Below are 57,671 nucleotides of genomic sequence, written 5' to 3'. Positions count from 1 at the left end.
CTAAGCGCCTCTGCATCAATTGAGTTTTAAGGCATTAACTGGTACTTCATCCCAAGAATCAACTGTGCGTAATGTTGCTATCCAACCATCTGCTTTTTGTTGCTCGGTTAGATTTTGTTTAAATGACTCATGACAATCTTTGGCTTGAGACTCGTTACAACAAGCAATGCACGCATATATCATCCCAGACGGATCAATTTGCTCATTTACCCAAATAGTCATGAACTATTCCCTCGAAAGCTATACACCAATCAGATATTTGGTCATTTTAGCTTGATCTGTGATTTATCTATAGGAATCCGGTTTGGTTTGATTACTGAAATTAATTGTATGGGGAGGGAACAGGCAACAGGGAACAGGAAAGAAGGAATAAAGGGATACTGAGTTTTTTTCTCCAAATCAAATATGAGTCCTATATATGAGGGTTGATGGGTGACTGTTAATGAGCATAGTTGTTTGGAGAATTTGAGCGATCGCAAAAACTGAAGATTTACGGGACAAAATATCATATCAAAAACTTTCAGAAAATACATCTAAAGGTTTTAAGTCTGGTTCTACCCAATGGTTACGAGCTTCCCAGGACATTAAGACATCTTGGCGATAATAATTTTTAGGTAAATTTTTATCTTGCAACTTATGGATGAGTTTGTTTGTTAATTCCACTATGGGAATCTTTCTATCTACAACAGCTAAATAATTACGTACTGTGTAAATCCAAAACAGTGTCAGTGTTTCATGATAGCCACTGTTGGGTGTAGTCTGGATATTCATTGCTTTGTTGTAGCGCTGAATACTTTGACGGATTAAATTGATTGCTTGTTGTTCTTCATACTGAGTCAGATACCATATTGCAACTGTTAAGTGTGCCAAATGATTCCATTCAAAATGTGCTAGAGTGCATTGATTGAATCTTGTAATCAAGGTTTCAATCTCGTCAATTGTTTGATATTCGCGGTTTTGATGATTCATTGGGTATTATTGGTAAATTTTTCGTTGAAAAAATAAAATTAGATTACCAAACTCATGGATTAATGCAATTATGTACAATCACAAATTTAAATTTAGAGTTTCTGAAGCAAAAATATTTATAGACTACATTTATACTACTGAGAACAATATTGAATAAATTTAGGTAGAAATTGTACTAAATATTCTCAGAATGGCTGCCAAATACTAAGGATGGTGGTTAATTTTTTGTAGCTTATTCATAGCGATCGCTGACAGTATGACCAAGCAAGTATACCTATGAGTTTGTATCCTTAACTCGCTTAGCAATAGCAAAAATATAGCCCATAATCTAAATTAGATTTTTTTATATCAAATTATGATAAAGTTTTGCCAAAAAATTATGTAATTTTGCGTATAATCGAAAAGTACTGCTAAACCAATAAAAATCAAATTTTTTTCTGTTAACACTCTACTTTAGAAAATTAAAAAAAATTTAATTCTCAATCCGCTCCATCCTATCCCTTGTGGGATGGTTCGTCTGCACTCTGAAAAAAGACGATAAATCCCCATTGATTTTTCTGGAGAAAAGATGTATCTAGCACATTCATTTATCAGTGATGGAAAGCAGCATAACTCTCAGCAGCCTTTGATTTTGGCCGTGGAAGATAATGATGATAATCTCTTGCTGATTAGTTATGCCCTTGAGTCGCTAGGCTGTCAATTCATTTGTCAATCAGATAGTGCTTCTACGTTCTTGGTAGCTAAAGAATATCAGCCAGACTTGATAATGTTAGATATTTTGTTACCTAGTCTCAGTGGAATTGAAGTTGTGCATTATCTAAAGCAAGATCCACTAACTTATAAAATTCCTGTACTAGCAGTAACGGCTTTAGCTACTAGAGAAGACAAAGAACGCATTCTCAAGGCAGGATTTAATGATTACATCAGTAAACCATTCTTAATTGAAGATTTAGAGACGGTTGTTCGCCGTCTACTAGGAGGAAAACTAGAACCTCATTCAACTTATGAACTTTGCCAAGATTGATCAGAGGCTAGGGACTAGTACTTTTACGCAGCACTTTGCTATATATCTCTATTCGCCACTCCCTACAAGCTTTTTGGTAGTCGCACTGTAAATACACTGCCTTTACCAACTTCAGAGGCAAGGGTAATATTACCACCGTGAGCTTCAGCAATTCTGTAGGAGAGATGCAGTCCTAAGCCGCTACCAGAACGTTTATTTCTACCTTGACGAAATCGCTCAAATATGGTTGCTTGGTCTTCTGGGGCGATGCCATAACCTGTGTCTTCGACGGCGATGATTACCCAAGTTTTACCCTGGCTATTGTCTGATTCTTCCGAAAACCGAATTGTAATCCCACCTGTATCAGTAAATTTGATGGCATTACCCAAGAGGTTGTTGAATACACGGCGCAGTTCTAGTGCGTCGCCCATAACTACACCAGGATCTGTTTGATTTTGCTCTAAACCGCTGGTGTCTACTTTTACGTATAAATTTTTCTCGCTAGTCAGTGGTGATAATTCGCTAACAACTTCTTGTACTATCTCTGGTAAGTTGCAAACTTCATCATTGAAGGTCTTTTTCCCTGCTTCTAAACGATAAACTTCTAGCAACGTATTAACCATTTGCATTAAGTTTTGGTTGCTGCGAATCATGACTGCGATCGCTTGTTTCATTTCTGGCGAGATTTTGCAGAATGTTTCTTCGAGAAACAAACCCAGCATTCGATCAGCAGCTACTAGGGGAGTACGCAAATCATGGGTAAGACGAGATACAAAGTCTTCCCGTTGGCGTGCCATTTTTTGTTGTTCGTCTAAACTGTGCTTGAGTCGGAGGAGCGATCGCACTCTGGCTAATAGTTCATCTGTATCAAATGGTTTGCGAATAAAATCATCAGCGCCAGCATCCAATCCTTCTACCACACTAGATTCATGAAAGGCTGTGATCAGCAAAATGGGAATATAGCTTTTGATTTCAGGGTTCTGACGAATGCGGCGGGTAACTTCATAACCGTCCATTCCTGGCATCATCACATCGAGCAGAATCAAATCAGGCGGAGATTGTTCAACGTATTGTAAAGCTGATTTACCGTCTGACATTAAATCAATCTCATAGCCTTCACTTTCTAAAATAGTTTGAACCAAAATGAGATTATCTTTCGTGTCATCAACGGCAAGAATACGATCAACTTTGGGCTTTTCCACTACAGACATGATGATTCTACTTTTGTGCTAGGGATTTATAGTTTTAAGTTAGGATGCCTCATCGAGGAGCGGCGGGATTGGGGAGAAGCTTGATGAGGGTTATGAGCTAAGAAAAAAATATTTTCCCCATCAATACTTAAAGCCGGGTTTTTTCCGGCTCCATCTGGGGATAATATTTGTCGGGGTAGTTCAACTTTGAACATCGAACCAACGCCTAATTCGCTCTCGATCAAGATTTTGCCTCTCATCATCCGCACCAAAGAATCCACAATTGCCAAACCTAATCCTGTACCAGGATATTTCCGAGTCAGGCTTTGATCAACTTGGCGAAAGGCTTCAAAAATATGTTGAAAATCTTTGGGTGCTATGCCAATACCTGTATCCCGAACTGCGATCGCTATACGATTTTCATGCAGTTCTGTAACTTCTACCCAAATATTACCTGTTTCTGTGAACTTAATTGCATTCGATAGCAGATTCAATAAAATTTGGCGCACACGCACTGAATCATTAAATACCCAAGGATTTTCTAAATTTATCTGTGTTTGTAAAAATAACTTTTTTGCTTCTGCTAGAGATTGCATTTCAGCGACAGCCGTATTCACTACTGTCGTTAAATCAAATAATTCTGTTTTTAATTCTAGCTTTCCTGCTTCCAATTTAGAAAAGTCGAGAACTTCATTTAATAACATCAATAAATGTTTGCCATTATTGAGGATTCGCTCGACCATATCGGTTTGTTGATGCGTTAATTGACCGAATTTTGGACGCAATAATATTTGGGAGAAACCAATAATAGCATTCATTGGTGTTCTTAATTCGTGAGACATCGTAGCCAAAAATTGAGTTTTTAGCCTTGATGCTTCGATTAACTTTAAGTTTTGCAGTTGAATTTGTTGGCGTTGTTTTTCGAGTTCTTGATTTTTGCGCATGAGTTGCTCGTGACTTTCTCTTAGCTGTTGCAGTGCTAAGTTTGCTTGCATTTCAGCACGATACACTCGTAGAGCATTGCGTAAAACTTGTGCCAAAGTTTCTGAGGATACGCGAGATTTAGAAAGATAGTCTGTAGCACCAGCTTTCATCAATTCGACAGCAATTTGTTCATCTCCTTGAGCGGTAAGAACTACTAAAGGAACTTTGATTTCCGACGCATGTACCCTGTGAATTAGTGTCAAACCATCTTGATCAGGTAAGCGATAATCGAGGAAAACACAGTCATAGACGGCATTTTTCAAAGCTAATAGCGCTTCATAGCCATTACCAGCCTCTGACAGTTCCATTTTGATACCTGCTTGTATCAAAGCACGGCGTACTGCCATCCTGTCTACTTCATCGTCGTCTACAACCAAAATTCTCAGCGTTTCTTCCATTTGCTTTTATTTTCGCTGTCCAATGCGAGTTGATGTATATCATTTTTATTTTCAGGCTATCCAAATAAAAATTTTGAGATTTGAGTTATGAGTTTGGATATAGGAATTAAAAAAATCATCTTTGAGAGAAATTAGCCTATTGATTAATAAAATAATATCCCGATTTGGGAATGATCTTAGCTATTAGCATTTTTAATGCTCAATTATTTTGGCTTACTTTAATCTGTATCGCTTCATTCTTTGCACTTATCTCCCATAAATTTTTAGTAGATTAAGGGATTTCACATAATATCCAGTATTTGTTCAAAGTGGCCATCGTCTCCACAAATTTATTGAAGGTGAGCGGTTTCAGGATATAACCAGCAACATTTAAGTTGTAGGCTTGTACCCTATCTTGATCTTGATTTGAGGTTGTCATTACCACTACAGGAGTTTTGCATAAATTGGGATCAGCACGCAATTCTTGCAAGAATTCAATGCCGCTCATTTTTGGCATATTCAAATCTAGTAAAACTAAGCGACGCTCAGTTGGTAAATTTGGATATTGATCATGATTACTGCGCAACATTGCTAGGGCTTCTAAACCATTACTGGCTCGATAAAGTGGATTAGTAATATTAACTTTCTTGAATGCACGCTTGACATTCATGACATCAACTTCATCATCCTCCACTAGTAATATGTTAATCACTCTTTCCTGCATGGTTTTCGGAAACAACTCCACTTTTTGTTTTTGTCAAATAAATTACTGATTAAAATAGAGTTGATTATTAATAATTAATTACTTATGATATTTTTAGTGTTAGTAATTAATAACTTAATAATCATAAAGGAAAAAGGCTTTATTAAGCTCACTTTTATTGTAAATGAGCATGTTAATGCCTGTCCTCAGCCATTAGTGAGAGTTAATTACAAACATTTTGCACCTGAAGCTTGAGCAGTTTTACGCTCCAGATTGTTTCATCCAAGTCAAGTAAAAACTGCTGCCAATACCTGAGTTGGAATCTAAACTGATCTTCTCTCCTTCAGGTTCAACAATTTTTTTGATGATTGCCAACCCAATGCTTGTATCTTAGTAGCGATCGCCCACACCGCAGTGTGGAAGATTGTCAAAACCTTCTGCGGATATTGTGGGTTAGTACTAGGCCAGTCATCGGCAACGGTAAATTTGTAGTAATTATCTTGGTCTTGCACAGAAATTTTTACCTGATTATTAAGGTCTTCTTCTAGCCATTGTGAGAGATTAGCGATCGCTCTGAGTGGTGCGTTTTGGCAAAATATCCAAACAAAATTGTCTGGAGAATGTCGCAAACGCTACTTATACCTAAAGGCTTGTAAATCTGGTACACTTTGCCGCCATACCTGCTCAACAACCGCCAAGTCATCGGGATGGATAGCACTACACCAACTTTGACTACGAGACAATCTAGCAGAACGATTAGCTAGTTTACACCAGCGATCACTATATGAATCTGGTTTAATTTGGGAATTTACTTATGTAGTCAGGGAGTAGGGAATGGGGAGGAGCCACTGCGTTGCTTTGGTTCCCAAAGTTGTAGCAAGTGGTTTTATTTGGAAGTTCCTTAATTAATTTCTAAGAGGTTACCATCTAGTTGTATTAAGCTGATAAATTTGATAGTCTGATGCCAAATAAGTTTGATAACTTCAAAGATTTCACTATTTTCTAAGGTAAATTCATTTTTTCTCATTTATTTATTTTTTTGTTTTTTAGCCATAAATTATTATTAAATATTGTAATAATTTATAACTTGGAAAATAAAGTTTCAAGGTTGAGATAGGTGAGAAATTGCCATAAATATTTCATATTTTGTTATATAATATCCATATATCTCAGGCTAGATATTTACATCTGTCTTTTTTAAAAACTTGGAAATTCCTACTTCTATCGGTGGATGCAAGACCTTTGCAATATCATCTATCTTTGGGTTGGGAAAATTTAGATAACGTAGCTTACAAAAGCAGTACTTTAGCAGACGCAATCAAAGAAGAGTGAGTTTAGCAATGAACGAAATCAGCATTGTTTTAATTGAGGATCACGATCTAACCAGAATGGGGCTGAAGGCTGCATTGCAGTCGCACAGCGGTTTGAAAGTAATTGGAGAAGCGGCAAATGCCACCCAAGGCATGAAACTTTTAGAAACAGCGAAGCCAGATGTTGCAGTGGTAGACATTGGCTTACCTGACATGGATGGGATTGAACTCACCCGCAAATTTAGACGTTACCAAGCAGAATCTGGACAAACAGCTACCAAGATCCTCATCTTGACAATGGATCATACAGAGGATGCAGTATTGGCAGCGTTTGCAGCAGGTGCAGATTCTTATTACATGAAAGAAACCAGCATCAGCAAGTTAACAGAAGCTATTCAAGCAACTTTTGGTGGTAACTCCTGGATTGATCCTGCGATCGCTAATGTGGTATTACGCAAGATGCGCCAAGGCATTCCTGGTGAAGCCCAAAACGGTGACAAACCCAAGACCGTGAAAATCGAAGCATTAGCAACCGAATACGAACAAGTTCTAGAAACCTATCCCCTCACCCAACGAGAATTAGAAATTTTAGAATTAATCGTCGCTGGGTGCAGCAACGGTCAAATCGCCGAAAAACTCTACATCACCGTTGGTACAGTCAAAACCCACGTCCGCAACATCTTAAATAAACTCTGCGCCGATGACCGTACCCAAGCCGCTGTGCGTGCCTTACGTTCTGGGTTAGTAGCATAAGTATGAAGATTGAAGGCTGAAGTCAGAAATTGATATTTCATACTTCATACTTCATACTTCATCCTTTCGCGTAAACAATCAGCAATTCGTCGTGCCGCACCTGGTTGACCCATTCGCCGCCACCCATTTTCAGCGATGACTTGTAAGCTGTCAGGATTTTGCAGCAGCGATCGCATCACCTTCGCTGCTTGGTTTGGCTGCTCAATTAAAATCAAAGAAGATCCTAAAAGACGGCTTTGAGCTTCTGCAAAAGCGGGATTGTATTGCGGCCCCTGACCGGGAATTGCGATCGCGGGTTTGCCTAAACCAACAAATTGTTCTGTAGCTGTACCTGCCATTGCGATCGCCACATCTCCTAAGTGTAAGCAATCGTTATAAGCTTGTTGGGAGATGAGTAAATAAGCATTGCGTTGCTTCAAGATTAAAGCATTGGCATCAGGTAGAGAAATTGGAGATTCTGTATGGGGTCGCCAACCTTGAACGTGTAAGCTAGGAGTTAATTGGTTAATATCTAGTCCAGGAGCGATCGCAGCTAAAAACACCACACTACCAGAAGTATGCGCTATGGAATCTCGCTCCTGAAAACTAGCTATTAAAGCAGATACAGCCTCCAGAATCACTTGCCAATTGTGATAAGCTTCCGGTGGGCGAGAACCAGGGAGAAGTGTTATCACTAATGGCCGCGCAAGTTCTGTTTGTTGAGCATCAGTAGTATAAAATCTTTGCAGCCCAAAGCTGGGTTCTAAATTATCCATCATCGGGTTTCCCACATCAACAGCCGGAATCGGCCATTGTTTGAGTATTTCCGTAGTCAAAGCATCTCTGGGAAACACCGCCAGACAACGGCGACGACTCATTAACCAACGTTCCCAAGGATGGTAAATTGAACCAGAAAAATTTTCCCAACGTGCCGATTTTGATTTGCGTGGGATCAATCCTGTTTCATCCCGCACATAGTACTCAGATTTCGCCGTGCCGACAAACGCATAATTCGTCCCACTAAAATACGCAAATAACAGCGGTACAATATCCCCCACAGCTAAAATAGCTGTTTGTTTACCAGATTTTTTTTGCGAACTTACCCAACGCCGCATTGCTTGAATTTGGCTGATAGTTAGCTGTACTAAACCGCCGCGTACATCCCGCATAAGTTGACGGTTATCCATATATATAAAACCACCAGAAGGCATCGTCCGCACTGAACCAATCAAGGGAATACCCAACTGTTGATAAGCGTGTCCTTCACCCACCAACGGCAAAGCAAAAATCTCTGGTGAATTTGATTGTTGCTGGAAGGCTTGCAAAATGCGGACTGCAATTATATCTTCGCCATGACCGTTACTTAATACTAGTAAGCGTAACCGCGAATTTGTAGATGGTGAACTAGAGGATTGACTCATAAGAAACAAAAAATTAATATTAACGGTCAACATAATTTGTAATTGATAATTCGTAATTAACCCATAGCTAAGGGTTTAAAGCTTATTATTTCCATCAATAAATTGAGGAAACCACTGCTTTTGTAAGCGAGTGGCGTAGGCTTGCATCCTTTAATTACGAATTACGAATTAACGTGGTGTGCAACTTTCTCTCAAACCTAACCCCCAACCCCTTCCCTACCAGGGAAGGGGAGCAAGAATCAAAGCCTCTCTCCTTATAGGGGAGAGGTTTGGAGAGGGGTTTTCAGAATAAGTCGCACATCCCATAATTAGTAATTATTTTGTTATGCAAATTTCTAAAACAGCAATTTTAACTTTAGCTACTTTAGCGGCTAGTAATGTCACTCAACAAGCACTAGCTGCACCAACTACTTCAGCAAACGAGACGAAAAAAGACGTAGTAGTTCCTGTGATTGAAGAAACGCCCACAAGAATAGAAGCAATTTCATCACCGGAAACCGACGTTACGCCCCAGTTTTCGCCAAAACCCACAGTCATTAATCAAAATTCTCCCGTAGTACTTGCTCCAGTTAATCAGAGTAATACTAGCGTTAAACTTTCTGCATCCCCAACAACAGACAATAACTTAGTCGTCACAGCGACAGATGTCCAGATAGTAGGTGCAACTCCTGAATTGCAAGAAATTGTCCGCCGAGTCATCAAAACCCAAACTGGGGGAGACACCAGCCAAAACCAGTTACAAAAAGATGTAGCAGCGATTTTAGAGACTGGTTTATTTACCAATGCCAACGTCAACAGCCGCAGCACAGCCGCAGGGTTGAGTGTAACGTATCAAGTGCAACCAGTAATAGTGCGATCGCTACAACTTTCCGGTGCAAAGGTACTAACTTATCAAGTAGTTCTGGAACGGTTTCAGCCGCAAATTGGTAGCGCCATCAGTCCAGCCGGACTGCAAAAAGCTGTAGAACAGGTAAACAAATGGTACGCCGACAATGGTTATAACTTGGCGCGGGTGTTATCAATTAAACCTAGCAATGAGGGAATTCTTAATATCAACGTTGCCGAAGGTTTGGTAGCTGATATTAAATTTCGCTTTGTCAATGATGATGGTCAAACCGTTGATAGCAAAGGTAATCCTGTTAGCGGACGTACCAAACCAGAGTTTCTCCGCCAGCAAATTCAACTGAAACCAGGGCAAATCTTTCAAGAAAAATTAGTCCAGCAAGACATCCAACAACTATATCGTACAGGCTTATTTTCTAGTGTGAATGTTGCTTTAGAAGGTGATGCAACCAAATTAGATTTAGTTTATGAACTGAAAGAAAATGGAGCGCGAGCGATTAACTTAGGTGGGAGTTATAACGCCGACCAAGGAATAATTGGCACTGTCAATTATCAAGACCAAAACGTTGCTGGTAAGAACAATATTTTAAATCTGAATGTTGGTATAAGTAGCCGTGACTTGCAATTTGATGGGAAATTAATTAATCCTTATCGCCCTAATAATCCTGATAGCTTAGGTTACACCATTAATGGCTTTCGTCGCCAAGAACTTTCCGAAACCTTTGACGACACCATCAAATTAGCCAACGGCGATAAAGTCCGGGAAGGACAAATTGGTGGTAGTGTGAGCTTGCAAAGACCGATTGACGGCTGGGATGCTTCTTTAGGATTGAATTATACAAGAACTACAATTCGCGATCGCCAAGGTAATATTAACTCAACCGATGCCCTAGGCAATCCCTTATCTGCCAGTGGTACAGGTATTGATGACTTGACTACCGTATCTTTCAGCGCTGCCAAAGATAATAGAGATAACCCTCTCAACCCGACTCAAGGTTCCTTACTGAAATTGAGTACAGAACAATCAATTCCCATTGGTCAAGGAAATATTTCCCTCAACCGCGTTACAGCGAATTATAGCCAATACGTGCCAGTCAAGGTATTCGACAGTAACCAACCACAAGTATTTGCTTTAAATGTCCAAGCTGGTACTGTAATTGGAGATTTGCCGCCTTACGAAGCCTTTAACTTAGGTGGTTCCAACTCTGTGCGCGGTTACGATGCAGGCAAAGTTGGGAGTGGACGCAGTTACGTTTTAGCTTCCGCAGAATACCGCTTTCCTATCCTACCCATAGTTGGCGGTGTTTTATTTGCCGACTTCGGCACAGACTTAGGTTCTGGTAGCACTGTTTTAGGAGATCCTGCTGGTGCGCGTGATAAACCCGGTTACGGCTTTGGTTATGGTGCTGGTGTGCGCTTAGATTCACCATTGGGGTTAATTCGGGCTGACTACGGCATTAACGACCAAGGAGAAAGCAAAGTGCATTTGGGCATAGGACAGCGGTTTTAACAGTGTTTACTCTTGACTCTGGTTGGATATGACGGTATTTAAATGCTTAACACCCTGTCATAACTCCAACCATGTCTACCGAACAAACCAAAGCCGTTGCTCTAGAATTCTACCAAGCCTTTGACAATAGCAATGTTGAACAAGCAAAAAAAGTCATAGCAGCAAATTTTACTGCACATACAACAGGTGCATCAGAACCTCTCGATTTAGATGGCTTTATAGAGTACGGACTGATGATGCGTTCTGCCTTTCCTGATGGGAAGCATACATTTGAAGATGTGATTGTTGAAGGAGATAAAGTCGTTACTCGTGGTACATTCAGCGGTACTCATCAGGGAGAATTACTAGGTTTTCCGCCCACAGGTGAGCAAGTTAAATTTGCAGTCATGCACATAGACCATATAATTGATGGCAAAGTCGCCGAACACTGGGGACAGGCTGACATCATGGCATTGATGCAACAACTTGGTATTCTTCCACCATCAATGTAAGTAACTGAAAACTATCTGAGAAAAACTCAGCGCTACTCTGCGTTTGACAAATTCTTCCGTTTTTAAATTGTATACACAATAACTTTAATTAAAGCTAACAGTGAAAGTTTTGGAGAAATATTTAAACTTCCCCAAAACTCTTTCTTATTGAAAAAAAAGGCTTTTGATCCTGGCAACAGGGAACAGTTTTTTCCTTTTACTTGTTCCCTCAGACGCGACAGACGGGATTAATCACGATTATTTATAGGCTTAGTTCCAAAAGACATAGAGTAAAACTTAAAGGGAACAGTTTTTTTCTGTTGCCTGTTCTCTGCACGGCGACAGGCGGGAGTGATAATAAGTATTTATGGGCTTGGTTCCAACTTTTATGTTTAAACTACTTAAATATGTGAGTATTTTTCTGATTATTGCCTGTTTGCTATTGGCTTGTCATGCTTGGAAACCAACTGAATTCAAAAGCTCTCCCTTGAAAGTGCAATTTGCATCTTTTGTTGGAGAGTATCCAGGCATCATTGCGCAAGAAAAAGGGTTTTTTAAAGCCCAAGGCGTAGATGTGGAACTAATTTATAAACGATACACCCAATTGGAAAGAGCAAATTTTAGCGCAGGTAAGTATGACGGCATTACAGCGTCTTTGGGAAGTTTTATCATCTTAAGTGCCACAAATCCCGATATACAAAGTGTGCTTGTTATAGATGAATCAATAGGAGCAGATGTGGTAGTCGCCCAATCAAAAATTAGAACCATCGCTGACTTGAAAGGGAAAAAAATAGGTACAAATCTCGGCGGTTTTAGCGAAGTTTTCGTGACTGAGATGTTAAAAAGTGCAAACTTAACCAGTGATGATGTGAACTTAGTGAAATTAGAGGCTTTAGAAATTCCTCAATTCCTGAAAAATAATGCTATTCAAGCCGGACACACTTGGGAACCATACCTTTCTGAAGCTATTAAATCAGGAGGAAAAATCCTATTTACCAGCAAACAAACCCCTGGCTTGATTTTAGATCTAATGATCTTTCGTGGTGATACAATTCGCGATCGCCCAGAAGACATTCGTGCATTTGTGCGAGGATGGCTACAAGCCTCAGCCTACTGGAAAGCCAATGTTCAGGAAGGCAACGCTATCATCAGCAAAGCATTAAAAATTCCTAGCAATACACTTTCTCTAGAGGGCGTAAACCTCACTGATTTAGGTGAAAATAAAAAATTATTTGAATCTAGCAACCCTCACTCCATCTATAAAACTGCCAAAATATATGCAGACTTTTTTATTCGCTCTGGAAACATGACGCGTATTCCTGAGCTAAAAAGTTTGTTTAATTCTTCCTTCTTGCACCCTGCCTCCTAGTTTAAAGCTATGCAGCATACTTTTTTGGGGAGCATCCGAACGAAGTTAATTACTTCGTTTCTTATTGTTGCTTTGATTCCATTGCTGTTATTGACATTTATCAACAAACAGACAACTGAAAAAGCATTAACTGACAACGCTCGACAAGCCCTATCTGCGGCGGCTAACGAAACTGCTAACAGAATAGATGCTTTTATTGATGGAAATCTCAATGCTGTACGTGTAGAGGCAATTTTACCAGGGTTGGCACGCTACCTTAGCCTAATTCCAAGCCAGCGAGATGACAGCCCCGAAATGCAATTGGCGACAGAAACATTAATGCGTCTCAGTCGCAAAGATATGCTTAATATTCTCTCTTATGCTTTGCTCGACTTAAACGGGAAAAATGTATTGGATACACATACATCAAATATTGGCAAAGATGAATCAGTTCAAAATTATTTTAAAAAACCATTGGAAACTGGCTTATCATTTGTTTCTGGCATGAAGCGATCGCTGATAATTCCTGACCTTGTTAGCCTGTGTTTTAGTAGTCCGGTTCGCAATGCCAAGGGAGATATATTAGGTGTATTGCGTGTTTCATACAATGCTACTGTTGTTCAACAGTTAGTAACTCGGCAAACTGAACGGGCTGGGGCAGAATCCTTTGCTATTCTTTTAGATGAAAATAATATTTATTTAGCACATAGCACCGCACCAAAATTACTTTTTAAATCAATTGTGCCTCTACCTTTGAATGTTGTAAATCAACTACAAAGTCAAGGACGTTTGCTTAATTCGCCTGGTCAAGAATTAGCAACTAATGAGTTAAAGCTGAAGCAAGCATTAGATAATAAACAGTCATATTTAATTTCACCTTTGTCAGCAACAGGTAATCAAGTTAATTTAATTGCGATCGCTCATTTACAATATAAACCTTGGTCTGTGTTGTTTGCACAGCCCCTTGCTGTTGCTCTAGCACCAGTAGAACAGCAAATTCGTCACGCAATGCTTCTATTGGCAATTATCGCTTCAGTAGTGACAATCATCGCTTTTGCTATTGGGCAACTACTAACAAAGCCAATAATTTACCTTACCAATATAGTTTTTCAGTTTACCGCAGGTAACTTAGATATCCGCGCCAAAATTAACTCAAAAGATGAAATCGGTCAACTGGCGAAATCGTTTAACAATATGGTACTTCAGTTACAAACATCTTTTGAAACTTTGGAACAAAGAGTACAACAGAGAACAGCAGAGTTATTAATTGCTAAAGAAAAAGCCGAAGCTGCAAATCAGAAACTCGAACAACTGGTAAATCTAGATGGTTTGACTCAACTGGCTAACCGTCGCTGCTTAAATGAACGACTGCAAGGAGAATGGCAACGCCTTGCACGAGAACAACAGCCCCTATCACTGATTTTATTAGATGTTGATCAATTCAAACTTTACAACGATTACTATGGTCATCTTACAGGCGATGATTGTCTCATTAGAATAGGGCAAACAGTACAACAGACAGTTCATCGTTCTACTGACTTAGTGGCGCGTTACGGTGGAGAAGAATTTTTGGTAATACTACCCAATACTGACTTAGCAGGAGCGATCAAGATAGCGCAAGATATTCAGCAAGCAATTCATGCGCTGGCTATTCCTCATGTACATTCTGATGTTAAAGATATAGTTACTGTTAGTTTAGGTATCACTTCTGCTATACCCACTTGGGACATCAACCCAGATACACTCATCGCTTCAGCCGATGAAGCACTGTACAATGCTAAACGCAAGGGGCGCGATCGCTATTGTACTCATTTAGATATATACAGCAAGGAACAGGGTTGAAAGGTTACATTAACCCTGCTGATTCATACAACCGTTGCACCATAGCTGTAATCTTCGCTCCATAGTCTAAATCTGCTGACCAACGACCGGAAAGCTGGCTAATCAAAGGCGCAATTCCGCGAGTGACAAAGCGAAACCTAGGGTCAACCACTTCATTGACCAAAGGTTCTAAACTGGCATAAGCTTTTAAATGTTGAATATGCGCCCTGACTCCAATTCTGGAATTTTCAAAGGAAGCTGCATCTACACCACCACCAATACTACCAAGTCCGGCAAAGTTATTTTGTTCCGGCCTAATATCCCCACCAAAGCGTAAAAATCCGGTTTCTACGCACATTTGGCAAAAAGCGATATCGTAATTTACACCTTCGGTTGTGGCTTCTTCTCGATACAGTTTTGGTAAGTCAGGAAACTTGACTAAAGCATTTTCATTATTATTTCTCAGAAATAGTTGTAGCTGTACTTCTGAAGTATTGCCACGAGAAATAATTTGATCAATTTGACCAGGACAAATCACTAAAATCGAACGTAAATTAACAGTGCGCGTTCCACTATCCCAACTGACGGAAATATTGAAATCCCGCAATTCCACTGCTTTAACATATACTACTCTGCGGTAAGTAATACGGTTGACATTTGGTGCTTTTGTTAACTCAATTCGCAAGCGGTCTACTAAATCAACCGGAATATAAGCATTACCATTGACTAATATTCCTTGCTCTGCGTATTTCTGCCCGTTAATGTTGATATTAATAGATGGATAAGTTGTTTCAGTGGGTGTTCCTGGTGCGGGGTCAATAACACGACTCCAAGATGCTAGTCCGTCAGCAATACCTAAGGCAAAATCACGGCGACGGTTTTGCAGCAATGCGCGGTCATCGGGGCTGCTGAGAAATCCGATTTGCATTAATAATGAAGGCAGTGTAGTTTGGCGACAGAATGCTAAACGTCCCAAGCCACTATCTGTATCTGGCTTAACGCCGCGATTTGGTAACTGCGGAACACGGCGTAACAATCCTACTAACAACAGTTCAGCATTACTTTTGCGCTCATTATTATTAGCAATGTAAAACACACTAGACCCACGCACAGTCGGACTGCTGGCGGAATCTGCATGAATTTCGAGAGCGACATCACCCCGACGACCACGAGAATTGATCCAAGCGATGGTGTCTGCGGCGCTTAAATCGTCTGGAACTGCCAAAACTTCAAAAGTCCGCGCCCGCAATTCTGTGACAATTAAATCCCGCAGCAAAATCATTTCTCTAGCTTCGGTGGTTCCACCTGCGATCGCACCTGGATCGATTCCTCCAGCTTCTTTGCCACCGTGAGCCGCCGAAATAAATATACGCCCCATCTTCAGTATTTCCTCTTAAAATATTCAGCGTAAGCAATTCTATACATGATTCTTCGTCTAGCAACAAGAATATAATAGTTATGAGAAGTCAATGGTCATTAGTCAAGAGTCCATAGTCTATTGTATTGACCATTGACCATTGACCCTTGACCATTGACTAGAATGCAAATTCCCCGCTTGCACCCAGACACAATTGAGGAAATTAAACAACGTGCGGATATTGTGGATGTTATCTCAGAACACGTAGTTTTACGCAAGCGTGGTAAAGATTTTGTCGGTTTGTGTCCGTTCCATAATGAGAAAAGTCCTAGCTTTACAGTCAGCCAAAGTAAGCAAATGTATTATTGCTTTGGCTGTCAAGCTGGCGGAAATGCGATTAAGTTTTTGATGGATTTGGGGAAACAGTCGTTCACAGAAGTAGTGCTAGATTTGGCGCGGCGTTACCAAGTGAGTGTGCAAACCCTAGAACCTGAGCAAAGACAAGAATTACAGCGTCAATTATCGTTGCGTGAACAATTATACGAAGTTCTCGCGGCGACAGCACATTTTTATCAACACGCTTTGCGGCAAACTCAGGCGCAAAAGGCGTTGCAGTATTTGCTCACCAATCGCAAACTCAAGGAAGAAACAATTGGTCAGTTTGGGTTGGGTTACGCTCCCCCAGGTTGGGAAACTTTGTACCGCTATTTGGTGGAAAATAAACATTACCCAGTGCAATTGGTAGAAAAAGCCGGATTGATTAAGCCGCGTAAAGAAGGCGGTGGTTATTATGATGTATTTCGCGATCGCCTGATGATTCCCATCCGCGATATTCAAGGACGAGTTATCGCATTTGGTGGTAGAACTTTAACAGACGAACAGCCAAAATATCTCAATTCACCAGAAACAGAACTATTTAATAAAGGTAAAACTTTATTTGCAATCGACTTAGCTAAAAATGGGATTGCTCAACTTGACCAAGCTGTGGTAGTAGAAGGATATTTTGATGCGATCGCACTTCATGCTGCGGGTATCAACAACGCTGTTGCTTCTCTGGGTACAGCCCTCAGCTTAGAACAAGTCAAATTAGTACTACGTTACACCGACTCTAAACAGTTAGTTCTCAACTTTGATGCCGATAAAGCTGGTACTAATGCAGCGGAACGAGCAATTGGCGAAATTGCTGATTTAGCCTACAAAGGCGAAGTCCAACTCAAAATTCTCAATATCCCCGATGGTAAAGATGCTGACGAATACTTGCACACTCATACCACAGAAGATTATCAAAGCTTATTAGTAAATGCTCCACTGTGGCTAGACTGGCAAATTCAGCAAATTACTAAAGATCGTGATTTAAAACAAGCAACTGATTTTCAGCAGGTAACTCAGCAGATAGTCAAGTTACTGAAAAATATAGTTAATAATGATACTCGCAACTATTACGTTTCGCGCTGTGCCGAAATTCTCAGCTTGGGAGACGCTAGATTAATACCTTTACGAGTGGAAAACTTACTGACTCAAATTGCTCCGGCTGTAGCTACATTTTCTAAGCCGACACCAACAAAAAGAGAATCGGGAAATACAAAAAAATCTTCCATCCCCCAAACAGACCGCAGTCTTTTAGAACAAGCCGAAGCTTTATTAATAAGAATATACCTACACTGTCCCGAACAGCGACAAGCAATTATTAACGAACTTGAGGAACGAAATTTAGATTTTAGTCTGTCTCATCATCGGTTTTTGTGGGGACAAATTTTAGAATTAACAACCGAGCAAGTTAATCTAATCTCCAGTTTGCAAGATAGATACTTAGAATTAGCGGAAGAAATAGAATTAATCTCACATTTGTTTCATTTGAATGAGACAGGCAAAAAAGAAATACTACGCACTCCCCAAGTTGTGCAAGCTGCAACCGCTTGCATGGAGAGAGTTTTGCGAGAAAAACGCTATCGTCACTTTTTAGAACTTTGGCAAGAAACTGATCCAGAAACAGAACCAGAAAGATGGCGATCGTATTATGAGGCATTCTACGCTGAAAAAATTAAACTTCAAGAACTCGATCGCCAGCGACAATTTTCACTCACTGATTTGCTTTAACGTGAGTTAGATAAACCTCTCCCTGCTGGCCTCCTTCTCCTCAAAGGCTACGGTGTCCACAAAAGTCAAAAATTTTCATGTTGAAGCCATTCCCGCCTAGAACTAAAGTTCCTCTCTCATAGCCAAAGTCCACTTAAGTAGACTGAATTTTTCTTTGAGTCCTCTTGAGAGGACTTGCACTATGAGACTCGGAATTTATCCCGAGGCGGGACTATTGAAACTGAATAGTTTATTTCTAAAAGTTAACTATTAACTATTGACTCTTGACCATTGACCATTGACTATTGACTTTTGAGACAACAATGGTTGCGCTGATCGCAACACTGCTTCTAATAAACCAGGAAATAACACTTCTAAATCTTCCTGGCGCAATCTATTAATGTGCTGGGTTCCTTCTTTGTGAGTCAAGACTACTCCCGATTCTCGCAGTATCTTGAAGTGGTTGGACATGGTAGACTTGGCGATCGCAAAATCAAAATCGGCACAGCATTGCTCCCCTTTACTCGCTAACAACCGCACAATCTCTAGCCTCACTGGGTCGCCTAATGCGTACAATACCGCAGGTAACGATATATCTTTTCTGTCTGGGTGATATAAAAATCTCATACTTGTATTATCTCTCAAACTAGCGTATATTTTAATTATTCGATAAAATCGAATAAACGAATTAAATCAGGAAGGCAACCATGTCATCCGTTACAAATGTCACAGAATCCACGTTCAAGCCAGAAGTTCTAGATAGTGACGTTCCAGTTTTAGTAGATTTTTGGGCCCCTTGGTGTGGCCCTTGTCGGATGGTAGCGCCAGTTGTTGATGAAGTTGCCAATGAATACGAAGGCCAGATCAAAGTGGTGAAGGTGAACACGGATCAAAATCCCACTGTTGCCAGCCATTACGGAATTCGTACCATACCCACACTCATGATATTTAAGGGTGGGCGGCAAGTAGATACGGTTGTCGGTGCAGTGCCAAAATCTACATTAACTAAGACTTTAGCACAGCATATTTCACAGCAATAATTGAGTGCTGAGTACTGGGTGCTGAGTGCTAAGTGAATCAATTTTGGATTTTGGATTGGGACAATCTTTCAATCTAAAATCTAAAATTATTCTGCCTCTTGCCTTCTCCTAACGATAAATATTTACTCCTAATAGCCAAATATTTATCAATAGTTAAATCTGCTAGTCAGCAGGTAACCGAATATATAATGCCTGTAACCTTCCTACCTTTCAGGGGAAAATCTCATGAATCCGACCACTCAGACGAAAGCTTTGGATGTACCAACTGCTATTCTTCAGCGTCGTTCTATCAAAACTTTTAAAACAGACCCCATTGCCCCAGAATTACTCAAGCAACTGGTAGAGTTAACTGTAGCTGCACCCAGTAGTTTTAATATTCAAGACTGGCGGATTATTCTGGTGCAAGATGAAGCACAAAAACAAGCTTTAGCCGCCGCTTCCTGGAATCAAAAACAAGTTATCGAAGCACCTGTAACTTTTGTGTTCGCAGCTGATACCACCGCTGGCGAACAAGATTTGACTCCAATTTTAGAGCAGGGATTGCAAACTGGGGCTTGGAATGAAGGTACAGTTAACTACTTTAGAAATTCAATCCCCCAATTCCAAGCTGGGTTAGGAGACAAGCGGCGGGAATATGCCATCAAAGATGCAATCATTGCTTCCACTCATTTAGTATTAGCTGCCGAAAGCTTGGGGTTATCCACCTGCTTTATGAATGGCTGGATTGAAGAAAAAGTAAAAGAAGTGATTGGTGCAGCAGATGATCCAAATTTAGCGATCGCTGTTATTGTTCCTGTAGGTTATGCCGCAGAACCTCGCTTAAATCCAGGCCGCTTACCATTTTCTTACAACGTATTTGTAGATAGAGTCGGTAATCCATATCAAGGTTAGAAAATAGGGGTGCAAGGGTGCAAGGGTGTGAGGGATTTAATACTCAGCACTCAGCACTCAGCACTCAGCACTCAAATGGAGAATCAAATCATGATTGAACTTTACTATTGGACAACACCCAACGGTCATAAAATCACGATGTTTCTGGAAGAAGCTGAACTACCCTACAAAATTGTGCCGATAAATATTGGCGCTGGGGAGCAATTTCAACCAGATTTTCTCAAGATTTCTCCTAATAATCGTATCCCGGCGATCGTTGACCACGAACCAACAGATGGCGGTGCGCCAATCTCAGTTTTTGAATCTGGGGCAATTTTGCTGTATTTGGCAGAAAAAACCGGGAAATTAATTCCTTCAGATACCAGAAAACGAGTAGAAGTACTTCAGTGGTTGTTTTGGCAAATGGCAGGTTTAGGGCCAATGGCGGGACAAAATCACCACTTTAGCAACTATGCACCCGAAAAAATTGAATATGCAATCAATCGCTATGTCAACGAAACAGGACGCTTATATGCAGTGCTAAATAAGCAACTGGCAGATAAAGAATTCATTGCTGGCGATTATTCCATTGCAGATATTGCTGCTTATCCTTGGATTGTGCCTCACACAAGTCAAAGTCAAAAACTAGAAGATTTTCCCAACATCCAGCGCTGGTTTGAAACAATTAAAGCTCGTCCCGCAACAATTCGCGCCTACGAGAAAGCCGAAGCGTTCAAAAATCAGGCATTAGATATCGAAAAATCACGCAATTTGTTGTTTAATCAATCAGCCAAAACAGTCGCAAATTAAATATCTTTGACATTGCTGAGTATAGTTTTGACTACAAAGTTAACTTGAGTCTGACGGACTGAAAAACCCCTCTCCAAACCTCTCCCCGAAGCGGGGAAAGGTTTTGAAACCAATAATTTTGTCTTCAAAACTAGAAAGATTTTTGCCCCTCTCCGCCTCGGAGAGGGGTTGGGGAGAGGTTCATCGAACTCAGCACTCAGCACTTTTTAATCAGGAGAACTAAGTGGGTAGGTTAGCAATAGGGCAAACAGGTAAAACACCTGTCTCTTTAGGACTGTTGGGTGCTGCTGCTTTTATGGTAATTGCCGATGTCCGGGTGATAGATCCGCTGCTGCATATTATTGCCAACGAATTTAATGTTGGTGTTGGTAGCGCGGCGGTGATTGTCTCAGCCTATACAATTCCCTACGGGTTGTTTCAGTTATTTTACGGGCCGTTGGGCGATCGCATCGGTAAATTACGAGTCATCACAGCAGCCTTGACAGCGTTTGCTGTGGGTACAGCGCTTTGTGCTTTTGTATCGAATATTGCTTTACTTACCTTACTGCGGTTTCTCACAGGGATGTTTGCCGCAGGTATCATTCCCGTCACCTTAGCCTACATCGGTGATAATTTTCCATATACAGAACGCCAAGCTGCTATTGGTAAATATTTGAGTGCGCTGGTACTTGGGCAAATTCTTGGCGGTAGTTTAGGCGGGATATTTGGGGAATATATTAGCTGGCGGGATATTTTTTTAGTATTCGGGATTGTTTCTTTAGCGATCGCTGGTTTACTATGGCGGGGAACGCGTCATTTTAAAGATGGAAATCGTTCCACAGAAAAATTCAGTTGGGCAACATTCAAGCCATATTACCAACTTCTGGCTCAACCAACTGCCCGAACTGTGATTGTGGCGGTATTTATTGAAGGCTTTTGCTTGATGGGAGCATTTGCTTACATTGGTGCATTTCTCCGCGATAGATACGGCTTACCCTATGTAACTATTGGGTTTATGTTGAGCAGTTTTGGCTTGGGTGGACTGATTTATAGCCGCAGCGTCAATTGGTTAGTGCAACGGTTAGGTGAAATTGGACTGATGGGTGCTGGCGGTTGGTTAATGTGCGTTGGCTTTTTAGCGATCGCATTATTGCACAATTGGGTATTGTTCATTCCTTTTAGCACCCTGATGGGGTTGGCTTTTTATATGATGCACAGTACCTTGCAAACCCAAGCCACAGAACTTGCACCAGAAGCACGAGGTACAGCAGTCTCGTTATTTGCCTTCAGCTTATTTATTGGTCAAGGAATTGGTGCAGCAGCCTTTGGTAGGATTGTAGATAATTTCGGCTATGTGCCTTGTTTTATGATTGCTGGAATTGCGATCGCCTTACTCGCAACCTGGTTAGTTAAAAAAGGCAACGCTGCAAAGAACTAATCACAAATGACAAATGCCAAAGGTTCAAGTTAACGGAATTGAATTATTTTACGAAATCAAAGGTACTGGTGAACCTTTGTTATTAATTGCTGGGTTTATGTGCGATCGCTCTTATTGGTCGCTATTACTTCCATACCTCGTTTCACAATATCAAGTTATTCGTTTTGATAACCGAGGCGTAGGACAAAGTTCTGCTCCCGATAGCCCTTATAGTATTCAGCAAATGGCCAATGATGCTGCTGCATTGCTGGAGATTATCGGCATTAATCCAGTACACGTCATAGGTCATTCAATGGGTGGTAAAATCGCCCAAGAAATAGCTTTATTATATCCTGAAAAAGTTAAAAGTTTAATTTTATTGGCTTCTTCTGCTAAAGGCGATGAGCGATTTAAAAGTATAATTGAAACTTGGGGTGATGTTGCCACAAAAGTAGATTTAAAGCTATACGAAAAACTTGTATTACCTTGGATATTTACCGAGAGTTTTTACTCTATTCCTGATATGGTAGATCAACTAATTGAGTGGGTAGTCAACTATCCTTTTGCACCTACATCACAGGGAATTTATCATCAAAGCCGAGCAATTATTAACCATGATACGTCAGATAGAATTCAAAACATTCATTGTCCAACTTTAGTGATGGTTGGCAAACAAGATATTCTCACTCCCTTAAAATGTTCTGAGCAACTTGCTCAAGGTATTCCTCAGTCTGAACTAGTAGTTGTTGAACATGGCGGTCATGGTTTTTTAATTGAATCAACAGAAGTAGTTGCGCAAGCCATACTTAAATTTTTAGCAAAGTGTCGGCAATTAATTTAATTAATAAAAAAGAATTCAGAACTATGGAAAACTTCAAACAAACAATAGCCAGCTTCTCTAATACAGACCTGGAAGTGCGAAAAAATTGGTATTCTTCAGCAGCAGAAGCTTATAACAAATCAAGACCCCGCTATCCTCAAAATTTAATTGATCAAGTTGTAGAAATTGCGCAACTCTCCCCAGAATCAAAAATTTTAGAAGTAGGATGTGGCCCAGCAACAGCAACCATATCATTCGCTCAATTAGGTTATTCAATGATTTGTTTAGAACCAAATCCAGATTTTTTTGAGTTAGCAAAACAAAATTGCCAACCTTATCAAAATGTAGAGATTCAAAATACATCTTTTGAGGAATGGAAGCTAGAGACAGATAAGTTTGATGCTGTTTTGGCAGCCAGTTCTTTTCACTGGATACCGCCAGAAGTAGGCTATCCAAAAGCAGCAAATGCTCTAAAAGAAAATGGTTATTTAATTTTATTGTGGAATAAAGAATTACAACCTAGTTATGAAGTTTACCAAAGCTTATCTCAAGTTTACCAAAAACACGCCCCATCTCTTGACCGTTATGAAACTTGGGAAACTCAACAAGAAGTATTCAAAGGATTCGAGAGTATAGTTAGTGATTCAGGACTATTTCAAGATATACGATTTGGGCAAGTTGTATGTGACGTAGTGTATAGTACCGACGAATATTTAACGCTGCTAAATACATACTCTCCATATCTGAAATTAGAGCCTGATAGCAAAAAAGCGTTATTTGCAGAATTAAGTGAACGAATAAACAATGACTTTGGTGGTAGTTTGCAACTTTCATATATCTCAGCTTTTCATGTTGGGCGAAAAGTTTAAAAGTGTTGCTGAATTGAGCTATGAATATTAAAAGTTTATTCTCTTCCATCAGACAGAAGGAGAATTGCGATCGCTTAACAATTTTTCTAATTCGGCAATTCGCGCTTGTAAAGGAGCCATCATTCCTTCAACCTCAGCCACAGAATAGCGGATAGGAATGTGTTGGGGACAATTCTCACTCACTGCTTCGACATGAAACAAAATCGCTCGTTCAATTTCTGCTGGATAGTCAGGGATTCGGAGTTGCTCAATTAAAGCTGCATCACCTTCAATATATTCGGCTTTTCCCCAAATTTTAATGCGTTTGCGGTGGCGATAATCCATTAAAAACAGAAATGCTTTGGCTTCTCCTGATAAGTTACCAACTGTGATGTACTGCACATTTCCGGAAAAGTCGGCAAAACCCAAGGTTTTGTCATTCAGGACTTTAAGAAAACCAGGCGCTCCACCGCGAAACTGGATATAAGGATAGCCATTAGAACTGACTGTTCCCAAATAAAACCCATCCAGACGAGCAATAAATTCGGCAATTTGTGGGGTAATTGCATCGTTAGCAGGGCCGTTAGCAATATAGCGTTCGTAAGTTTGCCGCGAACCCCGTTGTAACTGTGCGGCTTGAACTTCAGGCGTAAAAGCAATTTCTCCAAATTTGCGTGGCATAATGCGCTCCTAAACTGTAGCTGGTTCTTCAATGCCAATCATGCCGCTACCTATGCGGTGCATCTGTATGCTGTCATAATCGTTTTGCAGACTGGTAAGACAAAAGTAAACAAGCATGAGTGGCAAATTAATTGTATTTGAAGGGGTAGAAGGTTGTGGTAAAACAACACAAATGCAGCTTTGTTGTCAGTGGTTGGAAAGCTTAGGTGTGGGAGTGGTTGTCACTCGTGAACCAGGGGGAACAGAGTTAGGTTTGCATTTGCGGCGTTTATTGCTGGAGAAATCTGAAGATAAACCAGTTGCAGATGTTACCGAATTGTTATTATATGCGGCTGACCGCGCCCAACACGTTGAACAAGAACTCAAGCCCAATTTAGCCGCAGGTAAATATATATTATGCGATCGCTACACAGATTCTACCGTTGCTTACCAAGGTTACGGTCGGGGTTTGAATATGAGTTTAATTGAACAACTCAACCACATCGCTACTGGTGGCTTAACAAGTGACTTAACTATTTGGTTAGATGTTGATGTTGAGGTGGGATTCAACCGCAAACGTGAAGATGAAGCAGGTTTAGACCGTATTGAACAAGAAACCATTGCTTTTCATCGCCGTGTTCAGCAAGGATATAGCCAATTAGCCGCAGCGCACCCATCCCGAATTGTGCGGGTAGATGGCACATTAAGTAAAGAAACTGTACATGGTGTTATTCAAGGCATTTTGCGCGAGCGTCTGCAAGTTTACAGGTAATATCTGCAATTCTCTCAATAGAAAAAATCACAAAGCATTAAAAAATCTATACTTGTACCAAAGTAATGGTAGATTGGCTAGTATTTTCCGCAATCTACCAGTTACTTGCTAGATTTTATGAGTCAAGCATCTACAAACGAACCACTTTGGATACAAGATAGAGATAATGTGATCGCTGCGGGGGCTAATACTGTTGAGTGGCGATATCAAGAACCGCCTGATTATTCTCGTACTAATGAAACTCTACGGCGCGAAAGCCAATACAATCATTTAGAAGGTTCTTTAGAAGCGATCGTGCAGAATCTAGTTAGAACTTTCGAGATGGAAGCATCTTACAAAAGCAATCCTCAGCAGTGGATATCAATTGTTACTGATAAATTCCGGATGATTACTAACGGAGGCCCTGCCTATACGGCTGAGGATGTAGTACAAGCGGGAACCTATAACTTATTTCTCGGTGATTCCGATAAATATAAATCTTCTGAAGAAGACTTTGAATCATCAGCACAAATCTTTCATAAAGCATTTCCTGACGGGTTTTTGTGGGAACTAGTCGAAGTTTTAGCAGGGCCGCCCAATGTTACATTTAAGTGGCGACACTGGGGAACTTTTAGCGGCCCATATAAAGAACACGCACCCACAGGCGAAAGAGTGGAAATCTTCGGTGTAAGTGTTGCGCGTGTGAATGATGATTTAAAAATTGAGTCAATAGAACATTTCTTTGACAACAGTTCATTTTTAAATAAATTGGCAACGGGTTGTCCTTTCCATTCTTAAAAGGGAACAGGTGACACTTCAACAAGCTTAGTGCATTGCAGGTAATAGGGAACAGTGAAAAAGCTTTGTTCCCTATTACCAACCTAAAAAGCTTAGTCAATCTACAATTGACTAATGACTACTAATCCATTTGCACAACTTGTTGGACAACAGCAAGCCATAGAATTACTCACTGAGGCTGTTCGGCAAAATCGCATTGCACCAGCTTATTTATTTGCAGGTATAGATGGTGTAGGACGAAGTTTAGCAGCGCGGTGTTTTGTAGAATTACTATTTTCTAGTATTGTCGAGACGCATTTTGTTGCATCTGTGCAGAACCGGGTGCGTCAAGGGAACCATCCTGATTTGTTGTGGGTACAGCCAACATATCAATATCAAGGGCAAAGATTAACAGCAGCAGAAGCAGCTGAGAAAAAACTGAAGCGCAAAGCACCACCGTTAATTAGGCTAGAACAAATTCGAGAAATTACAGAATTCCTCAGCCGTCCGCCTTTAGAAGCACCCAGAAATGTAGTGGTGCTAGAAGAAGCGCAAACAATGGCAGAACCAGCAGCAAATGCGCTACTGAAAACTTTAGAAGAACCAGGACAAGCAACCATCATTTTAATTGCACCTTCGTCTGAGTCTGTGTTGCCAACTTTGGTTTCGCGCTGTCAAAAAATTCCTTTTTATCGCTTAGATACAACAGCTTTAACGCAAGTATTGATGCACACAAATCATCAGGAAATTTTGCAACATCCGGCTGTGTTGAGTATAGCGGCTGGCAGTCCCGGAAGTGCGATCGCCTCTTACGAACAATTACAAGTTATTCCGCCTGAGTTACTCTCAAACTTAACCACAGCGCCAAAATCTGCTCGCCATGCTTTGGAATTAGCGAAAAAAATTGACCAAGATTTAGATACAGAATCACAACTGTGGTTAATTGATTATCTCCAACATTTTTATTGGGAAAAGTGGCATCAACTAGGAATTATTAATCAGCTAGAACAAGCACGTAAAGCTCTCTTAGTTTACGCTCAACCACGCTTAGTTTGGGAATTTACTTTATTATCTGTGCATCAACAATGCAATATGGAAAACTAGTATAATAAAGCAAAAATCAAAAGTTAAAAGTTAAAAAAAAGAGTATTTGTTTTATCAGATTTTTAACTATCGAATTTGAACATGGTACAAATTCCTGCTCAATCATTAACTTTAGAAGAATTTCTCAAGCTGCCAGAGACGGAACCTGCCAGCGAATATATTGATGGGCGAATCATTCAAAAACCGATGCCACAGGGAGAACATAGCGTAATTCAAACTGAGTTAGCACCTGCAATTAACGCAGTTGTCAAGCCTAAACAAATTGCCAGAGCATTTTGTGAACTTCGCTGTACTTTTGGGAGACGCTCAATTGTACCTGATATTTCTGTGTTTCTTTGGGATAGAATTCCACGTAAAGAAAATGGTGGGGTTGCTAACGTCTTCTCGATTGCGCCAGATTGGACAATCGAAATTTTATCTCCTGATCAAAGTCAAACTAAAGTTACTAAAAATATTGTGCATTGTCTTCAGCATGGAACTCAGATGGGATGGTTAATTGATCCTGAAGAAAAATCTGTGTTTGTTTATCCGTCAGATAAACCTGTTACTTTTTACGATGAACCAACAGCACGTTTACCAGTGCCAGAATTTGCCCAAGATTTTCACTTGACTGTAGAAGATTTGTTTAGCTGGTTGTTGGAGTGAGGTATGATTTTGCGATCGCCCTCTCCAAAAAAGTTAAAATAAACAAACTCCCCTCCAAAGCTGATTATTTCTGATTGGGAAACAGACTTCACACTCAAATTTAGTTGATTAGCAATCTGTACGCCACTACAGGTATAGCAGGGAACAGAGAACAGGCTTTAAAGTCACTCAGTGTCCATGTTTGATCATTAGTCTTTGTCATTATCTCTGCTTCGACTGCTATATTTCCAAAATCAAATCAAATATGAGATTTATCTATAGCCATTTGCAGACAGCTAATGGTAGAAAGCTATTAGCAAGTTGCAAGTAACTTTTATGACAAATTTTCTCCAGCCGCCAAGATTACGCATTGGTGAAGAAGATACTGAGGAAGAAAGACGCGCCACTTGGCTAGAACTTTTTTATGATTTGGTGTTTGTGGTTGCAGTCTCTCAAGTAGCGCACAATCTGAAAGAAGATATTTCGCTATCAGGATTACTGGAATTTGTAGTTTTATTTATTCCTATTTGGTGGTCATGGATTGGGACTACATTCTACGCTAACCGCTTTGATAGCGATGATGTCATTCATCGGCTATTGGTTGGGATACAGATGTTAACAGCGGCGGGTATGGCTGTTAATATTCACCACGGCTTAGGAGAAAGTTCTCCTGGCTTTGCTTTGGCTTATGCACTTGGTCGGGCTGTGCTAGTGGTAGAGTATGTCCGTGCTGGAATTCATATTCCGTCAGCGCGTCCTTTGACAACACGCTATGCTATCGGTTTTACGATCGCATCTCTGGTTTGGTTAAGTTCAGCATTTTTTCCCATACCTTGGCGATTTGCACTCTGGGGATTAGGAATTCTCATTGACTTTGGTACACCGTTAACTGCACGCAAACATCAGATTGGTTTGCTTCCGCACGCTTCCCATTTACCAGAACGTTTTGGACTGTTCACGATTATTGTTTTGGGAGAAGCAATTATTGCAGTAGTTGACGGTGTATCCCAGCAAAAATGGCAGGTTTTAACTGTAATTTCCGCTATTTTTGGTCTGATTATCGCTTTTAGTTGGTGGTGGGTTTATTTTGATAATTTAGGTGGAACACCAATTGAAACAGCGCGGACACAAGGAAAAGTTGGTACTGTGAATATCTGGCTTTATACCCATTTACCATTAGTAATTGGGATTGCAGCTACTGGAGTTGGTGTAGAACAAATCTTGGTAAATCCCCCAACTGTAGCATTACCAGATCCCCAACGATGGCTAATTTGTGGTTCAGTAGCATTATGCTCATTAGCTGTGGGTATTCTCCACAGATATGGAGTCATTCGCTATTGTAAAATCCGTTCTGTGTATCGTCTGGGTGGTGCAGTTGTGCTGCTGGCGATCGCTTTTTTTGGCAAAGGTTTATTACCCATTGTAGTTATCGCTTTAGTAGCCGCAGTTTCTGCTGTACAAGTCATCCAAGATTTGCATCAGAGTCGCCCGACTACTCGCTTAGCCGATCCAGAAATTTAAGCATATGGTAGGTGACAGGTGACAGAGTTAAAAGTGTATGACTAAATGATTTTTCATTTCATACTTCATACTTCAGCCGTTTCTACTAATCTGCGATCGCCCACCGCACATAAGGACGAGAAGCGGCTACAGTTTTGTAGCTAATTAAACTGTCGGGTACGTTTATTTTACGCAAGTCTACACGGAAATATGCTTTTTTATTTTTAAATTGCACATTATAAAAAGGATATTCCTGTCCTTGCGTTTGACCAACACAAGTAGCGTAGTTACTGCGTAAAGGTGAAACGAACTCTACAACACGTTTGTTTTGAGATACAACTAATTTAGTTGTATCTGCAAAAGCTCTAGTATCGGCAATTACAGTATGCTCCGCACCACCTTCATAAGGTAACACCAACCACCATAACCCAACAGTTTGCGGGCAGGTTCCGCTTGTACGTTGCACCTTTAATTGCACATTGGGGTTAGATAAAGGCCCTGGTGTAGGTTGTGCTTGGGCGAAGGAAGCGATCGCACCTGCCACAACTACAGGGCATAAAATGCCACCAAAAATTGTCAACTTTGCTAACTTATTCATAATTAGGAATGTTTATCACGCTGATTATTTCTAAATAAATTGACTTTGTAACTGTAACAAAAGTGCCTAATTAATTTGATTTATAACTAACGTGTTTTCAGTTACAGTTACCCTTCAGGAAACAGAGCAAAAATATTCTTAGTTACAAATTAAGAATTATCCTGCTGTCTCATGAAACCTCGAATCATTGTTTGCGGCTTAGGACGTACTGGATATAAAATCTTTCGTCTGCTGAGACAGCAGGGAGCATTGGTTGTTGGCATCCATCACAAACCAATCTCTGGCGAATGTTCACCAGATGTAATTATTGGCAATTTAAATGCAGCTGCTACTCTCACAGCCGCAGGAATTCACCAAGCGCATACTCTGGTAATTACTAGTTGCGAAGATGCTTTAAATTTGTCAATTATGATGCAAGCGCGGGTGTTAAATCCGCGAATTCGCATCATTAACCGCTTGTATAATACAAATTTAGGTGAACGGTTGGATCAAACTCTCCCAGAACATTTAAGTATGAGTGTTGTGGGATTAGCAGCACCATTGTTTACCTTCGCTGCTTTAGGAAATCAAGCTATCGGACAAATCAAATTATTTGACCAAACTTGGCCTGTTCAAGAAGAATATATTGATGAAAACCATCCTTGGTTAGGGCGAAATTTGAGTGATTTGTGGGAAGAACCTGCACGAATGCCGATTTATTATTTGCCTGTACAAGGAGAGATGAATTTAATTGATGGGGTATTATCTGGGCAAGAATTACAAGTAGGCGATCGCTTAATTATTGCGGTTCAACCACGGATTCGTTCTATCCGCAAATCGTTAATTAAAAAAGTGCTGAAAGTTTGTACAAGTCTGCGTCAGTTTCAGCAACATGGAAAATCGGTGGTAGTGGGTGCGCTGGTGTTAATGGCAATTATAGCGATCGCCACACTCACTTATATGTCCACAGAACTAAGTTTATCTGTGGTGGATGCCCTCTATTTTTCTGTTGGCATGATTACCGGCGCAGGCGGTAACGATAAAGTTGTAGAAAATGCTCCCAACAGTGTGAAATTATTCACCATTATCATCATGCTAATTGGGGCAGTGGTGATTGGTATTTGGTACGCCATGCTGACCGATTTTGTTTTAGGTAACCGCTTCAAACAATTTTGGGATGCAGCCAGAATTCCCCAACGTCATCATTATATTGTCTGCGGTTTAAGTGGAATTGGCAGCAAAATTGTGCAGCAACTCCATACCAGTGGTTATGAAGTAGTCGTCATTGAAACTGACTCAAATAATAAATATGTCAACTCTGTGCGTGGGCTGGGTATTCCTGTAATTCAAGGTGATGCCAGTTTTCGTACTATCCTCCAAACGAGTAATGTAACCTCGGCGGCGGCAGTGTTAGCTGTAACCAGCAATGATGCAACTAACTTAGAAATTGCCTTGAAAACCAAAGGTTTAGCCCCAAAAATTCCCGTAATTGTCCACTATGCTGACCCCGATTTTGCCGGGATGGCACAACAAGTATTTGATTTTGAAGCCGTCTTGAGTCCGGCAGAATTAGCAGCCCCAGCCTTTGCTGCTGCTGCTTTGGGCGGACGCATTCTCGGTAATGGCATCACAGCTGATAAACTTTGGGTAGCCTTTGCCACATTGATTACACCATCACATCCATTTTGTGGTCAATTAGTCAAAGAAATAGCCGTGTCTGCTGATTTTGTGCCTTTGTATGTGGAAATCAACAATCAACGTGTTCAGGGTTGGGAATTATTAACCACACAGTTAAGTGAGGGAGATATTTTATATTTAACAATGCCAGCAAATCGGTTATATCAATTGTGGCGCGAAGAGCGAGTATCCCCAGCGCAGATAATATAGTAAAGTGCTGAGTATAAAACCATTTGTCGGCTGTCGAAATAATAATTGCGAATGCCGTTATAGTAATTGCGACTACCGATATAGTAATTGCAAACCTAAATTCCTGAACGGAGGATTTTCTCAGCTACTTGAGGAAACCATCGCTGGAGAAAAAACAGCAGTTTGGTTTTACCGATTCGCATTTCATAGCGATCGCGTGTAAAATTATGCCAAAATTCATTTACTAAAGCTTCAGGTGAGATTTTTCCTTTACCCCGGCCTTGAGTCATGGGTGTATCAACTAAAGGGGCAATAATTTCAAACACTTTAATAGATGTGGTTTCGAGTTGCCACCGCAAAGCTTTAGTAGCAATATGTAGTCCAGCTTTACTACCGCAGTAGACAGGCGCACTTTGTTTAGGCACAAATCCCAAGCCGGAAGACACATTGATAATAGCGGCTTTTGGCTTTGTGACGAGATGGGGCAACATCAGTTTAATTAATTGCAACGGAGCAATTAAATTAGTACGTAATTCTGTTTCAATTAACTCTGGCGTTATGTCTGAATTGGTAAATTCATAGTTGTATTGAATCCCTGCATTATTAATGAGAATATTCACATTTGGGTAGCGATTGACCAATTTTTGCAAAGCATTTAAATCTCTTAAATCAGCAACTTCCGTGATAATATCAGGGAAGATTTTTTTGACTTCAGCTAATTTTTGGGCATCACGTCCAGTAATAATCACTGTATTTTGCGCTTGCAGAAATTTTCGTGCCAGTGCTAAGCCAATTCCTGATGAACCTCCAGTAATGAGAACTATGTTGCCTTGGGTTGCCATTGGAGATTTTTTCATTTTTAGTGCGATCGCATTTCAGAACATCTTGTTTAGATATATTCTGTAGCAATGGCAAAGTCATTAACTTAAGTTAATGACTTTGAATAGTTTTCCGAATACGGCTGAGGGACACAGGTGAAATTCCCAAATAAGATGCAATGTGATATTGCTTCACTCTATTTTCTAAATCAGGATACTCAGTCAAAAACTTTTGATATCGTGTTGTTGCATCATCAAGAAGTAATTCCGCCTCGCGTTTCTCTTTTTTGATAAACAATACCTCAACCAATTTATGATTAATTTTCTGCAATGATGAATTTTCAGCACATAATTTGGTGTACTGGTTATAATCTACAACTAACAATAATGAGTCTTCTAAAGCCTCAATAAAAAATTGGGCAGGTTGTTTTAAAATTAGCGCACTGTAGGCAGTAACAAAATGGTTTTCTGCACAAAATGATTTTATGAATTCGCTACCAGTTGAATTCACATAGTAAAGACGTAGAATGCCCGAAACAACAAATCCAACTTGGCAGGGAATGTCACCCGCGCGAATCAGAAAATCTCCTGTGTTTAAGGTTAGAGGCTGAAAGACGTGGGTTAATTTTGTGAGTTCATCTGCTGGAATCTCATCTAGGCTTTGCAAAACATTGCTAAGTTGGAGATATGCAGAAGAAAACATAGAATTTCATCCTTGAATCTGGAACTATTATATCACCGCATTTACTTTCAAGATTAACGCCTAGCGACTCGCATTAATAAAAATAAACCTATACCTAGGAAAATAAAATTAGGCAACCAAGCACCTAGAAAAGGAGAGAGAATACCTGCTTGTCCTATTGCCCCACTAATAAAAAACAGTAAATAGTAACTAAAAATAACGATGACACATACCCCAAAACTTGTGCCTCTACCAGTACGTTGAGGTATGGTTCCCATTGCTGCACCTACCAAACCAAAAACTAAACAGACAAATGGCAAAGAAATTTTTTGTTGAATTCTCACTTCCAGCTTGCGAATTTTTTGGCGATCGCCAGCCAATTTTTCCACCGTTAACTGTTCTAATGATTCAGAAATATTCATCTCCCCGTAGTCGCGGCTTTTTTCTGCCAAACTGAGTGGTGTGCGGGGTAGTTTGAGTTGTTGCTGTTCAAAACGTAAAATATTGCGATAAGAGCGATCGGGAGCAACTAAATAAATAGTTCCATTGTAAAAATCCCAGACGTTTTGCGAACCATTCCACTCAGCCGATTCTGCGACAACAATTTGATTCAGACCTTCTGTAGAGCGATCGATAATTGTCAAACCTTTCATGCGTTTGCCATCAAATTGGTCAGCATAAAATAAGCGTGCCAATATCTTGGTTTTACTGCCATCTGCCTCTTCTATATCGCGGTATTCAGGATAAAAAATATTTTGCTGTTTTAAAATTGGCTTGTCAGATTTCAGCGCATTTTGCAGAGTTTGATTTGCTTGGTAATTGGCAGTTGGTGCAATTTGTTCGTTAAATACAAATGTCATGCCTGTGACTACCAAACTTAACAGCACAGCAGGTAGCACCATGCGATATACACTTACCCCACAACCACGTAGTGCAATTAGTTCACTCTCGCTGGAAAGACGACTGTATGTCATCAAAGTCGCCAACAACGTGGACATGGGAAAAGCTAACACAATAAAATATGGCATCTTTAACAAGAAAACTTGAATAGCGATGCCTACGGGTAGCCCAGATTCGACAATTTTTCTGACTAAATCAAATACAGCATCAATCGTTACACCAATTGATGAAAATGCCCCCACGCCAAACAAAAATGGTGGGATTAACTCATTGAGCAAGTAACGATCCATAATCGTAAATGGCAGCAGTGAATTAATCCCATAAAAGGACTTCTGCTTTGTTGAAATCATAAGCAAACAAACTTTGATAGGTAAACCCTGGTTAATTCGTATTCGTAATTTATAAATTTAAATTTGGATATTTTGTTATTTCTCAATTTAGACTTGAAAATGATCACCTAAATAGTATTGCCGCACAAGAGGATTGCTGTAAAGTTCGTCTGCCGTGCCAGAGGCGAGAATTTGTCCTTCACGCATAATATAGGCGCGGTCAGTGATGGCTAGAGTTTCACGCACATTATGATCTGTAATTAAGACTCCCATACCGCGATCGCGCAGTGCCGCCACAATTTCTTGAATTTCAGCTACAGCGATGGGGTCAACTCCGGCAAATGGTTCGTCTAATAGTAAGAACTTCGGCCCTTCTTGCCCAGCCGCCAAAGCCCTGGCTAATTCCGTCCGCCGTCGTTCACCACCTGAAAGTTGAATTCCTTTACTGTGAGCGACTTTTTCTAAACGAAACTCCCGTAGCAAAGTATGTAGTCGCTTTGACCAATCTCGTTTTGGAACATTCGTTTGTTCTAAAACCAAGAGTATATTATCTTGCACCGTCAGCTGGCGAAATATACTGGCTTCCTGGGCTAGATAGCCAATACCCAAACGCGCCCGTTTATGCATAGGTACACCAGTAATATCTTGACTATTTAGCCAAACTCGCCCCTGATTTGGTCTTTCTAAACCTGTTGCAATGTAAAAGGTCGTTGTTTTGCCAGCACCATTTGGGCCTAATAAACCAACGACCTCACCTTGAACAATGGAAAGATTGACGCGATTGACAATGAGTCGCTTACCGTAAGATTTGTGGATATTTTCTAAAACAATTTTCACTATCCGCGTTTATTGATACTAAGTATGTTGCCCTGCATAATTATCGTGAAGATAAAGCAGCAGGTAGAAGGGAAGAGAATTTTAACCTAATTTATTTTTTGGAAAATAATTTGGTTTTTCCCAGCCTTTCTACTTAAATACTAATTGGAAGGCTTGAGATTTGGTGTTTTGGGAGCAGGTGTAGTATTTTGTCTACCTAGCTCGGAGTCTTCCACCATGTAAATAGACTCTACCTGACGATTGCTTTGGGGTAAAGCGACAAACCGCCCTTCATCAATTAAATAAGTTACCTTTTCCGCCCGAATACTATTGCCGCCTTGTTGCAAAATATAGACATTGCCACTGAAATCTATGCGGCGTTCTTTGCTAAAGTATTGTGCTTGGGCAGCTGTTGCTTGAATTTGACGAGCCGGATACAACATTTGGACATTACCACGCGCCGTGATAATTTGACTTTTAGCGTCATATTCTTGTATGTCAGAGCGGATGGTTAAAGGGCGATTACCACCAGCAGATTGAGCCGTCGCCGTTTGCGTTTGGCTAGGAAATATCAACGCGCCCAAGAGTGCTGTTGGAAGTACTAAGGCTAAACCAAAGCGACGCATTTGTGATGTTAGCAATTGATTGCAGAGCTTCATAGCAATTTTATGTTCGAGATTTCAGATTGTATACTAATTATCTCAAGTACTTTCTCCAGAGATAACCTCTACAATCTGGAAGAGCTTGGGATAAATGATGGCGGGAAAACTGACGTTTTGCCTAACGCTGAAGTTTCACGAAAATTTTAAATGCTCATTATGGCTGAGATTTGCGATTTGAGAAACAAGCGATCGCTACCTTGATCGGGGTGCTATCATAACATAGAAGCATATTCGCATTTCTCAATACCTGGAGAGGTGGCAGAGTGGTTGAATGCGACGCACTCGAAATGCGTAAACAGGGCAACTTGTTCGGGGGTTCAAATCCCCCCCTCTCCGTTCTTCTTGAATAGCAAAAGTTTCAAAGTTGTCATTATTAGTATAATTTTTGACTTTTCAGACATCCTCTTAGTTTTGTAGTGGACTGTCTGTCTAGGCTAAAATAGTGCATTAGCTTTCTATATTTAAATGCGTTGAAGCGATACTGCCAATCTTTTTCATTGCAACATTTTAGCCTTGCCACGCCAGTAGTTAATCACAATACTAGGGGATGTTTTCAAAAGCTTTTCCGACCGACCGCAATTGGGACAATATTAGCAGAAACCACACCTGTAGGATGTGGTTAAAACATTACCCATTCATTAAAGGTATAGATAGCAGAAAAACCTACCACTGTAATTGAATCGGCCCACCAAACTTCCGCATCTCTGCAAAAAATTTTCCTTGCGCTCCTCCGTCTGGTAGGGTTGCTAAATAAACAGCTGTTTCTGCTCCTTCTTCTGCCGTAAATGGTGCATTCTCACCTCCCATATCAGTTTTCATCCAACCAGGAGAATAGGCATTCACGAGAATATTATCATCTTGAAGTTCTCTAGCCAGAAGCACAGTTAGGGCGTTGATCCCAACTTTGGAAAGTCTATAGGAAGGAGCTAGTGGGTAGTAGTCACTGGCGATTGTACTCAAAGATGCCATTTCTGTTGAAACATTGATAATGCGACCGTAGTTGTTGACTTTCATCAATGGTATTAAAGCTTGAGAAATTCTGAGTACCGCCAGAACGTTGGTGCTAAATGTGGTTTGCATTGTTTCTAGCTGAACAGTCAATAAGCTGGCTTCTTCCGGCTTGGCTGTAGGGTTAATGCCAGCATTGTTCACTAAAATATCTACCTTGTCGTAGGTTTTTCGTAGCCATTGTGTAAACTCTGCGACACTAGCATCACTAGTCACATCTAGTAAATGATAATTTACATCAAGCCCTTCACTAGATAACTGCTGCTTGGCTACAAGACCATCTGTTTCATTACGACTGGTCAACACCACAAGAATGCCGATTTGAGATAATTTCCGAGCAATAGCATATCCTAACCCACGATTGCTACCTGTAACTACGGCAATCTTCGTTTGATTTGTCATTTTGATAACTTTTAAACAACTGTTAGTTTCACTTTACTGAGATGTTATAAATTAATCAAATTGATTAAAATAATTTAGTTAATCGATGGGATTAATAGATTTATCTGCCATTGATCTGAACCTGTTAGTTGCTTTTGAAGCACTTTTTGAAGAAAAAAGTGTCACAGCTGCTGCTACACGACTGTATTTAGGGCAGCCAGCAATGAGTGCGGCGCTGGGAAGATTACGCACACTATTCCAAGATGATTTATTTATCCGAATTGGTAGAGAAATGCAGCCTACAGCAAAAGCACTGGCAATTGCACCTGGTATCAGAGCAGCTCTACAACAAATTCGGCAGACATTAGAATCTAGCCAAACATTTGACTCAACAACTTCTAAAAGTACGTTTACAATTGGCAGTTCAGATTACACCAGCTATGTTGTGATGCCCAAGCTTTTAGAAGTTTGTCATCAAATTGCACCAAACATTAATTTTCGATTGATTGGTTTTGTTAAAGACTCTGTTGGAGAACTATTAGAGCAACGAGAGATTGATTTAGCCTTGGGTGTTTTTCAAAATCCTCCCAGACAAACAATACAGATGCCGTTATTTTCAGAAAACTTTGTCGGTATTTGTCGTCGTGGACATTCTGTGATGAGTCAGGATGCGATCGCACCAGAAATTTTTGCTAATCTTCTCCATGCTCTTTTCACTATCAGACAAGATGAAGTTGGAGAAATCGACAAAGTTCTAGCTCAGCAGAATCTCCAGCGTCGGGTTGTTTTGACGACTCCCCATTTACTAGTACTACCAGCAATTATTTCATCTAGTGACTTAGTTGCTGCTGTTCCATCACGGTTAGTAACTCCCTTGGTATATCAAGGTGCATTAGAAATTTTTGAACTACCTGTACAAACTAAACCGTGGATGATTTCGATGTTGTGGAGCAAACTCACAGATCAAGATCAGGCAAATTGTTGGCTAAGACAGCTGCTCAAGAGTATTTGTGAGGAAATTTAACAATGAGATTTCCCACAAATATTGCTTTAGTAAAGACGCTGCATTGCAACGTCTTTACATAATTTTTGGGGAGAGAAAGTTATTTCATCTCAATCCTATTACTTTAAAACACAAAATTCTTGGAGTCGTTCAAGGCGTTAAGAGATACATTGCGTAATCTGACTAACTCCACAGCTGAACGTGGGCCTGCTGAACCATCTAAGTCAATTAAAACTAAGGTTTGGTTTCCTTGAGTTTGAAAGCGTAAGTAACCACCAGCAACAGCCGTGGCAAAGTTCAGGTTGCTCAAATCTAAACTTCGCCAGAGTGCCTGTAGAACAATTTTGTCTGTACCGACGGCAAAGTCAGTAATTGTATCGCCGCTATCTACAATGCTGGTATAAACAAAGGCATCAGCCCCAGCACCGCCTGTGAGCATATCTTTGCCGCGAAAGCCTGTGATGATGTCGTTGTCAGCTGTACCTTTGATATTGTCTGCATATCTTGTGCCGTTAATCACCGATGCTTCATAGGCTCCAATGTCTACCCGACCATCAGAAATACGTTTATAACCTTTACCTCGTTGGTCAAAAGGTATTTTTTCAGTAGTATTGCCATCTTTATCTAAGTCTGCAATATCAGCAGGCACATCAGCATTGTTGCCACCATTGATGGCGGGACTGCCATAAATTAAGGCATGGGTTTTGACTGCACCGCCGTTGTCGCGCAACACGGTATCGATGACTTCGGAAATGCTGACTTGCAGCTGTTCACTAGCATTAAAGCCTGTACTACCATCTAGGTTGCCCATCAAGTTATAGCCATTGCTGATGAAATTGCCTACTACATCGGGGTTAACAGCACCAGGTATGTTATCGTTGTTACCTGCTATGATGCTGTTTTTGATGGTGGCTGTACCTGTTGCTGTGTTGTAGATACCTGCACCGCTAGATACAGTGTCAAATTGATCGTACTCATCGTCATAGTAAGACTTGTTGAGTGCGATCGTGCTATTGTTGACGTTTAAAGTTCCTGAGTTATAGATTCCGCCACCGTCGCCAGATGAATGGTTACCACTGATGGTGCTGTTAACTAGTGTTAGAGTGCCAGTGTCAGAGTTATAAATCCCAGCCCCTCTCGATCCTAAGTTGTTGTTGATGGTAGAGTTAATCACCGTCGCAGTAGCATAGTTGAGGATGCCGCTACTTATGTTACTGCTGATTGTAGAGTTAACTACTGTCGCAGTTCCATAGTTAAGGATACCACCACTTAAGTATCCAAAGTTGTCACCAATATTAGAGTCAACTATGGTTAAATTACCATAATTAATAATGGTGCCATCTGCTTCTGAGTTATTGGTGATGATACTGTTAATAAGCTTGAGATTGCTAGATGCAGCGTTAAGGATGGCGCTGCCATTCTTTCTATCGTCGAGGTAGCTTTCGTCTCCTTGATTGCCACTGATTGTACTGTTGCTCACAGTCACATTGCCATTGTTACTAAGACCAGCACTACCGTACCATGAATAGTTATAACTGATAGTGCTGTTACTCACACTAGCTGTACCACGGATACTGAGACCAGCAACACTAAAATCATAGTATGAAGCGTTGCTATTGATAGTGCTGTTGTCTATTGTTGTGGTGCCATTGGCAGAAACTCCACCAAACTGTTTTCCACTGTTACCATTAGCAGTACTGTTTTTGAGTACAAAAGTTCCTTGACTAAAGATTCCACCACTTGAATATCCGTCATTATAATCTATTGTACTGTCGATAATAATCAGAGTTCCTGAGCTACGAATGCCAGCGTTGGAAGAGTTGTAATCTACATAATCATTACGACTAACGCTGCTATTTCTGATAGTGAGGTTACCAATACTGACAACGCCACTGAATCCGTTAGATGTTTCATTGTTATCAACACTGCTGTAGTTCAAAGTCACTGTGCCAGTGTTGTAGATGCCAGTACCATCAGAAATTCCTTTGTTATTGTTGATGGTGCTGTTATTTGCTGTTAATGTGCCTGTGCTATATATCCCAGCACCTCTACCAAGGCCATTGTCTTCATAGTCATAATAGTCATAGAAGTAGTAGTTGTCATAATAGCCAGCAGAATTATCATTAATAACGCTGTTGTTTAAAGTTACGATCCCACTGCTGTAAATACCGCCGCCATTGCCTTCATAAAATCCTGCGTTGGGATCAACTTGTCCTGAGTAGTTACCTGTAATGGTGCTGTTGTTGAGTGTTAAAACTCCAGTGTTTGAGTTGTAGATACCACCGCCGTTGTTACCTACAAAGTTTTGACCACCAGAAAAGTTGTTGCTAATAGTAACGTTATTCAGTGTCAGTTTACCAGAATTGTAGATTCCGCCACCGCCTCTGGTATCGGTTGCATAGCCATTGGCAATTGTTAATCCCTCAATTTCAACGGTGATTCCACTACCAATTTCAAATACACGAGATATGTTGTTTTCTTCAGATGGATTGTAGTTACCGCTAATTGTGAGCAAGTTTGAACCTGTACCATCAATACTTAGGTCGTCTGTAATGATGAGGCTACTACCGCCGAGGGTGATAGTATCAGCGATGTTGTCGGTGAATAGTCCGCCTGTGAATCTGATCAAATCTTTTCCGGCTGAGGAATTGGCATCTAAAACTGCTTGTTGTAATGAACCAAGTCCGCTGTTTTTAGTGTTGGTGACGTTAAATATAGCCATTGCTGATTTAACTCCTATTTTTTCTTAGCTGTATAAAATCTTTGTTAGGGGTTGAGACTGACAGTATCTATATCAAGTATTTTTTGTACTGCTCACAGTCGGTAAACACGAAAAATTACTACGCTGCTGGCAACAGCGCTATGTCAGGTATACAAAAATCAACGAAAATTTTTGAGCTACGCAATCTTGAGTCGTCTAGAGTAGACTTATTGCATAAGTTGGAGAAAAAGAAAATCTCAGAAGATTAAAAGGATGACAATTACCTTTTAATGTTGTTTTTTAACTTAATCTGCCAAAATTATCTTTTGCAACAAGTCTAGTTTGGCTGTTGAATGTATCAGTTTTTAGAACCAAGAGCCATCAAATACCCCTCTAAATTTTGTTGAGGATTCAGAAAATTTACTTAACCTAATAAGTTTATCCAAAAATAATTATAGACAAATACTAGGTGTTGATTAAAATTGTACTGATAAGTTCTTGAGAAAAATATTAAGTAAGATTACGTAATTTGTCTGAAGAGCGATCGCCTACTCTAATCTGCCTCTAATCAAGTCTGCAAATACGGTTTTTTGTGGCGTTTTTAGTACAGATTTACTATAATAGATATATCAAGTACGCCAAAGAAACATCTTTCTGACTTGAAGATGTGACTATCTTTTCACTACTCCCAGAAGAACTTTAAAAGCAGAGAAACAGAGATATTCATAAGTAGTCCTTCTATCTGTTTTGCTGCGTGATCAATTGATATTTTTAGAGGAAGATTATTTGATGATGCAAATGAGTCATTATCCATCTGCGATCGCTCAGGCTGCTCAACGTGTAAATGAACTAGACTCGCAGTTGATGGCAGTACAGCAACAAATTAACCGCTTTGAAGGCAATGCAGATCGCGCGGCTGCGTTTGATGTGGATTTGAAAAATGATGCGCAACGCAAGGCGCGGCGCTTTGAGGTGCTATTGCTGAATCACGAATATCAAAAAGCAGTAGATATGCAAATTCAACTGACTGTGGAAAAAGCTAATGCGATCGCACATTTAGAATATCTGCGTAACCAATTTAGTGTAGCGAAGTTAGAAGCAAGATTAGCGATCGCGCAACAACTTACTGATTGTGAATCGCGGGAATTAGTAGGTTTGTAGTCCATAGTAGAGACTTTGCAACGCAAAGTCTCTACTAGTCAAAGAAAAGTAAAATTTATGCAGCTTGATTAGATTCAGCCAAGCTAGAACGTGCATTCAACGACAGCATTATGCGGGAAATACCCGTAACTACAATGCTAGAGCCTAACAATGTGCCTAGTAACCAAGGTGCGTTGTTGGGAAACTGGAACCAAATCAGTGCGCCTAAAAATAGGGTAATAATGCCATTACCTAATACCCATGTCCAGTTTTGTTTTGGACGTAAGCGGAATGCCAAAATTAGCTCGAATGTACCTTCTGTTAGCAAAAAGCTACCCAGTAACAGGGTGAGTGTAAGAATACCAGTTCTAGGATAAACTAGTAGCATTACACCTGTAGCAATATAAAGTCCGCTTAAGAGAATTTTCCACAGAAAACCTCCTTCGCGGCGGGTATGAGTAGCATAAACAAGCTTGGCAAATCCCGCAGACATCAGAATGAGTGCTACCCAAGTCTCAGCAAATATGGTTGTGACAACAGGTAAGGCGATCGCTATAATCCCTAAAATAATTAAGAGAGCGCCAATTACAATTGAAGTATTAACTTGCTTGTTAATATCGCTAGACTGATTGATATTACTAGTAACATCGTTTGTCATACAAATTTTTCCTTACTCTTGAGTGAACTCTAAGATTAGGGTAAAAATTTTTTCTCAGGCTAGACAGAGCCTTAAGGTAGACACATTGGTAATAACTTAATTTTGAGCATCCTCAAAATCTACGACTTCAGTCTCACTCAAATTGAGCGCAACAGTTGAGCAATTTGCTGATTAATAGTTATGATATCAAACCGCTGACTAGCAATTTTCTTGGCATTGTCAGCGATAGTTGCAGTTATTTCTATCTCTTGAAGACAAGTATTAATTATTTGTGCTAGTTCTTGGGGTTCTCCGGGTGTGGTTAAAAAACCATTTACCCCATGTTCGACTAACTCTATAGCACCACCAGCTTTAGCTGCAATTACAGGTGTGCCGCACAACATCGCTTCAACAATGACTCTGCCAAAAGGTTCTGGTGCAGTTGAAGTGTGCGTAACTAAATTACAAGCTGCCATTAACTGCGGAATATCAGAGCGAAAACCTAAAAATTTGACGCGATTTTCTAACCCCAGTTTGGCAACTTGACGGTGTAATTCTTGCACATATTCTTGTTCGCCGAATAAAGCATCACCAACTAAAATTGCTGTTACCTGTGGCGGACATTGTGCTAATGCTGCAATTAAAATATGTTGTCCTTTCCAAGGTGCAAGGCGGCTGAAATGTCCGACAATAAACTTGCCTTCTAACTCTAAATTATGCTGAATTTTTTGAATTTTATAATCAGGAATTTGATATTTTTTGCCATCAAAACCGTTATAAACAATTGCTGTTAGTTCTGCCTTGCCTCCTGCTTGTACAAATGCTGTTTGACTAGCCTGAGAATTAGCTATGACTAATGATGCGAAAAAATTAGCTAAGGTAACAGCAACTCGTAAATTAGTTTGGCTAAAGTGTTCTAAAGAAAGAATATCGTGTAAATGATAAACTAAGGGACGACGCGCTAAAAAACTAGCTAATGCGCCAATCACTAATGCTTTTTGTGTATTAGCATAAATTAAATCGTATTTTTTAGCTATTTTTACAACTTTAAATAATAAAGGTAGTAGTTGTTTGAAACTGGCTAATGCTTGAAATAAATTACTTTGTTTTTGAACTTGAATCGGTTGTTTGGCTAATACTTCTACAGGAATTTGATGTTGTTGAAGTAAAGTTCTAAAATCGCCATCGGTAAACAAGCCAACTAAAGCGCGATCGCTATATGGTTTCGCAATATCAATTAAGCAAAGTTCTGCGCCACCAGGTTTACCACTTTGGTCTAAAAATAAAATTTTCATATAATATTTAAACTTTGTCAGATTTAGATTTTAAGCTAAGAGAACATCTCGTACTTTTTGAGCTATTAAAGTCCAGTCATAGTGAGTTACAGCATACTCGCGGCAAGCTTGACGAGAAGGAAGTGTTAATTCTCCTAACAAAATGCTTGTTAATTTTTCGGCAATGGCTGAAACTTCAGTTGAACTAGTAATTAAATCTGGTGAAAATGAAGTTAAAATCTCTGGCATTCCTCCAACTGGTGTACACAAAACAGGTGTACCACAAGCTAAAGATTCCACAATGGCTAAACCAAAACCTTCAAAAGATTGGCTAGGCATAACAGTTAAATCAGCAGCTTGGTAAGCTATGGGTAATTGTTCATCAGGTAAAAAACCTAAAAATCTAACTGTATCTTCTAAGCCTAATTCTGTAGCTTGCTGTTGTAGTAAATTTTGCAGATGACCACGACCAGCAATTGCTAACCAAACGTCCGGAATTTTGGGTTTAATTATTGCCAAGGCTTGCAATAATTTGTCAATACCCATACGGTAAACTAAGCGGCGAGAAGCGAATAATATGCGACGATTATCTGGCCAGCCTAGTTGTTGTCGTGCTTCTTGTTTTGATAAGTTTGGCTGAAACCGATGGATATTAACTCCACCAGGAATAATGTGAATTTTTTCCCAAGGAACTTGATATTGCTGATGTAAAATATTGCCGAATGCTTTGCTAAGAACAATAAAGCGATCGCAGCGATTATAAGTGTTTTTTTCTATTAATAAACGTTTGACAATAATACTGAGTTTATTATTAACTATTTCTTGCTCACTTTCTGATGCCCAGGGGCCATGAAAGTTAAAAGTAATCGGTATATTCTGAGGTAAAATATCCATAATCGGAAAGCTATATAATGCAAAATGCAAGTTAATAGCATCCGGTTTGAAGATTTTGCGTTTCTTAAAGTTAGTACGAATAGACCAAAGTCGTTGCCAAATTATAGTATCAGGAGAAGCTAAATTAGTTAACTGAATTGGTGAATTAGAGTCAGCTTCTGGTAAACCAACTCCACACAATTCGATTTGGTCTTGACGGGCTGCTAATTGATGAGTTAGTTCATAAATATACCTTTCTAATCCTCCAGGTGTTTTAGGAAACCAACCTAAACCAAGTGCAAGTATAGAAGCAGATTTAGTATGAAAATTGTCGGGTCTACATTCCACTTACTTCTCTCCTATGATTTATTGAGTGTGTTTATTTTTACTATCACCCTCTGATTAAATACTTTTGCAATTTGGCAGTAGATGAATTCGACTAATACTTATATCCTGTTATTTTTACAAAAATCAGCACTTTTTGCGTCTTACCATGTGCAGATTTTGCTCGAAAATCTCTAACTACTAAACTTTAAAAGTGAATCATAAAAGATAATATTTATTGGATGAAACAATAATTTATAAACTATTTAGATCACTATGTCAAGAAATATATTACAGCTTACTTTAAAAATTTGTGTATATGAGACGTGATTTTTTTGTATTCAAATTTACTGGAAATTAACTTCATTTAGTAAATATTGATACTAGTATGAAAAAAATGCTAACTTTACTTGAAAAATATGTATGCTTTTTATAAATTTTTGGTAAATACAATTTTAAAATATCAATACTTTGTTATTCATGTAATATGTCCTGTTAGATAAAAGCTGAATCTTTAAGCTAAAATCTTAAAACTTCACTCAGACAGGTAGATATCAGGAGCAAATACACACAATATATCTTTATAGGCAATAGTCTATCTTCTGCATAAGAGACACCAAGATTTATGACAGATGGCTATTAATACTGTTTTTTGTTGATGAAATTAGTCAACTAAAAATTATGCAAACCTATTATTATCCATTAAATTTGAGCCAAAGCTAGTTGATTTGGTATAATTTTAACTTTTTATTTTTCTGTAAGGTTTTAGCTGGGTTGCTATAAATATATAAATTTCAAAAATTGTGTAGATTATGCCTAAAAAAACATATTTATTGTTGAGACAAATTCATCAACAACTTAATAAGTACATTCAAAGAATATTTAAATCAGGAAATAATCGCAAGATACAACCAATTTATTTTATGCTACTTGGGATAATTGTTGTATTTATTGCAATTTTCCTGGACATAACCACTGAATCAAGTGTTCCAGGTATAGCTGCCACAACTTATACAACATCTTGGTTAGGCAATACTTTTGGTGGTGGAGATAAGTGGGTACAAAATAATATTGAAGCAATGTATGTTGCTCCCAATGGCACAGTTTATACTAACAGTCATTGGGATGAAGCTGGTAGAGAAGCAGGCATATATAAAGATGGCAATGTAATTGGTATTGTAGAAGATACTCACGGCTGGAGTCGCAGCGGTGGCAAAGCGGTAACGGCAAATAGTAAATACATTTATATTGCCTTAGCTCAAGGAGCAATTGGTAAAACAGATAAAGATTATCCACCGGATGGGACAACTTGGTACACTGTCAGACGCTATAACTTGTTGGGAAAACCAGCACCTTTTGATGGGGGACGGGGTTGGGATAAAAGTATGTTAATTATCAGTAATAAAAGTGAAGTTACTGGATTAGCAACTGCGGCAAACGAGTTATATGTAAGTGATTCTGCAACTAATAAAATTCGTGTTTACAATAGCGAAACAATGCAGGAACTACGTAGTTTTAGTGTAGTTAATCCTGGGGCGATCGCGGTAGATAAACAAGCAAATCTCTGGATTTTGCAAAACCAAAATAAGATTTCGCTTTACTCTCCTACAGGTAAGCAATTACCGCAACAAATTACCAATGTTGCTAAACCAACTGCGATCGCTATCGATCATCAAGGTAGACTTTTAGTTGCAGACAATAGTCAGCGTCAGCAAGTATTAATTTACAACATCAAAAATCAGCCTGTGCAGGTTGGAACTTTTGGAATTAAAGGTGGTATTTATGCAGGAACTCCTGGTGAAATCCAACCACTAAAACTATACGGAATTACCGGACTTGGTGCAGATAGCGCCGGGAATATCTATGTTAATAGCAATGGATTTAACAAATCAGGTACAGACTTACGCAAGTTTTCATCATCAGGAAAACAACTATGGGAACTACACGGATTATTATTTGTTGATAACGCCGATGCAGATCCAAAAACTGATGGTGTAGAAGTGTTCACCAAGCAAGAACAATTCTTGATCGACTATAACAAGCCTACAGGTAAGCAATGGACTTATAAAGCCTACACCTTAAATCCCTTCAAATATCCTCAAGATCCGCGTTTGCATACTTCCCCAGATGCTACCTTTGTGCGTCGCATTCAAGGTAAGCCATTTTTGTTTATCACAGATATGTACGCCAGCTTTTTGCAAATTTACCGTTTCAATCCCGCTAAGGATGGTAAGATTGCGATTCCGGCGGGGATGTTTGCAGGGACAAATGGTGGTGGGGAAAAATCAATTAAGGGAAATTGGCCACCCTATCAACCAAATAAAGGAGAATGGATTTGGCGCGATCGCAACGGTAACGGTGCATTTGATCAAGGTGAATATGATCAAAGTGAAGACTATCCTTACTTAGGTGGATGGTGGGTAGACAATAAAGGTGATGTCTGGAAAACCTTGCGGACTCAAGATGGTATTGGGATTCGCCACTATCCCCTACAAGGAATAGATAAACATGGTAATCCCATCTATAGTTATAGTTCGATGCAGAAGCAGAAAACTCCTAGCATGATTACTGATTTGCGGCGCATCGAATACTTCCCCGAAACCGATACGATGTATTTATCAGGCTTCACTGTTGATCATCCAGCAATTGGCGATGATACAGGAATAGTTGGTTCTGAAATTATCCGGTTTGACAATTGGAGTAAAGGCAATAATCCCACACTTCGTTGGCGTATCGTAGTTCCCCACGACACCACAGGTAAGCGGGAAGTATCCACCGCAGCTATGAGTGTGGCTGGAGACTATGTATTTGCTGTGAAAATGAAAACGGCAGAGGTTTATGTTTACAATGCCAAAACTGGTGCTACTGTGAAAACATTAAAACCAGGACAGGAAGTTGCAGGTGAAAGTGGCTGGATTGATATTCCCCAAGGTATCCGTGCTTTTCGACGTTCCAATGGTGAGTATGTAGTATTTGTGGAAGAAGATTGGAAAGGTAAAGTGATTATGTATCGCTTCAAAAGTTAATTGTTAATTCATCCAGACTGCAAAAATTCTTAGGCTCAGATCCCCGATTTCTTGAAGAAGTCGGGGATCTATTTATTAACAAAAAAAATTAAACTGTATTAGTCGGATACTAAAAAATCTATATTTATTAAGATTAGAATTTTCTTTATATTAATATTTATTTTTTCATCAAATAAATAAATATTTTTATCCCATCTATGAGAGAAGTGAACTATCATACTAAATACATTTTACTACAGCCACTAAATAAATTTTATGTACACTTGTAAAAAACAAGCTGAAAAAATTGAACTAAAAAGTAAACATAATATAGCTATTGTCTTTGTAAAATTGCAGTCATGATTAATATTCAAAAATCAAATACTAAAAAATAAAGATTTGCATAAATATTAATTGCTATATCTAGTTAATCTAGTATTGTCGGAGTTATATGAAAATCAAACCCTATTTACAACATTTACAAAAATTAGTTCCTACTGCTTTGCTTGAGCAAATGCAATATATTCATTCCAGCTTATTAATGCGCTGGATTTTGCTGCGAGGAAGTCAGCCATTAACTGTTAACCAAAAATCAGTAATGGTGTTTTCTCCCCACCAAGATGATGAAACATTTGGTTGCGGAGGAATGATTGCTCGCAAGCGTGAACAGGGTATTCCAGTATCTGTAGTGTTTCTAACGAATGGTCAAGGTTCAGGAGATGCAGACACAGAATCGAGAAATAAAATTATTCAAATTCGTAAACAAGAAGCAATCAAAGCCTTAAATATCCTGGGTATGGAGACATCAGCAATTCATTTTTTAGAGAAAGCAGATGGAGGTTTACAAGCTTTAAAAGCTGAAGAAAAACAAGAAGCGATCGCCCAGATAGCCGAACTTCTTAAGCATTATCAACCAGAGGAAGTTTATGTACCCCATAAAAAAGACTGTCATCGAGATCATGAAGCAACTTATGATTTGGTAAAAGCAGCAATTAAACAAGCAGAAATTCAAGTTGAACTACTGCAATATCCTATTTGGTTATTTTGGCGTGCGCCGATATTTATTATGCTCAAGTTGCCAGATATAGCCGCAGCTTATTGTTTGTCGATCGCCTCAGTTCAGGAAAAGAAAAATCAAGCGATCGCTGCCTACACTTCTCAACTTGAAAGTTTACCTAATGGGTTTGTTCAGCGCTTCTTAGGTGCTTATGAAATCTTTTTTAGAGTTGAATCCTAATTGTCATGTCAACCTATTAATTGACGACACATTATTTTAATTACAGTGTTTTGTCAAAGATATAAATCTGACAGAATGCTGCAAAATCCACCATTCGCAATAAATGACATCTGTAGAGAAAACCTTCTATGAAAATATTACATATTACAAATCATGTAGAAAAAATTGGTAATGGAATTGTTAACGTAGCAGTAGACTTAGCTTGTCTACAATCTCAAGATGGTCATGATGTTGCCGTAGCTTCGGTTGGTGGAGAATTTGAGACCTTACTAGCATGTCATAACGTCAAACACTTTCAACTAGATCAATCTAGACAACCACTCAACCTACTCAAAGCTGTCTGGCGTTTTAGAGAAATTGTCCAACAATTTCAACCAGATATTGTCCATGCACACATGATGACAGGCGTAGTGCTGGCTGGAATTCTCCGAAAAGCCTATAAATATAATTTAGTATCTACAGTACACAACGAGTTTCAGCGTAGTGCTGTCTTAATGGGATTGGCCGATAGAGTTATAGCCGTCAGCCAAGCAGTATCTGATTCAATGGTACGGCGTGGAATACCTGAGAATAAATTACGTGTAGTTGCCAACGGTACATTAGGTAGTCCCCGTCATCCCAGCATTCAAGATTACCAACCTATGACTTTACATCGTCCAGCCATCACCACCGTTGCCGGGATGTATACCCGTAAAGGTATTGCAGAGTTAATCGCAGCATTTACAAAAATTGCTTCCGATTTTCCCGAAGCACACTTATATTTAGTTGGAAACGGCCCAGATCGTTCTATATTTGAAGCAATAGTAGAAAATATTCCCTGCACTAAACTGCGTCAACGCATTCATTTTGAAGGTTTTCAGCCAGAACCGCAACGTTATATGCTGGCAAGCGATATTTTTGTCCTTGCTTCTTACTGCGAATCTTTTGGTTTAGTACTCACAGAAGCGCGAGAAGCTGGTTGTGCCATTGTTGCCAGCGATATAGACGGCATTCCCGAAACATTAGATAATCGCCAAGCTGGTATTTTAGTACCGCCAAAAGATAGTCAAACTTTAGCAGCAGCCTTGGCGCAATTACTCAGCAACCCTGTACAACTGCAATATTGGAAACATCGTGCCAAACAAAACTTAGAACGGTTCAAAGCAGCACGAGTGCATGAGGAAACAATGAATGTGTATCGGGAATTAGTCAAAAACTATAATGTTCGTGCAGTTATGGATACACAAGAAGTCTTACTCATCAAAACGCCCACTGCTCCAATGCGTTGAACATACATAAGAATTAGGGCTTACCTCACTGGCACACTAAATTGTCTGGCGTAAGTCCTGTTTTTAAATGATTTTGCCGCATTCATCGACATTAATATTATTCAAATTGTTGGACTTGAGATATTGTAAAACTTCTTGATATATCTGACTGCTAACGCGATCGCCTCGTTTGCCATTCTCTAGTTTGATATCATCTACAAAGAAATTGAGACGAAATTTCATATAAGGAAATCCTTCTTCATATTCCAACCCTTTCACTGAAACTTGAGGATCTTGCCATTTTTGTCGCGGTTCCTTAAATCTTTCTAACAGCCATTTATTTAACTCAATCACATAATCATCTAAGCGAGTTTCCTCGCTTTGAGGATTAGAAATTTTCTGGTAAAGCCTTTGTACTCGTCGCTTCAATAAATTTATTTTGCGTTCCCATTCATCAGAAATTAAATAGCTGTCGTTATCTAGCAAATTTGGATCGCGAAGACAAACACGATACCATTCCCGAACTAGTTTAATTAGTGTTTCTTGAGTTCGAGTTTCATTAAAAATAAAGATAGAGCGCTTATTTTTAATTTCAGTGATAGCTTCCAACCCAATTAAGCTCAGAATACCTCGATATTCTTCCTGCACATTATTAATTTCATCTTGGGTCATACCGCCTTTTTCAGCAAATTGCAAGGTGACGACTAATGCTTCCAGTCCTTGCTGAATTTCTTCTAGTTTAAAATTAACTTCTTGTTCTGCTAATAAGCGTAGTCTACCGATTTCGTGTTGATTTGCTAGTTCTGGTACTTGATAGTAGTTATCCAGTAATTCCAATTTGCTATCTATATCACCTAAAGTATCTGGATGAGCTAAAATTGCCTCCTGCATCACTCGCTTTACTTCAGGTAAGTCAAATGCAGTTGGCAGTCTTAGGTCTGTGGAGAAGTGATAATAAGATGTAGGACGGCTGAGATTGATAATATTTTGCCCTTGCAGATTGCTATTGGGGATATAAATATCACAATGTTTTTCCGGTATATACAGTTGAGTTACTCGTACCCCAATTCTGCGTAATATGGCGATCGTACTATTATCTAGCAGCAACACATCCCCAAATTTAAACGGCGTATCAATTAATAGCACTACCCCACTAAAAAAGTTTGCCAAAATTCCTTGCGCTGCAAAACCAATCACAAAAGTTGCACCACCCAGTGCAACCCAAATTCCTGTCAGATCAACCCCAAATGTTCGTAATACAAACACACCAGCAATAGTGAAAATGATTACAGGAACTACTGCTTCAATCAAAGGGAGCAGTACATCATCCCACATTGCCTCGGTTTGTTGGGTATATTCTCTCAGATAATATATGAATACTTGAATAAGTAGTTGTACTAACCAGTAGCTAATTGCAACAATCAAACCTGCTGATAAGATATTCTCAAAGCCGTCAATAATTGGATTACTAGATAACTGATGTAATGTAAACTTTAAAATAGATAATACAAAAACTGTCAGAGCCGGATAAGCAGAAACATTCAGTGTTACTAATGCAATATCTCGCTCAAATTTCCGAAAAATGGAACGCAATACATAAAATAATATGACGTAAAGGGCAATGCCGCCAATAACTGTAATTAGTAAACTACTTAAAACGAAAGCCCAAGTATTCGTTTCAAAGGGTAAAAGTTTGTTTAGCATTGTACTATTTTTATTACTTTTGTTGATAATTACTTCATGTACTATTACAAAAAGGCTGAAGTATAAAGTATGAAATGAAAAAATCAGCATAGTCAGCTTGAGAGCTATTGAGAATGAGTGCTTTATTCACGCCTTGCTGTACCAGTAAACTTGAGATTTTTACCTCCTGCCTGTTTGCTAAGTCCATTTTCCTACCACATAACCTTGAAGAGATTTTATAATTTCGCGGTAAATCTCACTACTGACGCGATCGCCTCGTTCGCAATTTTCTAGTTTAATATCGTCAACATAGTATTCAAGCTTAAATTGAATAAAAATTGCACTACTACCGTAGACAGTTTTATCCATCAACACTTGTGGTGCTTGCTGTTGACTGCTAGTGTGTTTAAATCTTGTTTTTAACCAATTGTTTAACTTTTTAACATAATCATCTAGGCGAGTTTCTATCCGACTAGGATTCAAAATCTTATGTTGTAATTGTCCAACTCTTCGTTTCAAAACATCAATTTTATATTCCCACGTTTCTGGTAAAAGGTATTGGTCTTCTTCGTGTAGAGTTGGATCTCTTAACCAAATTCTATACCAATCCCTGACTAAACTAATCAGCGAATCTGGAGTGTTAATTTCTTTAATTTTAATTTTGGGACCTACAGGATTAAAATGCCAAAATCTATTATTATTTTTAACTTCGTCAACAATTACTTGCAGCCCAATCAAACTTAAAACATTTTGATACTCTTCTTGAACAGTTGCAATATCCTCTGGGCTGAGTCCTCCACGTTCTACAAATTGTAGAGTCACCACGATTGCTTCTAGTGTTTGTTCAATTTCTGTTAACTTGAGATTGACTTTATTTTCTGCTAACAGTCTGTCTCGTCCATTTTTCTTCTTTTCTATAAAACCATCTTGGTTATTTTCTCTAATAAAATAATTGTCTAGGCAATTCAGCTTTGTGTCGATATCTCCCAAAGTATCAGGATGAGCGCAAATAATATCATACATGATTTGACAAGCTGCATCTAAATCGCCGTCTGGTTTTAAGATAACTGGTTGAGAAATTTTAACTGGCGCGATCGGGCGACTCAGATTAACAATAGTCTGTCCTTGTAAAACACTATTAGGAATATAAGCTTCAGTCAGGCTATCAAATAAATAAACATGGGTGACTCGTAAACCTATTTTTTTGAGTATGCCTAATTCTCCATTTTCTAACTTCAAAATATCGCCAAATTGAAATGGAGTATCAATTAACAGAACAATACCACTAAAAAAATTAGCTAAAATATCTTTTGTTGCAAAACCAACAATAAAAGTAGCTCCACCTACAGTAACCCAAACACCTGTTAAATTAATATTAAAAGCGAGTTGTAATATTAAACCAAAGCTGGTTAAAGTAATTAAAAATGGAACAACGCCTTCCAACAAGGGAATGAGAACGTTATCCCACATAATTTCGGTTTGTTCGGCAACTTCCTGTAAATAATAGATAATAACTTGGCTAAAAAATTTAATCATCCAATAGCCAACTGTAGCAATAATCGCTGCAATTAATAGTTGATCTATCCAAGCGAATTGTGTCTGCTTTAGATCATTAAATGTCAGCTTAATACCACTCAGAATAAATACAATTAGAACTGGATATATTGACACATAGAGTGTAACAAGGGCAAAATCACGCTCAAACTGGCGAAAGATAGCTCGCAGAACGTAAAACATGATGCCATACAAGCCAGCTGCTCCAACTGCAATTAAAATGAAGTTTTGTAAAAACGGTATTGTCTGCTCAATACCAAAAGGCAATGATAGTAAACTCAGTTGAAAGCAGTAGCTTAGAAATGGCTGTATCATAAGTAGATTAAAGTGAAACACCAACCAAATTTTTAATTTAGTTGTCTACAATTAGTGGGTAAAAAAACACACCACTAATTGTTTTTGAATTTTTAGGTAATTATTATTCAATTTCCAGTTTTAAACCCGGAAGCAAGCGTTCTAGATTTTTTAAGGATTTTCCCTGCCAAGGCATAGTGTTGGAACCTAAAACAATCAACTGGATACCTTTTTTCTTACGCAAATTTAAGACAAATTTTGATAGCATACTAATGCCAGAACTGTTGAGAAATGCTAATTCTCTTAAGTTCAAAGTCATCGTTGCTGGTTCGGTTGCAGCAATTTCATTGAGTAGATTGGCAATTGGTTCATATTCACTTGGCCCCCCAAGACTCAACTCGCCTTTAAAGTTGACGGTTGCAGAATCTGTATCACCTTCAACAATGTAATCTTCACCTTTAATTTCTTGCATAACCAGATAATTTTCTCTGCTTAAACCAAAATATTGGTATCACATACCGACGAATACTATACCTTGATTTGCGCCATCGTAGTTACAACCATAATCAGAGATTCTTGCTGAATGGTTTCTAATTTCCAACCGATTTTGGCTGTATAGTCATTAATCATGGTTAACAATCCTAAGCCAGAAGTACCACTTTCTTCAGTACTTTTCTCAATTTGGCGTACATACATCTCATGAGGATCAGAAGCTAGTAGTTCGGCAATAAATGCTCTCAACTTATCTTCACCACCTGGTTTGATACTATTGCTGGCAAAAATTACGGCGGTGACGCTATCTCTATCATTCAAGAAATGAATCCCAAATTTGACTTTGTAGTTAGAATTACTATCATTAAACTTCATAGCATTTTCAAGAAGTTCGTTAGCGACATAGCTAACAGCACTTTTACTTTCTTTGATTCTTTGTTCTTGATTTGGTTCGTTATCATCTACTGGTAAAAAGTTTGTGAAGTAGTCAGCAAAAAAGTGTGCTGAAAGACGATTGCTACGCCAACGTTGTTTAATAGGGCGAGAACTGGGTGTAAACGAAAGTTCTAAAGAGTCATGTTCTGGAGGAAATTTAGAGATAAAATCGCCAAATAATTCAGTTTTAATTGTAGATTCTGGAGATATTTGATTCATATTTAGGTTGTCATTTGTCAGGTTTGAAAACATATTTATGTTTCTATTTAAGGATATTTTTATTGGCAGATATTAATTTCTTAGAATTTATTCGTGTCGTTTAAATACTACTAATGTGATGTCATCAAATACTTTTTGTGTGCCAATGTGTCGCCGTACATCTAAAATTACCGCATCTTTAATTTCTGATGCAGATTTGTGCCAGTTTTGCTGAATAATTTCACATAACTGTTCAATACCATATTGATTTTTATTAATGTCTTTGGCTTCGGTAATGCCATCAGTGTAGAGGACAATGCCATCTCCGGGTTGTAATTCTATGGTTGTGTGACTAATAAAATCAGCAATGTCATCATCTAACGCAATGGGGAAACCCAAGTCCATCGTGTCAATGCGCTCAATTTCTCTACTGTTGCGGACGAGAATTGTTTCTTCGTGCTGTCCACTAATACTGATTTGCCCTTGACTATAGTTAAGAATTACTAATGTCAAACTCTTGTCAGAGTTCATCCGTTGGACGTTTTTATAGAGGGTGCGGTTGAGGGTGTCAAGAAAGCGCACTGAGTCAGATTCGCGGATTTCTTTGAGGAGGCGAACGGCGGTTTGTGTCATCAGCATTAACAATCCACTTTCCAGTCCGTGTCCAGTCACGTCTCCAATACCCAGAGTGACTACGCCATCGGTGTACAGTACGTCGTAGTAATCACCGCCGACTTCATCCGCAGCTTCCATAAAGCCAGCGATATCCAGTCCTTCAATGACTTCTAATTCCTCTGGTTTGGGAAGAATCATTTGCTGCATTTGCCGAATTATATCGAGTTCGGCACTCATACGAAGGTTGTCTTGCTGGAGTTTTTCATTAAGGATGCTGATTTCTGCATTCGCCTGCGCCAGTTGGGCGGTACGTTCTTGCACTTTGTCTTCTAGGGTGCGGGCGTAATCTTCTAATTTCCGATAAGAAAGCATCAGATTTCGCCAGAGAACATGAACAATACTCACTATCGTTGCACTGGCAACAGTTAACATAGGTGCAAAGACAGGAATTATCCAGCCGCCAAGAAAGGCAATGTAAGCACTGCTAAGGATAACGACCACAGCCAGCAATAAACCACCTACAGTTAGCCGACGTTTTTTGATGTACAATGCCCCCAAACTGGCGCTGTATCCAGACCAAAAGAAGATGAGCAACCAGTTGAAGGGTTTAACTGTGGCTTGCAACATCGGACGGCCATCTATAGCGGCGCTAAGGATCTGACTAGTAATATTTGCGTGAATTACTACTCCAGGGATTAGCTCTGTGGGAAAAAATAAGTTGTTATTGTATGGGGTACTATAGTTATCATTCAAACTTGGGGCTTTTGCACCGATCAAAATTAGGCGATCGCGCATAAAATCAGCAGGAATGCGATTTTCTAAAACATCGGTCAGGGAAATATGGGGAAATCTATCTAGTCCACCGCGATAATTGATTAAAACTTGGTATCCTCCCATATCAGCTTCGTTGTATTCTCCATCATTGCTCGATAGAGGTACAAACTTCGCTTTGCCTAAACCGTAAATTTGTTTATCTGCGTTGATTGCTGTTAATTCAATACCTGCTTTTTCTAAATACATTAAGGCGAGTTTTACTCCCAGCCCTTGCACCAAACTTTGATCAGGTTTACCTAATAAGATGATGCCGCGTCTGATTTTCCCATCTGTATCTAAGAGTAAATCATTTGCACCTACTTGACCTTGTTTAGCGAGAGTTGGAGGTGGGGCAATTGGTTTGCCAGCTACTTTTTCAATGCCGATAAAATTGGGCGTATTTTGAAATTCTTTGACGAGTTCTGCGTGTCCTGGTTCTACAGGTAAATCTCGATAAATATCAATAGCGATCGCTCTTGGTTGTTGTGCTTTGATGTTACGAATCATTTTAGCCATGACGCGATCGGCCATTGGCCACTGTTTGACATATTGAATATCAGCTTCATCAATAGTGACAATTGCAATTCGCTTGTCTACAGATTCTTGGGGACGCAGCCGAAATAACTGATCTAATGTTACCCATTCTAAAATCCGCAAAATACCGATATTACTCCCAGCAATTACTAACCCAGCAACACAGGGAGTAATTATTAGTGTTGTACGCCATTTTTTGACGTAATTTTTAATTTTTGTGCCAATCATTTTGTTGTTAAATTACAAAGCTTCTATTAAT

52 protein-coding genes and 1 tRNA gene (1 of these 53 cut by a window edge) are annotated in these 57,671 nt (G+C 39.4%); 25 read left to right on the top strand and 28 right to left on the bottom strand.

The features are described 5' to 3' along the window. Positions 1–15 precede the first annotated feature (15 nt). Entirely contained in the window at positions 16–222 is a 207-nt protein-coding gene (locus ACMX3D_RS04925) for a glycogen debranching protein (RefSeq protein WP_482750342.1), read from the bottom strand. 288 nt (positions 223–510) lie between these two features. Next, positions 511–969 (bottom strand): hypothetical protein, encoded by a 459-nt coding sequence (locus tag ACMX3D_RS04920; RefSeq protein ID WP_482750341.1) that lies wholly within the window; start codon positions 967–969, stop codon positions 511–513. Positions 970–1,537: 568 nt separating this feature from the next. Between ACMX3D_RS04920 and ACMX3D_RS04915 the strand changes: the two genes are divergently transcribed. Further along, positions 1,538–1,993: a response regulator gene (locus ACMX3D_RS04915; protein WP_482750340.1), complete on the top strand. Its 456-nt coding sequence runs from the start codon at positions 1,538–1,540 to the stop codon at positions 1,991–1,993. A 62-nt stretch (positions 1,994–2,055) separates the two neighbouring features. Here the strand turns inward: ACMX3D_RS04915 and ACMX3D_RS04910 are convergent, their stop codons facing one another. The 5 genes from ACMX3D_RS04910 to ACMX3D_RS04890 all read right to left on the bottom strand — a co-directional run bounded on the left by ACMX3D_RS04910 (position 2,056) and on the right by ACMX3D_RS04890 (position 6,253). After that, complete coding sequence (locus ACMX3D_RS04910) at positions 2,056–3,183, bottom strand: hybrid sensor histidine kinase/response regulator (RefSeq protein WP_482750339.1); 1,128 nt, start codon at positions 3,181–3,183, stop codon at positions 2,056–2,058. A 26-nt stretch (positions 3,184–3,209) separates the two neighbouring features. Beyond that, on the bottom strand, positions 3,210–4,544 hold the full coding sequence (locus ACMX3D_RS04905) for an ATP-binding response regulator (protein WP_482750338.1): 1,335 nt from the start codon (positions 4,542–4,544) through the stop codon (positions 3,210–3,212). Positions 4,545–4,815: 271 nt separating this feature from the next. Next, positions 4,816–5,247: a response regulator gene (locus ACMX3D_RS04900; RefSeq protein ID WP_482752277.1), complete on the bottom strand. Its 432-nt coding sequence runs from the start codon at positions 5,245–5,247 to the stop codon at positions 4,816–4,818. Between the two features lie 302 nt (positions 5,248–5,549). Then, entirely contained in the window at positions 5,550–5,855 is a 306-nt protein-coding gene (locus ACMX3D_RS04895; RefSeq protein ID WP_482750337.1) for a hypothetical protein, read from the bottom strand. A 272-nt stretch (positions 5,856–6,127) separates the two neighbouring features. After that, positions 6,128–6,253 carry a hypothetical protein gene (locus ACMX3D_RS04890; protein ID WP_482750336.1) on the bottom strand — a complete coding sequence of 42 codons (126 nt, stop codon included), beginning with the start codon at positions 6,251–6,253 and terminating at the stop codon, positions 6,128–6,130. Between the two features lie 313 nt (positions 6,254–6,566). Here ACMX3D_RS04890 and ACMX3D_RS04885 point away from each other — a divergent pair, with 313 nt between their 5' ends. Next, entirely contained in the window at positions 6,567–7,289 is a 723-nt protein-coding gene (locus tag ACMX3D_RS04885) for a response regulator (protein ID WP_482750335.1), read from the top strand. Between the two features lie 44 nt (positions 7,290–7,333). Here ACMX3D_RS04885 and ACMX3D_RS04880 read toward each other — a convergent pair whose 3' ends face one another. Further along, positions 7,334–8,689, bottom strand: a complete 1,356-nt coding sequence (locus tag ACMX3D_RS04880; RefSeq protein WP_482750334.1) for a lipid-A-disaccharide synthase-related protein — start codon at positions 8,687–8,689, stop codon at positions 7,334–7,336. A gap of 325 nt (positions 8,690–9,014) precedes the next feature. Between ACMX3D_RS04880 and ACMX3D_RS04875 the strand changes: the two genes are divergently transcribed. The 4 genes from ACMX3D_RS04875 to ACMX3D_RS04860 all read left to right on the top strand — a co-directional run bounded on the left by ACMX3D_RS04875 (position 9,015) and on the right by ACMX3D_RS04860 (position 14,702). Further along, the gene (locus ACMX3D_RS04875) at positions 9,015–11,042 is read left to right on the top strand and encodes a BamA/TamA family outer membrane protein (protein WP_482750333.1); all 2,028 of its coding nucleotides are present in this window, start codon (positions 9,015–9,017) and stop codon (positions 11,040–11,042) included. Positions 11,043–11,113: 71 nt separating this feature from the next. Next, on the top strand, positions 11,114–11,533 hold the full coding sequence (locus ACMX3D_RS04870) for an ester cyclase (protein WP_482750332.1): 420 nt from the start codon (positions 11,114–11,116) through the stop codon (positions 11,531–11,533). Positions 11,534–11,900: 367 nt separating this feature from the next. Further along, positions 11,901–12,881, top strand: a complete 981-nt coding sequence (locus tag ACMX3D_RS04865; protein WP_482750331.1) for an ABC transporter substrate-binding protein — start codon at positions 11,901–11,903, stop codon at positions 12,879–12,881. A gap of 9 nt (positions 12,882–12,890) precedes the next feature. Beyond that, on the top strand, positions 12,891–14,702 hold the full coding sequence (locus ACMX3D_RS04860) for a diguanylate cyclase (protein ID WP_482750330.1): 1,812 nt from the start codon (positions 12,891–12,893) through the stop codon (positions 14,700–14,702). Between the two features lie 4 nt (positions 14,703–14,706). On the opposite strand, the gene tftA is transcribed toward ACMX3D_RS04860, so the two are convergent. Further along, entirely contained in the window at positions 14,707–16,059 is a 1,353-nt protein-coding gene (gene tftA / locus ACMX3D_RS04855) for a hormogonium tapered terminus morphoprotein TftA (protein ID WP_482750329.1), read from the bottom strand. Between the two features lie 162 nt (positions 16,060–16,221). On the opposite strand from tftA, the gene dnaG reads away from it, so the two are divergent. Further along, positions 16,222–18,135 (top strand): DNA primase, encoded by a 1,914-nt coding sequence (gene dnaG, locus ACMX3D_RS04850; RefSeq protein WP_482752276.1) that lies wholly within the window; start codon positions 16,222–16,224, stop codon positions 18,133–18,135. Positions 18,136–18,384: 249 nt separating this feature from the next. On the opposite strand, the gene ACMX3D_RS04845 is transcribed toward dnaG, so the two are convergent. Further along, positions 18,385–18,741 (bottom strand): ArsR/SmtB family transcription factor, encoded by a 357-nt coding sequence (locus ACMX3D_RS04845; RefSeq protein WP_482750328.1) that lies wholly within the window; start codon positions 18,739–18,741, stop codon positions 18,385–18,387. 80 nt (positions 18,742–18,821) lie between these two features. On the opposite strand from ACMX3D_RS04845, the gene trxA reads away from it, so the two are divergent. The 6 genes from trxA to ACMX3D_RS04815 all read left to right on the top strand — a co-directional run bounded on the left by trxA (position 18,822) and on the right by ACMX3D_RS04815 (position 23,919). Then, entirely contained in the window at positions 18,822–19,154 is a 333-nt protein-coding gene (gene trxA / locus ACMX3D_RS04840; protein WP_482750327.1) for a thioredoxin, read from the top strand. 225 nt (positions 19,155–19,379) lie between these two features. Next, positions 19,380–20,045: a nitroreductase family protein gene (locus ACMX3D_RS04835; RefSeq protein WP_482750326.1), complete on the top strand. Its 666-nt coding sequence runs from the start codon at positions 19,380–19,382 to the stop codon at positions 20,043–20,045. A gap of 90 nt (positions 20,046–20,135) precedes the next feature. After that, positions 20,136–20,834, top strand: a complete 699-nt coding sequence (locus tag ACMX3D_RS04830) for a glutathione binding-like protein (protein WP_482752275.1) — start codon at positions 20,136–20,138, stop codon at positions 20,832–20,834. A 223-nt stretch (positions 20,835–21,057) separates the two neighbouring features. Then, positions 21,058–22,251 (top strand): MFS transporter, encoded by a 1,194-nt coding sequence (locus ACMX3D_RS04825; RefSeq protein ID WP_482750325.1) that lies wholly within the window; start codon positions 21,058–21,060, stop codon positions 22,249–22,251. 13 nt (positions 22,252–22,264) lie between these two features. Then, entirely contained in the window at positions 22,265–23,071 is an 807-nt protein-coding gene (locus tag ACMX3D_RS04820) for an alpha/beta fold hydrolase (protein ID WP_482750324.1), read from the top strand. Positions 23,072–23,094: 23 nt separating this feature from the next. Further along, positions 23,095–23,919: a class I SAM-dependent methyltransferase gene (locus ACMX3D_RS04815; protein ID WP_482750323.1), complete on the top strand. Its 825-nt coding sequence runs from the start codon at positions 23,095–23,097 to the stop codon at positions 23,917–23,919. 48 nt (positions 23,920–23,967) lie between these two features. On the opposite strand, the gene ACMX3D_RS04810 is transcribed toward ACMX3D_RS04815, so the two are convergent. Then, entirely contained in the window at positions 23,968–24,579 is a 612-nt protein-coding gene (locus ACMX3D_RS04810) for a pyridoxamine 5'-phosphate oxidase family protein (protein WP_482750322.1), read from the bottom strand. A 115-nt stretch (positions 24,580–24,694) separates the two neighbouring features. On the opposite strand from ACMX3D_RS04810, the gene tmk reads away from it, so the two are divergent. From tmk to ACMX3D_RS04785, 5 genes are all read left to right on the top strand, one after another. Then, positions 24,695–25,330, top strand: coding sequence for a dTMP kinase (gene tmk, locus ACMX3D_RS04805; protein WP_482750321.1), 636 nt, complete (start codon positions 24,695–24,697; stop codon positions 25,328–25,330). A gap of 117 nt (positions 25,331–25,447) precedes the next feature. Beyond that, positions 25,448–26,107, top strand: a complete 660-nt coding sequence (locus ACMX3D_RS04800; RefSeq protein WP_482750320.1) for an ester cyclase — start codon at positions 25,448–25,450, stop codon at positions 26,105–26,107. A 114-nt stretch (positions 26,108–26,221) separates the two neighbouring features. After that, positions 26,222–27,190, top strand: coding sequence for a DNA polymerase III subunit delta' (locus tag ACMX3D_RS04795; RefSeq protein ID WP_482750319.1), 969 nt, complete (start codon positions 26,222–26,224; stop codon positions 27,188–27,190). Positions 27,191–27,271: 81 nt separating this feature from the next. After that, positions 27,272–27,835, top strand: a complete 564-nt coding sequence (locus tag ACMX3D_RS04790) for a Uma2 family endonuclease (RefSeq protein ID WP_482750318.1) — start codon at positions 27,272–27,274, stop codon at positions 27,833–27,835. A 315-nt stretch (positions 27,836–28,150) separates the two neighbouring features. After that, positions 28,151–29,335, top strand: coding sequence for a low temperature requirement protein A (locus tag ACMX3D_RS04785; protein WP_482750317.1), 1,185 nt, complete (start codon positions 28,151–28,153; stop codon positions 29,333–29,335). A gap of 85 nt (positions 29,336–29,420) precedes the next feature. On the opposite strand, the gene ACMX3D_RS04780 is transcribed toward ACMX3D_RS04785, so the two are convergent. After that, positions 29,421–29,912 (bottom strand): hypothetical protein, encoded by a 492-nt coding sequence (locus ACMX3D_RS04780; protein ID WP_482750316.1) that lies wholly within the window; start codon positions 29,910–29,912, stop codon positions 29,421–29,423. A gap of 171 nt (positions 29,913–30,083) precedes the next feature. Here ACMX3D_RS04780 and ACMX3D_RS04775 point away from each other — a divergent pair, with 171 nt between their 5' ends. Then, positions 30,084–31,778 carry an NAD-binding protein gene (locus ACMX3D_RS04775; RefSeq protein ID WP_482750315.1) on the top strand — a complete coding sequence of 565 codons (1,695 nt, stop codon included), beginning with the start codon at positions 30,084–30,086 and terminating at the stop codon, positions 31,776–31,778. A gap of 95 nt (positions 31,779–31,873) precedes the next feature. Here the strand turns inward: ACMX3D_RS04775 and ACMX3D_RS04770 are convergent, their stop codons facing one another. The 5 genes from ACMX3D_RS04770 to ACMX3D_RS04750 form a co-directional block, all read right to left on the bottom strand. Next, a complete protein-coding gene (locus tag ACMX3D_RS04770; RefSeq protein ID WP_482750314.1) occupies positions 31,874–32,614 on the bottom strand; it encodes an SDR family oxidoreductase in 741 nt (246 codons plus the stop codon). A 73-nt stretch (positions 32,615–32,687) separates the two neighbouring features. Further along, positions 32,688–33,278, bottom strand: a complete 591-nt coding sequence (locus ACMX3D_RS04765; RefSeq protein WP_482750313.1) for a Crp/Fnr family transcriptional regulator — start codon at positions 33,276–33,278, stop codon at positions 32,688–32,690. 53 nt (positions 33,279–33,331) lie between these two features. Continuing rightward, a complete protein-coding gene (locus ACMX3D_RS04760) occupies positions 33,332–34,447 on the bottom strand; it encodes an LptF/LptG family permease (protein ID WP_482750312.1) in 1,116 nt (371 codons plus the stop codon). Between the two features lie 147 nt (positions 34,448–34,594). Next, the gene (lptB, locus tag ACMX3D_RS04755; RefSeq protein ID WP_482750311.1) at positions 34,595–35,323 is read right to left on the bottom strand and encodes an LPS export ABC transporter ATP-binding protein; all 729 of its coding nucleotides are present in this window, start codon (positions 35,321–35,323) and stop codon (positions 34,595–34,597) included. Positions 35,324–35,463: 140 nt separating this feature from the next. Then, entirely contained in the window at positions 35,464–35,961 is a 498-nt protein-coding gene (locus ACMX3D_RS04750; protein ID WP_482750310.1) for an LptA/OstA family protein, read from the bottom strand. 252 nt (positions 35,962–36,213) lie between these two features. On the opposite strand from ACMX3D_RS04750, the gene ACMX3D_RS04745 reads away from it, so the two are divergent. Next, positions 36,214–36,300: transfer RNA gene (locus ACMX3D_RS04745), tRNA-Ser, on the top strand. 327 nt (positions 36,301–36,627) lie between these two features. Here ACMX3D_RS04745 and ACMX3D_RS04740 read toward each other — a convergent pair. Then, positions 36,628–37,374, bottom strand: coding sequence for an SDR family oxidoreductase (locus tag ACMX3D_RS04740; protein WP_482750309.1), 747 nt, complete (start codon positions 37,372–37,374; stop codon positions 36,628–36,630). Between the two features lie 85 nt (positions 37,375–37,459). Between ACMX3D_RS04740 and ACMX3D_RS04735 the strand changes: the two genes are divergently transcribed. Continuing rightward, positions 37,460–38,377 carry a LysR family transcriptional regulator gene (locus ACMX3D_RS04735; protein ID WP_482750308.1) on the top strand — a complete coding sequence of 306 codons (918 nt, stop codon included), beginning with the start codon at positions 37,460–37,462 and terminating at the stop codon, positions 38,375–38,377. A gap of 103 nt (positions 38,378–38,480) precedes the next feature. Here ACMX3D_RS04735 and ACMX3D_RS04730 read toward each other — a convergent pair whose 3' ends face one another. Then, positions 38,481–41,078, bottom strand: coding sequence for a beta strand repeat-containing protein (locus ACMX3D_RS04730; protein ID WP_482750307.1), 2,598 nt, complete (start codon positions 41,076–41,078; stop codon positions 38,481–38,483). Positions 41,079–41,846: 768 nt separating this feature from the next. Between ACMX3D_RS04730 and ACMX3D_RS04725 the strand changes: the two genes are divergently transcribed. Further along, entirely contained in the window at positions 41,847–42,218 is a 372-nt protein-coding gene (locus ACMX3D_RS04725; RefSeq protein WP_482750306.1) for a hypothetical protein, read from the top strand. 55 nt (positions 42,219–42,273) lie between these two features. Here ACMX3D_RS04725 and ACMX3D_RS04720 read toward each other — a convergent pair whose 3' ends face one another. The 3 genes from ACMX3D_RS04720 to ACMX3D_RS04710 all read right to left on the bottom strand — a co-directional run bounded on the left by ACMX3D_RS04720 (position 42,274) and on the right by ACMX3D_RS04710 (position 45,329). Then, positions 42,274–42,855 carry an HdeD family acid-resistance protein gene (locus ACMX3D_RS04720; protein ID WP_482750305.1) on the bottom strand — a complete coding sequence of 194 codons (582 nt, stop codon included), beginning with the start codon at positions 42,853–42,855 and terminating at the stop codon, positions 42,274–42,276. Between the two features lie 137 nt (positions 42,856–42,992). Then, entirely contained in the window at positions 42,993–44,129 is a 1,137-nt protein-coding gene (locus ACMX3D_RS04715) for a glycosyltransferase (protein ID WP_482750304.1), read from the bottom strand. A 30-nt stretch (positions 44,130–44,159) separates the two neighbouring features. Continuing rightward, the gene (locus tag ACMX3D_RS04710) at positions 44,160–45,329 is read right to left on the bottom strand and encodes a glycosyltransferase family 4 protein (protein ID WP_482750303.1); all 1,170 of its coding nucleotides are present in this window, start codon (positions 45,327–45,329) and stop codon (positions 44,160–44,162) included. Positions 45,330–46,117: 788 nt separating this feature from the next. Here ACMX3D_RS04710 and ACMX3D_RS04705 point away from each other — a divergent pair. From ACMX3D_RS04705 to ACMX3D_RS04695, 3 genes are all read left to right on the top strand, one after another. Further along, on the top strand, positions 46,118–48,331 hold the full coding sequence (locus tag ACMX3D_RS04705) for an NHL repeat-containing protein (RefSeq protein WP_482750302.1): 2,214 nt from the start codon (positions 46,118–46,120) through the stop codon (positions 48,329–48,331). A 430-nt stretch (positions 48,332–48,761) separates the two neighbouring features. Further along, complete coding sequence (locus tag ACMX3D_RS04700) at positions 48,762–49,547, top strand: PIG-L deacetylase family protein (RefSeq protein ID WP_482750301.1); 786 nt, start codon at positions 48,762–48,764, stop codon at positions 49,545–49,547. A gap of 128 nt (positions 49,548–49,675) precedes the next feature. Next, positions 49,676–50,815: a glycosyltransferase family 4 protein gene (locus ACMX3D_RS04695; protein ID WP_482750300.1), complete on the top strand. Its 1,140-nt coding sequence runs from the start codon at positions 49,676–49,678 to the stop codon at positions 50,813–50,815. A 63-nt stretch (positions 50,816–50,878) separates the two neighbouring features. Here the strand turns inward: ACMX3D_RS04695 and ACMX3D_RS04690 are convergent, their stop codons facing one another. The 6 genes from ACMX3D_RS04690 to ACMX3D_RS04665 form a co-directional block, all read right to left on the bottom strand. Continuing rightward, positions 50,879–52,498 (bottom strand): mechanosensitive ion channel family protein, encoded by a 1,620-nt coding sequence (locus ACMX3D_RS04690; RefSeq protein ID WP_482750299.1) that lies wholly within the window; start codon positions 52,496–52,498, stop codon positions 50,879–50,881. Between the two features lie 177 nt (positions 52,499–52,675). Beyond that, entirely contained in the window at positions 52,676–54,346 is a 1,671-nt protein-coding gene (locus tag ACMX3D_RS04685; protein WP_482750298.1) for a mechanosensitive ion channel family protein, read from the bottom strand. Positions 54,347–54,449: 103 nt separating this feature from the next. Beyond that, positions 54,450–54,797 carry a slr1659 superfamily regulator gene (locus tag ACMX3D_RS04680; RefSeq protein ID WP_482750297.1) on the bottom strand — a complete coding sequence of 116 codons (348 nt, stop codon included), beginning with the start codon at positions 54,795–54,797 and terminating at the stop codon, positions 54,450–54,452. Positions 54,798–54,853: 56 nt separating this feature from the next. After that, positions 54,854–55,471: a slr1658 family protein gene (locus ACMX3D_RS04675; protein ID WP_482750296.1), complete on the bottom strand. Its 618-nt coding sequence runs from the start codon at positions 55,469–55,471 to the stop codon at positions 54,854–54,856. An 87-nt stretch (positions 55,472–55,558) separates the two neighbouring features. After that, positions 55,559–57,640 carry a CHASE2 domain-containing protein gene (locus ACMX3D_RS04670; RefSeq protein WP_482750295.1) on the bottom strand — a complete coding sequence of 694 codons (2,082 nt, stop codon included), beginning with the start codon at positions 57,638–57,640 and terminating at the stop codon, positions 55,559–55,561. 12 nt (positions 57,641–57,652) lie between these two features. Beyond that, a protein-coding gene (locus tag ACMX3D_RS04665) for a DUF928 domain-containing protein (RefSeq protein WP_482750294.1) crosses the window boundary here: on the bottom strand, positions 57,653–57,671 show its 3' portion. Its footprint extends 947 nt past the window's final position; the window shows 19 of its 966 coding nt (coding positions 948–966); its start codon lies beyond the right edge, outside the window; the stop codon is at positions 57,653–57,655.

It is taken from the genome of Anabaena sp. TISTR 8404 (genome assembly GCF_056847745.1).
The sequence above is the reverse complement of the archived record's forward strand: the minus strand, read 5'-3'. Positions and strand labels throughout refer to the sequence as shown.

What these genes read in the sequence shown, in the direction of transcription:
- ACMX3D_RS04925 (WP_482750342.1), bottom strand. Translation starts at nt 222, where the DNA reads ATGACTATTTGGGTAAATGAGCAAATTGATCCGTCTGGGATGATATAT.
- ACMX3D_RS04920 (WP_482750341.1), bottom strand. Translation starts at nt 969, where the DNA reads ATGAATCATCAAAACCGCGAATATCAAACAATTGACGAGATTGAAACC.
- ACMX3D_RS04915 (WP_482750340.1), top strand. Translation starts at nt 1,538, where the DNA reads ATGTATCTAGCACATTCATTTATCAGTGATGGAAAGCAGCATAACTCT.
- ACMX3D_RS04910 (WP_482750339.1), bottom strand. Translation starts at nt 3,183, where the DNA reads ATGTCTGTAGTGGAAAAGCCCAAAGTTGATCGTATTCTTGCCGTTGAT.
- ACMX3D_RS04905 (WP_482750338.1), bottom strand. Translation starts at nt 4,544, where the DNA reads ATGGAAGAAACGCTGAGAATTTTGGTTGTAGACGACGATGAAGTAGAC.
- ACMX3D_RS04900 (WP_482752277.1), bottom strand. Translation starts at nt 5,247, where the DNA reads ATGCAGGAAAGAGTGATTAACATATTACTAGTGGAGGATGATGAAGTT.
- ACMX3D_RS04890 (WP_482750336.1), bottom strand. Translation starts at nt 6,253, where the DNA reads ATGAGAAAAAATGAATTTACCTTAGAAAATAGTGAAATCTTTGAAGTT.
- ACMX3D_RS04885 (WP_482750335.1), top strand. Translation starts at nt 6,567, where the DNA reads ATGAACGAAATCAGCATTGTTTTAATTGAGGATCACGATCTAACCAGA.
- ACMX3D_RS04880 (WP_482750334.1), bottom strand. Translation starts at nt 8,689, where the DNA reads ATGAGTCAATCCTCTAGTTCACCATCTACAAATTCGCGGTTACGCTTA.
- ACMX3D_RS04875 (WP_482750333.1), top strand. Translation starts at nt 9,015, where the DNA reads ATGCAAATTTCTAAAACAGCAATTTTAACTTTAGCTACTTTAGCGGCT.
- ACMX3D_RS04870 (WP_482750332.1), top strand. Translation starts at nt 11,114, where the DNA reads ATGTCTACCGAACAAACCAAAGCCGTTGCTCTAGAATTCTACCAAGCC.
- ACMX3D_RS04865 (WP_482750331.1), top strand. Translation starts at nt 11,901, where the DNA reads ATGTTTAAACTACTTAAATATGTGAGTATTTTTCTGATTATTGCCTGT.
- ACMX3D_RS04860 (WP_482750330.1), top strand. Translation starts at nt 12,891, where the DNA reads ATGCAGCATACTTTTTTGGGGAGCATCCGAACGAAGTTAATTACTTCG.
- tftA (WP_482750329.1), bottom strand. Translation starts at nt 16,059, where the DNA reads ATGGGGCGTATATTTATTTCGGCGGCTCACGGTGGCAAAGAAGCTGGA.
- dnaG (WP_482752276.1), top strand. Translation starts at nt 16,222, where the DNA reads ATGCAAATTCCCCGCTTGCACCCAGACACAATTGAGGAAATTAAACAA.
- ACMX3D_RS04845 (WP_482750328.1), bottom strand. Translation starts at nt 18,741, where the DNA reads ATGAGATTTTTATATCACCCAGACAGAAAAGATATATCGTTACCTGCG.
- trxA (WP_482750327.1), top strand. Translation starts at nt 18,822, where the DNA reads ATGTCATCCGTTACAAATGTCACAGAATCCACGTTCAAGCCAGAAGTT.
- ACMX3D_RS04835 (WP_482750326.1), top strand. Translation starts at nt 19,380, where the DNA reads ATGAATCCGACCACTCAGACGAAAGCTTTGGATGTACCAACTGCTATT.
- ACMX3D_RS04830 (WP_482752275.1), top strand. Translation starts at nt 20,136, where the DNA reads ATGATTGAACTTTACTATTGGACAACACCCAACGGTCATAAAATCACG.
- ACMX3D_RS04820 (WP_482750324.1), top strand. Translation starts at nt 22,265, where the DNA reads ATGCCAAAGGTTCAAGTTAACGGAATTGAATTATTTTACGAAATCAAA.
- ACMX3D_RS04815 (WP_482750323.1), top strand. Translation starts at nt 23,095, where the DNA reads ATGGAAAACTTCAAACAAACAATAGCCAGCTTCTCTAATACAGACCTG.
- ACMX3D_RS04810 (WP_482750322.1), bottom strand. Translation starts at nt 24,579, where the DNA reads ATGCCACGCAAATTTGGAGAAATTGCTTTTACGCCTGAAGTTCAAGCC.
- tmk (WP_482750321.1), top strand. Translation starts at nt 24,695, where the DNA reads ATGAGTGGCAAATTAATTGTATTTGAAGGGGTAGAAGGTTGTGGTAAA.
- ACMX3D_RS04800 (WP_482750320.1), top strand. Translation starts at nt 25,448, where the DNA reads ATGAGTCAAGCATCTACAAACGAACCACTTTGGATACAAGATAGAGAT.
- ACMX3D_RS04795 (WP_482750319.1), top strand. Translation starts at nt 26,222, where the DNA reads ATGACTACTAATCCATTTGCACAACTTGTTGGACAACAGCAAGCCATA.
- ACMX3D_RS04790 (WP_482750318.1), top strand. Translation starts at nt 27,272, where the DNA reads ATGGTACAAATTCCTGCTCAATCATTAACTTTAGAAGAATTTCTCAAG.
- ACMX3D_RS04785 (WP_482750317.1), top strand. Translation starts at nt 28,151, where the DNA reads ATGACAAATTTTCTCCAGCCGCCAAGATTACGCATTGGTGAAGAAGAT.
- ACMX3D_RS04780 (WP_482750316.1), bottom strand. Translation starts at nt 29,912, where the DNA reads ATGAATAAGTTAGCAAAGTTGACAATTTTTGGTGGCATTTTATGCCCT.
- ACMX3D_RS04775 (WP_482750315.1), top strand. Translation starts at nt 30,084, where the DNA reads ATGAAACCTCGAATCATTGTTTGCGGCTTAGGACGTACTGGATATAAA.
- ACMX3D_RS04770 (WP_482750314.1), bottom strand. Translation starts at nt 32,614, where the DNA reads ATGAAAAAATCTCCAATGGCAACCCAAGGCAACATAGTTCTCATTACT.
- ACMX3D_RS04765 (WP_482750313.1), bottom strand. Translation starts at nt 33,278, where the DNA reads ATGTTTTCTTCTGCATATCTCCAACTTAGCAATGTTTTGCAAAGCCTA.
- ACMX3D_RS04760 (WP_482750312.1), bottom strand. Translation starts at nt 34,447, where the DNA reads ATGGATCGTTACTTGCTCAATGAGTTAATCCCACCATTTTTGTTTGGC.
- ACMX3D_RS04750 (WP_482750310.1), bottom strand. Translation starts at nt 35,961, where the DNA reads ATGAAGCTCTGCAATCAATTGCTAACATCACAAATGCGTCGCTTTGGT.
- ACMX3D_RS04740 (WP_482750309.1), bottom strand. Translation starts at nt 37,374, where the DNA reads ATGACAAATCAAACGAAGATTGCCGTAGTTACAGGTAGCAATCGTGGG.
- ACMX3D_RS04735 (WP_482750308.1), top strand. Translation starts at nt 37,460, where the DNA reads ATGGGATTAATAGATTTATCTGCCATTGATCTGAACCTGTTAGTTGCT.
- ACMX3D_RS04730 (WP_482750307.1), bottom strand. Translation starts at nt 41,078, where the DNA reads ATGGCTATATTTAACGTCACCAACACTAAAAACAGCGGACTTGGTTCA.
- ACMX3D_RS04725 (WP_482750306.1), top strand. Translation starts at nt 41,847, where the DNA reads ATGATGCAAATGAGTCATTATCCATCTGCGATCGCTCAGGCTGCTCAA.
- ACMX3D_RS04720 (WP_482750305.1), bottom strand. Translation starts at nt 42,855, where the DNA reads ATGACAAACGATGTTACTAGTAATATCAATCAGTCTAGCGATATTAAC.
- ACMX3D_RS04715 (WP_482750304.1), bottom strand. Translation starts at nt 44,129, where the DNA reads ATGAAAATTTTATTTTTAGACCAAAGTGGTAAACCTGGTGGCGCAGAA.
- ACMX3D_RS04705 (WP_482750302.1), top strand. Translation starts at nt 46,118, where the DNA reads ATGCCTAAAAAAACATATTTATTGTTGAGACAAATTCATCAACAACTT.
- ACMX3D_RS04700 (WP_482750301.1), top strand. Translation starts at nt 48,762, where the DNA reads ATGAAAATCAAACCCTATTTACAACATTTACAAAAATTAGTTCCTACT.
- ACMX3D_RS04695 (WP_482750300.1), top strand. Translation starts at nt 49,676, where the DNA reads ATGAAAATATTACATATTACAAATCATGTAGAAAAAATTGGTAATGGA.
- ACMX3D_RS04690 (WP_482750299.1), bottom strand. Translation starts at nt 52,498, where the DNA reads ATGCTAAACAAACTTTTACCCTTTGAAACGAATACTTGGGCTTTCGTT.
- ACMX3D_RS04685 (WP_482750298.1), bottom strand. Translation starts at nt 54,346, where the DNA reads ATGATACAGCCATTTCTAAGCTACTGCTTTCAACTGAGTTTACTATCA.
- ACMX3D_RS04680 (WP_482750297.1), bottom strand. Translation starts at nt 54,797, where the DNA reads ATGCAAGAAATTAAAGGTGAAGATTACATTGTTGAAGGTGATACAGAT.
- ACMX3D_RS04675 (WP_482750296.1), bottom strand. Translation starts at nt 55,471, where the DNA reads ATGAATCAAATATCTCCAGAATCTACAATTAAAACTGAATTATTTGGC.
- ACMX3D_RS04670 (WP_482750295.1), bottom strand. Translation starts at nt 57,640, where the DNA reads ATGATTGGCACAAAAATTAAAAATTACGTCAAAAAATGGCGTACAACA.